Here is a 54290-nt window from a genome sequence, read left to right as displayed (position 1 = left end):
CCTTCTCCTTGCCGTTGGTCCCGTTGAGTATCGCCTCCACGTTGATGAACTTGGCCAGCCCCGGCTCCGCCTCGACGACGGTCCTGAGCCTCTCGACGGCGTAGCTGCTCGGCTTGGCCTTGACGCGCTGCTTCTTCTCTCCCTCGACGCTGTAGACCTGCACCGAGAGCGATCCGTCGCGGTAGACGGTTATGCCCTTGCAACCGAGCTTGTAGGCGAGGAGATAAGCCGCCTTGACGTCCTCGACGGTGGCGTCGTTCGGCATGTTTATGGTCTTGCTGGCGCTGTCGGTAAGCCAGAGCTGGATGTTGGCCTGCGCCAGGAGGTGGTCGAGCCAGTGGATGTCCATGGAGGTTACGAAGACGCGCTGGAGGTCCTCAGGAATCTCCTCGAGACCCTGGACCGAGCCGTAGTTGTCGCTTATCTTCCTGAGTATCTCGTCGCTGTAGAGGCCGCGCTTCTTGAGTTCGGACTCGAAGACGGGGTCAACGTAGTAGAACTCACCGACGGTGACGCTCTTCTTATAGACGAGGGCGAATATGGGCTCGATTCCGCTGGAGGTGTCGGCTATCATCGAGACCGAACCCGTTGGCGGGCACGTTGTTACCATTCCGTTCCTTACGCCATAGCGCCTGATCTCTTCGGCCAGCTCGTCCCACGGCAGGTTCCATATCTCGCGGTGGTAGAAGCCCTCAACCGGGAGCTCGCCGTCCTTGTATTTGCTCTTTTCATAGAGCGGGAAGGTCCCGCGCTTCTTGGCCGCTTCGACGGAGTACTTGTAGGCGTAGAAGGTGAGGTACTCGGTGGCCTTTCTCATGAAGTCGTAGCCCTCTTTGCTGTTGTATGCTATGCCCAGCTTGAAGAGCGCATCAGCCAAACCCATCATTCCGACGCCTATTCTCCTCGTGAGCTTGGTGTTGCGGTCTATCTCGGGAAGCGGGAACTTGTTGACGTCGATGGCGTTGTCGAGGTACTTAGCGACCTTCTGAATGACATAGGCGTACTCGTCCCAGTCGAAGTACGGCTGGCCTTCCTCGTCGTACTTCACGAACTTTGCAAGGTTAATCGAGGCCAGATTACACGATTCGTAGTCGTAGAGCGGCTCTTCTCCGCATGGATTGGTCGCGCGGATTTTTTCGCCCTTTGCAGGCTCCAGAACGTTCCTCCTGTTGATGACGTCAAAGAATACCACACCGGGGTCTGCCTTCGCCCAGGCCATGAAGGCGAGCTCTTCGAAGAGGCTCTTGGGGTCTATCTCCTTGACCCTCTCGCCCGTCCTCGGGTTGACGAGCGGGTAGCGCTTGCCCTCCTTGAGGGCCTCCCAGAAGTCCTCCCAGATGCCGACGCTTATGTTGAAGTTGCTGAGCACGTTGGTTCCGATGTTCTTCTCCTTGGCGTGGATGAACTTTTCTATGTCCGGGTGCCAGACCTCAAGGATGCCCATGTTGGCGCCCCTTCTAACGCCTCCCTGTTTGATGACGTCGCTGACGGCGTCGATGAGGTGCATGAACGAAACTGGTCCCGAGGCGGCTCCGGTTGTTGTTCCGACCAAATCACCCTCTGGGCGGAGTTTTGAGAAATTAACGCCCGTTCCGCCGCCAGCTTTTTGTATCATGGCAACGTCGTGTGCCGCCTTCATGATGCTCTCCATGTCATCCTCTATCGGCACAACGAAGCACGCCGAGAGCATCCCGAGCGGCCTGCCCGAGTTGATGAGCGCCGGGCTGTTGGGCATGAAAACCTGGCTCGTCATCAGCCTGAAGTACTCCTCAACCTCGTCCTCGTATGAGTCAAAGGCCCCGTTTTCGAGCATTTCGACGACTTTCTCTATTGGGACCTTAATCTGGCCCTTCTCCGCCAGCTCGCGGTAGAGGTTGAGGAGCCTCTCGAAGTGGTATTTGTTGAGCTTGAACCTTCCGATGGAGAGCTTCCCGTCGTACTCGTCGAGGACTTTTAGATAGTGCTCCACCCTGCCCGGGTCCTGCTCATGGCCGCCCGCCCTGTCAAAAACGCGCTCGTCGTAGAGCAGGTCCGGAATGACAGCGAGAACAGCGACGCGCTCGAAGAGCTCCCTGGGGCTCTCAATTATCTCCCCCTTCTCGTTCTTTATCAGATAGCGTGAAGCAAGGACGCGGAGGGCGTTGATCGAGAAGCGCTTGTCTATCTCGTCCAGCCTGTCCTTGTTGAGTACCTTTTTCTTCTCCTCGCGTATCTCGGCCTTTCTCTTGCGGTAGAGGATGTAGGCCTTTGCCACGTCGAAGAGGCCGGCGCGCATGAGTTCGAGCTCGACTATGTCCTGAATGTTCTCTATGTGTGGGGTTTGGCCGTCGTACAGCTCGTTGACCCTTCTAACGACCCTTCTAACGACTTTATTGAGGAGCTTCTCGTCGCGAACGCCGACTTCAAGCATTGCCCTCTGTATAGCCCACTTTATACGCTCTTTATCGAACGGGACAATTCTGCCATCCCTTTTCATCACTTTTTCAACTGGCATATAAACACCCCTGACATACAGTTATCTATCGTTGCCCCTGTTAGGAGAAGCATCAGCGTAGCCCTATGATGCGCCCGGTAATATACCTTACCCCACCCAGTGTTGCCACGGTGACGAATTTTGACCTCAAAATTTGCCCGGAGGGTGAAGGGATAGAAAAATGGATGTCGGATAATTTATCCGAATATGACCTCCTCCCCGCTCTAGAGGGCGAGGGTTCGGCTTAACCCCTCGCTAAGGGCGGATAGGTTCGAGGGGTAATCCTCATCACCCCTTTTGAAGGGGGTTCGGAGAACCCCTCCGGGAGGGTCTTCCCCCAATTACCCCTACCTCCAGCCAAGGCTGGAAGGCTAGGGGTTATCTTTTCCACAACCTTCTTTAAAATATTAAACGCTCCAACAAGGTCGGCGTTCATAACAACATTCTTCCGAGACTTCCTTCAAGCGTTTAATGACAGTATTAAACCTCCACACGTGGGAGAGAAGGAAATTCTGCTTTTTACCATTATCAGAGTTTCTGGCTATTCCTTTGGGGTAACCAACGACGATTCTGTTAACTCCCAGCTGATAAAGCCTCTCGACAGTCTGCCTTACCGCAGTGTTGATGTAATGCTTGGCTTGTAGTTTAGCCTTCTCGTGCATTCTTTTGAGGTTCCTACTCGTTTTTGCTCCAGACTTGTTGAGTTTTGACTGGTATTCTGAAATCCTCTCCTGCCAGTAAAAGGCGATGCTCTTCAAGGGCCTTCCATTCACGAGGAAGCTTTCGCCGTTCTCAACGTAGACCGCCATTAAATTGTTCACTCCCAAGTCAATTCCCGCTGAAAGGTCGCCCAAGGGTTGTTTTGGAACTCTCACCCACTCGTCGTTGATTAGTTTTTCTTCCACCGTGATGTTGGTGTGAGCGTACCATTTTCGCTTTACCTCGTCGTAAGTTATCTCTAACCTTCCCTGCTTGCCCCTGAGGTAAATTTTCCCCTTGAATTGAATCCTCAATCTTCCAAATTTTCCAAGGCGCCTCAACTCGACGACGTTCCCGTCAATCCTGTACTGGTCGTTTCTGATGAGGATTATGAAGACTTTCTTACCGTTTTCTTCTCTAACAAAGCCGGGAGGTTTGGGCTTGAACCACTCCGGCAATTCTCCGTTTTTCTTCTTGTTGAGTTGGAAGAAGCTCCTCCAGCTTTCGGCGTTCTTTCTGGCTAATTGTTGAACCGTTGAACCACAATCCAGTTTTTGAACTCGTGATAGGCTTCCTTTTCCGTCCCGTTAAAATCAATCCTGCCGAATTCTTTGAATTGTTTTAAACGCTGGTAGTTCAGCTTGTTCCAGATTACTGCCGAAGCGTGAGCTAACTCGAAGAGGGTTTTCCTGCTCCTTGCTCGGCTGGAGTTTTACTGTTACTGAGCGCTTCATTGTTCCTCGCTTTCGGCTTTTTTAATCCAGAGTTTCATTGCCTCAGTTACGGCCATACCTAAGGCTCCTCTTATTTTTCCGTATTTTTTCGCCACGAGTTCTCTGAACTTTTTCTCGACATCATCATCAACTGATACGTTGATAACCCCTATTAGTCCACACCAATCAACATTAGTATGGTCTGGATTCATAAGCTTTTCGGGGAATGCTTTCCTACCTAGTGCTAACCTTTCAAACACTGTACCCCGCCCTAAAGGGCGAGGCTTGTTGAAAGAAAAATGTCAATCCCAACGAAAGCTTCAGGCTCGATTATTTCAACCTCCTTCGAAAAAACGACGTTTATGAAGACTCCTTTGGGCGTTCTCACCAACCACGTTTGCCCAACCTTCCAATCCTTAAACCTCTTGTGATTACCAACTACAAAACAGCCCCTTAACCGTGATGCCCTCAATGGAGTCCGTTATCTTTTTCTCTTGAAAACCCCGCCGTTTACGGCGGGGAGGAGGTCAGGACGAAGAAGTTCTCCCGTTTTCGATTTTCTCAACCAGCTCCCAGTATTCCGCTTTCCTTCCGAAAACCTCATCCATTGAAGCCTTTGGACGGGTATCAAAAGCACTAGACACCACCTGTTTCGGGTAGGTCCTGTCGTTAATAAGGATTGTGATCTAATACGACTCAAGGATAAAGAAGTAGACCCCACCCGAAACAGGTACGGTCTCACTCACCCCTCTGTATCTTTGCGTGCCCGCCGACGAGGCTCTTCCTGAGCTCGAGGTTTCTTATCTCGCACTTCTCGTCTATGATGGAGCGCCATATCGTGGAGTTCCTGATGACCGTGTTCCTGAAGACTATCGAGTCGCTTATGTCCGAGTTCTCTATGGTGCAACTCTCGCCGATGTAGGCGTAGGGGCCGATTATGGAGCGCCCCAGGATTTTCGCACCCCTCTTTATGACGACCGGCGGGATTATCTTGGCGTAGGGGCTTATCTGAATCTCCTCGACGTGGCTCTCCCGGAGGAGCGTCTTGAGGGCCTCCAGGTAGCTGTCGGCCGAGCCTATATCATACCAGTACTCGGAGAAGCGGTAGGCCTTTATCGGCTCGCCTTTGGAGAGGAGCCACTGGAGGAAGTAGCCGGGGGAATCGCGGTTGCCGTTGGAGAGGTACTCATCGATGCGCTCCATAACGACTTTTGGAAAGACGTAGACGCCGGTGCTTATTAGGGTCGAGCGCGGCTGGGCCGGCTTCTCCTCGAATGAGATCACCCTGTCCCCCTCAAGAACCACAACGCCGTAGCGCTTCGCCAGTTCGAGGTCGCCGACGTCGTAGACCGCTATCAGCGTCCTGCCGTCATAGGCCCTGAGAAAGTCCGTCAGGGAGAAGGAGAAGAGGTTGTCGCCGGCGATGACGAGGTAGTCGTCGAGGCCCAGCTCATCGACGGCCTTCTTCATGGCCCCTATCGTGCCGAGCTTCTCCTCCTCGTGGAGGGTATCCTCGACGATGAGCTCAACCCCCCGCTCCTCTGCGTAGGGGCGGAAGTGAGCCTCGAAGAAGCGGTTCGTGGAGATGTAGGTCTCAAGTCCAAGCTCCCCCACCTTCTCCAGTATGTAGTCGAGGATCACCCTGTTGCCAACGGGCAGCAGAGCCTTGGGGTTGTCCTTGGTTATGGGCCACAGCCTCGTCGCGTAGCCGCCGGCCATTATGAGGACTTTCATTGATTATCACCATCCAGGGGTTATCAAGACCGTCATAGGATGGGTCCAAACGTATTTAAATAATTTTGTCTCATCATCGGTGGTGGTACGAATGAAGGTCCTGGTAACGGGAGGTGCCGGGTTCATAGGCTCACACCTGGTGGACAGGCTGATGGAGCTCGGATGGGAGGTCAGGGTTCTCGACGACCTCAGTGCGGGCAGTCTGGAAAACATAAAGCGGTGGCTGAACCACGAGCGCTTTGAGTTCATCAAGGGAGACATGAGGAACCGGGGGATCGTTGAGGAAGCCGTTGAGGGCGTCGATGCCGTCTTCCACCTCGCGGCGAACCCTGAGGTTAGAATAGGTTCCCAGAGCCCGGAGCTGCTCTACGAGACAAACGTGCTGATAACCTACAACCTGCTCAACGCAATGAGGGGTTCAAGCGCCAGGTACCTCGTTTTCACGTCGTCCTCAACCGTCTACGGCGATGCATCCGTGATTCCGACGCCGGAGGACTACGCCCCGCTCGAGCCGATAAGCGTCTACGGTGGTGCCAAGCTGGCCGCCGAAGCTTTAATCAGCGGGTACGCTCACACTTTCGGGTTCAGGGCCCTGATCTTCCGCCTCGCCAACATCATAGGCGAGCGCTCCAACCACGGGGTCATCTACGACTTCATAAACAAGCTCAGGAAGAACCCGGGGGAGCTTGAGATACTCGGCGACGGCACCCAGAGGAAGAGCTACCTCCACGTGAGCGATACCGTTGATGGCATGCTCCACATCTTTGAGCACTTCAGGGGGAGCGACAAAACCGTCGACTTCTACAACCTCGGGAACGACGACTGGATAACCGTGAGGGAGATAGCGGAGATAGTCAGCGAGGGGATGGGCCTGGAGCCGGAGTTCCGGTTCACCGGCGGCGTCGATGGGGGCCGCGGCTGGAAGGGGGATGTCAAGTTCATGCGCCTGGGCATAGAAAAGGCAAAGGGAACCGGCTGGAGTCCGAGGCTCAACAGCTACGGCGCCGTGGAGAGGACGGTGAAAGAGCTCCTCGATCACATCGAATCCCCGTAGAGTCTGAAATCCACCCTTTTTCTCTCCCTCCAGCGCCACAGGAGGGCAAAGATCGAGAACGCCGCCAGCAGCGCGACCTGGGTCTCCGGGGTGTAGAGCTCATTACGCAGCACCCTTAGAGCGGCCAGCGCCAGTATCGGCAGGACCACCGCGGCAAGGGGCAGTCTGGAGGATGCTAAACCCCTCACGTCACTGCCCGGCACCAGGAGCAAAAGAACGCCCGCGATGAAGAGGGGCCAGTACACTATCCCAAGGAGCACCAGGGCGGCGGGGATTGCACCCTCTGGCCTAATCTCGCGGTAGTCCTTCGGAAGACTCGGAAGGAAAGTCAAGGACATCATCTCACGCAGGGCCATGAAGGATGGCAGGATGAGGAAGAAAACCGCCTTAACGGCCGCGTAGGAGAGGACGTCTCCGATGCGCACCTCGTTGAGGGCCAGAACACCGAATACAAAGTAGATCGCCAGGCCCCAGTCCCGCCGCTTCCACGAGGCCACGTAGGCCAGGGGCAGCAGGAGAACCGATCTGGCGCCCAGTGCCAGTCCACCGAGGAGGGCAACGAAGAGCCACATCATCCCAGTTCCCTCACGACTTCCCTCGCGTAGTCTTCAGGCCCGAGATCCACAGTGGGGACCAGGGAGTTGAACTTCCTGATCAGTTCTTCCCTCTCCAGGTACCTTTCATAGAGGATTTTAAGGGTTTCCTCATCCAGGGGGCCGGCATGGAAGAGCACTGGGTTTGGCGAGAGGATGGCTATTGTGTGCTTTTTCTTCAGCATCGAGATCAGCCTGTAGAGCCTGGACGTGTCGCTCATGAGGTCGGTAACTAAGAGGAGATGCGCCGGCTCCTTGATGCCCAGGAGAGCCTCCGCCAGGCCCGCCCTTCTGCGGGGAAAGATGCGCGAGAGGAAGCGCCTGCCTCTGGGGGAGAGCTCGCCAAGCCTTACCCTGAAGCCTGGCCTCCCTCCAGCCGGTCTGAACTCCAGAGCGTTCCGAATGCGGTTTACCTGCTCCTTCCCCGCGGAGGGGGGAACGAGTCTGAATCCGTCCTCGGAGTACACCACCAGGCCGACGCGGCGGTTTTTCATCACCAAGAGCGTGGCGAGGTAGAGAACCAGGCTGGTGGCGTAATCTATCCTGGCCCTCTTCACTCGCCGCCGCATGCCCCTGGTGGCGTCGAGAACTATGTAAACCGGGCTTTCCGTTTCGCGGAGGAACTCCCTAACTATCAGCTCGCCCAGCCTAGCGCTGGCCTTCCAGTCTATCTTCCTGAGGTCATCACCGGGATAGTACTCCCTGAGGCCGTGAACCTCCATGCTGTCGATACCAGAGGTGATACCCCTCTTCATCCTCTGGGCGATCCTAATGTTGGCCTCCTCCCTCGCGGCCTCGCGGATCGAATCGACCGACGGATATACCCTCAGCTCCCCCTCCCCCAGCCGAATCTCCTCGAAGTACATGCCGCTCGGATCGTAGAGGCGAAGGACCGTTGAGACGCGGTAGATGCCCTTCATGGAGGCCCGGGCGGGATAATCCACGACCCTGGACTCCCCCCGACCGAGGAAAAGCCAGACTGGACGGGACTCGACTTCCGGGGGAGTCTCGTTAAAGACCTCCACTCCCACCGGGCCCCCGGTGTTCTTAAGCTGGAGCCCAATCCTGAACTCCTCCCCCTCCTCCACCTCACCAGGAACCTCAACGGAGGCCTCCACAGAGGGTGAAAACGATGAGTCGTGGTGGAGAATGTACGCAACTAACCCCATCCCAAACATCGCGCTGAAGACGTCGGAAGTGAGGTAGCCGTGAACGAAGCCCAGTCCCGCGAGCGTCCACAGCACGTCCTCCCGCTTCATACAGGCACCTCAACGGAGTCAAGTATCTCCCTGACGACGGTCTCCGGCTTGAGGCCCTCCAGCTCGTACTCGGCCCTCACTATGAGCCTGTGGGCCAGGACGTTAACGGCAACGGCCTTTATATCGTCAGGTATGACGTACGTTCTGCCCTGGAGGAATGCCCTGGCCTTTGACGCGTAGAGGAGATGCTCACCAGCCCTGGGGGAGGCACCGATGAGCAGCCTGTCGTCGCTCCTCGTCCGCGAGATTATTTCGTATAAGTACTCAAGAACCGGCTCGCTCGTGCCGACCTTCCTGACCTCAAATATGAGGGCCTGAACCTGCTTGGCCGTGAAGACCTGTCTGACCTCGACGAACTTACCCCGGTCCTTTCTCAGGAGCATCTCAAGCTCCTCCCCCCTGTCGGGATAGCCCACTTTAACCCTGATCATGAATCTATCGAGCTGGGCTTCCGGAAGCGTATAGACGCCCTCGAACTCCAGGGGGTTTTTCGTGGCTATAACCAGGAACGGGCGGGGAAGCCTGAGTGTGTGACCCTCTATGGTAACCTGCCCCTCTTGCATGGCCTCCAGCAGAGCAGACTGGGTCTTGGGCTGGGCGCGGTTGATCTCGTCCGCCAGCACGACGTTGCCAAAGATGGGGCCCTTCTTTATCTTGAACTCGCCCGTCTTCTGATTGTAGTAGACGGTTCCGATTATATCCGCGGGAAGCAGATCCGGGGTAAGCTGAATCCTGGAGAACTTCAGTCCAATGGCCTGGGCAAAGCTCTTGGCTATTGTGGTCTTGGCCACCCCTGGGATTCCCTCCAGTATAACGTGGCCCTCCGCCAGGAGGGCTATCGCGAGCATCTCTATAACGTCATCCTTGCCGACAACGGCGTTGTGCATTTCATCCTTAAGCTTCTCAAGGAAGTCGGTACCCTTCATTTTCCACCACCCAGTTTTCTACCCGTCTCAATCTCGCGGACCATCTTTAAGAGTATATCCTCACGGTACCCCCTCTCGGCGAGGCGCCGAACCACCGCCTCGACGGGCTCGCCGGCCTCAGACGGAAGGACACGGGGAACCAGGGCCAGAATTTTTGTAACCACGAGCCAGGCAAGCCCGCTCTCCACAAAGAGGGCAATGAGCGCAACGAACAGGAAGACGTAGAAAATCGTCTCACTGTCCGCGCTCCTCCTTACAGTGATGTACCCCCTGTGGTAGAGGTTGAAGTTGGAATGGTGGGCCTCGTCGATGTAGACGGGCCCCGAAAAGGCGTAGTCGGCGAAGTTCCGTATAAAGTTCTCATTCAGCCCGTACATATCGTTTATGAAAACGCTCGGGTCCGAGAAAAGAACTATCCTTCCATCACCGTAATCCACCTCCGCCATAACGGGATACTGGGAGAAGTCGCTCCCCACTACCGCCACCTTGCTCGTGTAAATCTCACCCCCAACGCCCTGGAGAACGGATGGCACGTTCAGGATAACGCCGCTGACGTTCTCAGCCAGGGCCGGGTCGAGTATCCTTACCAGAACCGGAAAGTTCTCGTTTTTGTAGTAGAACACGTCCCGGTAGGGCTTGCCCGAAAAGCGGGCGCTCAGGCCAAGGCCCGAAAGTATCTCGTTCCCGGTTCCGAAGTCGTCCATCAGCACGAGCGTACCGCCGTTCTTCAGGAACTCCCGGATCTCGTCTATCTCCGCAGAGCTGTATCCCATATCAGGACCGATGATCAGGAGTGTTCCCCTTTTGCCGGACAGCCCGAAGGAATCAAATGGAGAGAACACCGGTACTATCTTTCCATCAGCGGTACCGTAGAGGAGCTTTCCAAACTTGGAACAGCCGTCCCAGCCGGTGTTGAGCACGCTGAACGGGGTGTTACTGGTGAACACTGGGATCGAGAGGGGGGCGATGACGAGGAACAGGCCGACCACCAGCAGTACCGCGTAAACTACTCGTCTCACAGCTCATCCCCCACAAAGAGCTTAAGGATGACGTTGGCGGTGGAGCGGATGAAGTCCACTATCTCCTCCGCGGTGAGCCTCCTCCCCGCGTAGGTGTAGCGCTCATGGTAGTCAGTGGCAGACGTGAGATGCCCCTCGAAGGGTTCCCCGCGGGCGAACGTCAGAAGCTCCCTTGGTGTGGTACTCCTCCGAAGGTTGTAGCGGGACAGCAGCCGCAGGTACACGTGCCGGTAGTACTCGTTAAGTCTCTTGCCGCGCTTTTTGCCTCCATCCTCACCCGCACGGAGAAGGGCCACCAGCTCCTCGTCGGTGATGCCCTCCCCCGCGGCCGTTCCACCCGAGAGCCTGCGGTAGATGAGCAGCGCCCCAACCATTACAACAACCACAAGAACAAACCGCAGGAGGGCGGTCCCGGAACGGCCTCAACCGAGAGAACGTTGGAGCGGGAGGGAGCGTAGAGCGAGTCCCCCGAAAAAACCGCGGCTATGGAGTGCATTCCCGCATCATCGAGAACCACGGAGACGTTGAACGGGGCCGAGGCGTTCACGACCGCACAGGTCGAGTTGTCGACGAGTATACTGACGGGAACCGGATGAGCGGAAGTCACGTTGACCGTAACTGTAAAGTTCCGCCCGACCCGAACCCGCTCCGGCCCACCCAGGGTTATCCTGAGGGGATACCGAGTGAAGAGGACGGAAATGTTCGCCCGGCTCGGCCCGTAAAGCCCGGAACCCGGGTACGTCATGACAACATGTACGGTGCCCTCGGCACCGCTAGTGACGTTGAAGCGGAAGTAGCCAAGCCGGTCGGTCCGCAGGATTGTTGTACCGCCGGGAACCCTAACAAAGACCTTCTCCCCGGCAATCGGCCTGCCAAGGTAATCCTGAAGAACCGCCGTCACCTGGAAGGGCCTTCCTATGTAGGCGCTCCCGTTGCCGGCCACTATTCTCGTTGGAATGCGGGTGACGTTTATCTCGACGGTGTTGGAGCGGACGGGGCTCCCGTTGAGGTAGCCCGTGGCAAAGACCCTGTAAAGGCCCAGTTCACCGAGGGTGTAGGCCCTGCTGAAGGAACCGTCCCTGACGAGAACGCCGGCTATGTCCTCGGAACCGCTTGGGGAAACCATGTGGAGGGTGACCGAGCCCATTCCCCTAACCAATCCGTAGACGGTGACGTTGGAGCCGATGGGAGGGGTATCATCCGAAACGTAGAGAACGAGCGGGCTCTCCGGGGGCTGGTACCTTCTGAGAAGGGCCTCATAGCGTTCGAACAGCCTCTCCACTTCGTCTAGGCTCCCCGCCAGCCCCAATGTGTCCAGGGTGACGTTGCCGGAGGACGTTCTGAAGGAGAGTCCGGCTATTTCGCCCAGGGCTTCCCTGGCACGGGAGACCCCCTCCATTCCAAGCTCAACACCATGGAGCGCCGGGAGGTAGGCGCTTGAGTTGCCGCCGGTAACCAAGGGGAAGTACTCGGTGAACTTAAGCTGACCCTCAACAATATCGACCATGGCGATGTAGAGATCAACGAAAGGGGGAAAGTATTCATCGAGCCTCGTGCTCACCCCCCTCTCCCTGTAAAGCAGCACCTCACGGGAGGTCTCGTTGACCGCGAACCCCAGCCTCTCAAGGTATCCCAGCGAAGCGTTGCTCTCATCGAGAACCGCGCCGGTTAGGGACTCAGAAAGGCCAATCAGGATAGAGAGAAAGTCGTAAATCCCACCATCGCTGGGTTGGGACTCCTCAACGGGCACCTGCCTTTCCAGGGCTAGCCCAAGGGGCGAGGTTAGAAGAAGCAGACCGATTATTACAGCAGGGATTATTAACCGCCTCATTGTCCCCAATCACCGTCGATTGGTAAACGTTTTAAATTTTTGCCCGGAGATGAAAGAGGTGAGCAGATGGAGCTGGAGCTCAACGCAAAGAACGCCGCAAGCGCCCTCCTCGCGGTGATCGGCGGGGCAACGGCCATCACCGGTGCAATCAGGGGAGATGTGGGACTCATAAACATCGGACTGGCGGGCCTCTTCCTCGGCGCCGTGGTCTTCACATTCAAAAGCCCCGGCTACGTCCACCGGGAGGGCTTCGAGGCGGTCATGAAATCCTACAGAAAGCTCCTCCTCAAGATGGTCGAGGATCTCGGCCTGGAGGGAAAGGCCGTCTACATACCCCCCTATGAGAACCTCCCGGAGGGCGGAACCTTCATTCCCCTGCGCGAGGACTTCGAACCCAGCCTTGGGAAGCTGGACAGCGAGACGGTTTTTCTCACGAACGTGAGCAACGAACGGGAGATGGGTCTCTCAATAAGGCCCACTGGGCTAGAGCTTGTGAGGGAGTTCGAGGACTTCTTTGAGGGCCCCCTCAACGGGACGGGAGCCGAGGTCGTGGAGAGTGTCGCGGGCTCAGTCCTGAGGGCGCTTAACCTCGCCAAAACCGTCTACATCGAGGAAACGGAAGAGGGGTTCAGGGTCGTGGTCAGACCTGAGTTCCAGTGCAGTCCAGAGGGCTGCGACCAGGTGGCCTGTCCAGTCTGCTCCTCGATAATGCTCTCCCTGGCCCGAGCCACCGGCAGGCTCATAGTCACCGAGAGCATCGAACGGAAAGAGTACGGAATTGAAGTGCGAGCCAGAACGCTCGGGGGAGTCGAAGAATGGATGTAGAGGACGGGGTAGTGCTGTTCATCTCCCTGTGGATCCTGACCAGCGCCCTCGCGGTCAAATCCGTGGACGTGTTCATAACGCTCACCCTGATAGGCCTCCTCGTGACGCTCGAGGTGGGCGGCCTCTTCCTCAGCAGGGAGAAGAAAGAGGAGATAAAACCCATCGTGGAGCTGCTGATATTCATGTTCGCCCTAATAGTGCTAAAGAAGGTCTATGAGGTGCTCTCGGGCTAACACGATTGTTGAAACCATAAAAGCAACAGGTGGACGAAATGGAGTGGAGAAAACACTGGGACACCATCACAATAATTGCCCTCTCGTTGTTCCTGGACTTCCTCATCGCGTTCTTTCCGGACAGCATCGTTAGAAAAGCCCTCGGCCTGGCGTTCGTTCTGTTCTTCCCGGGCTACGTCTTCATAACCGCACTATTCCCCGAGAAAAAAGAGCTCGACAGCCTTGAGAGGCTGGCCCTCAGCTTCGGTCTCAGCATCGCCATCGTTCCACTCATAGGACTGGCCCTCAACTACACGCCCTGGGGCATAAGGCTCACCCCCATCCTCGTCAGCCTAACAGTATTCAACACGGCCTTTGCCCTCACCGCAATCTACCGCAGGGAGACCGCGATCGAACCCTGGATACCCTGGATAACCATGGAGAGGGTTAAAAAAGAGCTCGAATGGGAGGAATCAAGCAAACTCGACAAAGCACTGACGGTTATTCTGATAATCGCCATAATAACCTCCATCGGAGCCCTCGCCTACGTCATAACTCATCCAAAGCCGGGAGAAGCGTTCACAGAGTTCTACATCCTCGGACCCGGGGGTATAGCGGACGACTACCCGACGGAGCTATTTGTCGGAGAGAACGGAACAGTGATAATCGGCATAGTAAATCACGAGCACAGGAACGTGACCTATTACGTCCAGATTTGGCTGGTCAACCTGACCTGGGACAACACGACCAACACCACCCTAATCCACGAGATGTACCCCATGCCCGGCTGGTTCAACGTGACCCTCCCCAATGTTCCAGTCAACATCGAAGGCAACTGGACACCCCAGTTCGAGACCAACTACACGTTCAGAATCGATAAGCCCGGCCAGTGGCAGGTCTGGTTCCTCCTCTTCAAAGATAAACCTCCAGAGCTTCCCCCCGCACCGCCCAACGGAAACTACGCCGATACGGACGCAAGGGACCTGATTCTCGAGGCAATTAACGGCACCATCCAGAGCCTAAAACTGAACATCCGCGTTAGTTGACGACCAAGCATTATTCTTATTTTCCCATACGAATAGAAAATCTTATAAGCAATCCCATCAAAAATCCAATGATAACCATTGTCGGTGGTCAATATGAAACCAAAGGCCGTCGTTATTTTGGGGATCCTGGCCGTCCTCCTAGCCACAACCGCGGGGAAGGCACTCTTTACGGACGCTGTAACGTCCAGAGGAACCGTGGAAACAGGGGAATTCTCAATAGGGATAAGCAAAGACGGATCCAAGTTCTACAGGGACGTGAAGGCATTTGAGTTCTCCGACATAAAGCCCGGGGACGAAAAAACCGTAGTCCTCACCGTGAAGAACAGGGGAGACATGCCGGTATCAAAGGTGTCTCTAACGTTCCACGTTCAGGACTACGAGGCAGGTGAACTTTCCCCCTCGGAGAAGACCGTCGACAATACGCCCGACAAAGGGGAGCTCAGCAAAAATCTGGTTGTAACTGAAGTGGCCGTTGAGGGGCCAAACGGTGAGCACACTGTGAAGGAGGCCGCTGGAGTAAGCTTAGCCGAGCTGAGCGGGAAGAATATCCCAATCTTCAGGGGTTCCTTAACCCCGGGACAAACCATGAGGATAAGGATACGCTTCGCCCTGCCCAAGACCGTTGGAAACGAATGCCAGACGGACGGGGTAAAGGTGAACCTGACGGTAAGCGCGGAGCAGTGAGCTTTTAAACCCCAACTCCATTCTTTTTTCATGCGGAGAAAAATCAGCCTGATCTTCGACATGGACGGCGTTCTCTACAGGGGGAACAAACCGGTTGACGGTGCCAGGGAGCTGATAGAATTCCTGAAGGACACGGGCGTTCCGTTCATCTTCCTCACCAACAACTCCACAAAGGACCCCTCCATGTACCGGGAGAAGCTCATCTCGATGGGGATAGACGTCCCCGAGGAGGCGATAGTAACCTCCGGCCTGGCAACGAGGCTCTACATGGAAAAACACCTTAAACCAGGAAAAATCTTCGTCATCGGCGGGGAAGGGCTGCGCAGGGAGATGGAGCGCCTCGGATGGGGTATCATTGGTGTCGATGAAGCCAGAAACGGCGGATGGAAAGAAGTCAAATACGTCGTCGTAGGGCTCGACCCGGAGCTGACCTACGAGAAGCTCAAGTACGCCACGCTGGCGGTAAGGAACGGCGCTGGGTTCATAGGCACCAACCCCGACACCACGTACCCCGCGGAGGACGGCATCCACCCAGGGGCAGGGGCGATAATAGCCGCGTTGAGGGCCTCAACGGGTGTGGAGCCGCTGGTGATAGGCAAGCCAAACGAACCGGCCTTCGAGGTGGCCAGGGAGAGGCTGAGGAGGTTCGGGGACGTTGATGAAATCTGGATGGTCGGCGACAGGCTCGACACCGACATCGTCTTCGCCAAACGCTTCGGCATGAAAGCCCTAATGGTCCTGACGGGCGTAAACACGCCGGGAGATATTGAGAAAACCGGCATAGCCCCAAACATCATCCTTCCGAGCGTGAGGGAGCTCCTCGACTACCTGAAGACCTTCGTGGAGGCATCGGAATGAGACTCGGGGAACTTCTTGAGAGGCTAGTCTGGCAGGAGAACGAGCTGTACAACCTCCATAAGCTCGGTGAGACCTTCGCCGCCTTCGAGAGGCCCGATCTGGTGGAGACATTTCAGCTGATGGCCGAGGAGGAGCTGAGGCACAGGAGAACCCTCGAGGCAATGCTCGCGGAGGGCAGTTTGAAGGGAACCGCGGTCATAGACTACCTCGACTCCCTGTCCCTCGAACCGATGCTGGGTGATGAGAGGGCAAAGCCCGAGAGCCTTGAGGAACTGGTGCTCGACGCCCTCGTGAGGGAGAAGCACGCCTACGAGCTCTACACAAAGCTCGCTCAGATAGTGGACGGTTCCCTGGGACACATATTCAAAATGATGGCCGGGGAGGAGCTAAAACACGCCTACCGACTTAAACTGGTCTACGAAACCCTTTGACAACCGCCCAACTGGCCCTTGAGCGGGAAAGCGATACTCTTTTAAGGCCTAATAACAATACCATACTCTGAAATGAAGAGGACAGTAACCATCAAACTCCAGCCCTCAAAAGAGCAGGAGAAAATCCTTTTCGAGTTAGCTCACGCTTCGGCAGTAATCTGGAACAAGCTGAACTACCAGCGTTTAAAACAATTCAAAGAATTCGGCAGGATTGATTTTAATGGAACAGAAAAAGAAGTTTACCACGAGTTCAAAAACTGGATTGGCAGCTCAACAGTCCAGCAGTTAGCGAGGAAGAACGCTGAAAGCTGGAGGAGCTTCTTCCAACTCAACAAGAAGAAAAACGGAGAATTGCCGGAGTGGTTCAGACCAAAACCTCCCGGCTTTGTTAGAGAAGAAAACGGTAAGAAAATTTTCATAATCCCCATCAGAAACGACCAATACAGGATTACCGGGAACGTTATTGAGTTGAGGCGCCTCGGGAAGTTCGGAAGACTGAGGATTCAATTCAGGGGAAGAATTTACCTTAAGGGCAAGCAGGGGCGGTTAGAGATAACTTACGACGAGGTAAAGCGGAAATGGTATGCTCACGTTAGCTTCACCGTTGGAGAGAAGCTAATCAACGGCGAATGGGTGAGAGTTCCAAGGCAACCCTTAGGAGACCTCTCGGCGGGTATTGACTTGGGAGTAAACAACCTGATGGCCGTTTACGTTGAGAACGGTGAGAGTTTTTTGGTCAATGGAAGGCCCTTGAAGAGCATCGCCTTTTACTGGCAGGAGAGGATTTCAGATTACCAGTCAAAACTCAACAAGTCTGGAGCAAAAACGAGTAGAAAACTCAAAAGAATGCACGAGAAGGCCAAGCTCCAAGCCAAGCATTACATCAACACTGCCGTGAGACAAACTGTCGAGAGGCTTTATCACCTCGGAGTTTCGAGGATTGTGGTTGGTTATCCTAAAGGCATAGCCCGGAACTCTGAGAAAGGCAGAAAGCAGAATTTTCTCCTCTCCCACGTTTGGCGGTTCAATTACGTTATCAAACGTCTCAAGGAAGTCTCGGAAGAATATGGTATTCTGGTTGTGGTTGTTGATGAGGCTTTCACTTCCCAGCTTTGCCCTCTCTGCGGCCAACGCCATTCTAATGCCCGCTTTGTTAGGGGTTTATTTAAGTGCCGTGGGAAGGGTGTTGTTATGAACGCCGACCTTGTTGGAGCGTTTAATATTTTGAAGAAGGTTGTGGAAAAGATAACCCCGAGCCTGCCGGGTTTGACGGCGGGTAGGGGTAATTGGGGGAAGACCCTCCCGGAGGGGTTCTCCGAACCCCCTTCAAAAGGGGTGGTGAGGATTACCCCTCAAACCTCCCCGCCCTTAGCGAGGGGTTAACTCGTTGGAACCCTCGCCCTTCAGGACGGGGAGGAGGTCATAAGAACCTTAACCTGCTTCTCAAGAAGCTCGTTAACTACGGTTTTCTGGAGCATGCGGGAAGGGAGTACCTCATTCCGGACCCGGTGATCAGGAGGCTCTTCCAAACGTGATGTTATCGGACTGTCTTTTAATGGACGTTAGAAGGAGTGAGGAGCGCCGTACAGACGAGGCAGGAGTGAAGTTCCACTCTTGACGGACCTTTCCCTAGTTAGTGATCCCGTGACCATCTCAGATCATGGAACCACCGTTTGGGTTGGGCCTGCTCGGAGTGAAGCTTTCGCTTCAGTCTCCCCTGCACAGCACTCCTCATATAGTATTAGGTGCTTTAACTATATAAACCTTTGCTTTTATTTAATGCAAAATTTTTTTGAAATAACTCGAAATAATTCTAACCTCCGGTGGGCCATTTCCCGCGCTCAACTGTGCGGGCCATCCGGTGGTTGCGCAACACTTTTATTACCTGCCGATGCTGACCTCCTTCCTGCCGTGAGGGGCGAGGGTTCGGCTTAACCCCTCGCCAAATGGCGGGAAGGTTTTCGGGCACTCATTCACCTACTCCTGTCACCGGTTTTGGCTCGGCCCGAGGGCACGGTCTCGCGCCCGTTACCCTGCCGGCAAAACCAGATCGGGGTTATCACCTAAGGCCACCCCACAGAGTTCTTAACCGCTCGAAAGCGGTTTTTGAAAGGACGCTTAACAGCGTCTTCCTCCCTGGGACGGGAGGACACGCTGAAACCCTCTTTGAGTGGCCTCTCCGAGGCCTTACTACACCCCAAAGTTTAAAAGGGTTTCGACTGCTTAAAGAATGGATTACCGATTACCGCATCCCCGCCCTGAAGGGCGAGGCTTTCAGAAGAAAAAAGGTAATGGACTGGGGATAAATCGGTGTGAGAGGGGAGCTTTAATGGGACGGTTGTGGAGGTCTGAAACGGCATCCGTTTTTTACAGGAGGCTCATCGAGCCGAAGTTCGCGGCCACCATCATAGCCGTTATCACCCTCGTTGTCAGGCTCCTCCCCATGCGCTTTGAGTATCTCCTCGGCTACGACCCATACTTCCACCTCGCCTACATCAGGTACTCCCTGGAGAGGGGGGAGTGGGTGAACTTCATCACCTACGCTGGAGGGCCGTGGGGGTACCAGATTTCCGGGTTCCATCCCTTAGGCCTCTGGATGACGCCCGCCTACTTTTATAAATTCCTCTCCCTCTTCGGCGTTTCGCTCTACAACGCCTTCAGGATAACGCCCGTTATCTTTGGGGTTCTCACGGTGGTTTTCACTTACCTCACCGTGCTGAGGCTCCACGGTAAAAGGGAGGCCTTTCTCTCGGCCTTTATCTTGGCCGTGAGTTTCGGCCACGTCTTCCGCTCGATGGCCGGCTACTACCGCGGCGACAACTACATGCTCTTCCTCTATAGCGTGGCTCTCCTTGGAACCGCCGTTCCCCTTTCCCTCAGAGGGCCCAAGTGGCGGAACGTCCGGCTGGTCCTCTACCTCTTTCCCGGGATCTTCGCCGGCCTTTCCGCGGCCTTCTGGCAGGCTTACTACCCAATATTCGCCCTCGTTACCTCCAACGCCCTGCTCATCGCGGTTGGTGGCTTCCTTCTCGGGAGGGACAGGTACCTGAAAGACGCGCTAGTTCTCATAGCATCCCTGGCCGCCGGCGCCCTTCTGGCAAACTCAATAGGCTCCCACCTTGGGTACGGTATGGTGGGCGCCACCCACTGGCTCGGCAGAAAGCTGGCGGAGGAGCTCGGGATTCAGTTTGGATTTATCGGGGACCTCTTCCTTCTGCTGTATCTTAAATACATCATTCCCCTGACAGCTGCGGCGGTTCTTGTCCTCCTGGTGCTCTCCAGGCTGGTTAGGGACAGACGGGTCAGGGGTGCGGTTGTTCTGCTTGGAGCCGTCGCCTCCGTCTGGCTTGCTTTCAGATACTACGGGATCCTAAACGATGCCCTCCTCCGTCTGTTCCCCACCAGCCCGATATCCGAGACCCAGAGAACGACCTTTGGGGACTGGTGGGAGGCTTACGGCATCTCCGGACTGATGGTGCCCCTCTTCCTCTTCCGCTTCCTCAAACGGCCCAGGGTGGGGGATTTCCTCCTCCTCGGCACCGCGCTCGTCATGATACCGATGGCCGTCGTCTGGACCAGGTTCCTCTTCATATCCTCCCTCGCGGTGGCCGCCATGGCCGGCATCGGGCTGGTGGCCCTCTATGATACGATGGGTGCTTTGATTGAGGGTCTCTCTGAGGATAAACGGAGATGGCTCTCCGCCGCTCTCTCCCTCCTTCTGATTGGCGTCCCCCTAATATCCGCATACCAGGGAACCAGTACAACGCTGAGCGTCCACCCCTTCATGACGGAGGAATGGGAATCCGCGCTGACTTATCTAGGCAAAATCTCCAACCCCAACGACGTCGTCATGACCTGGTGGGATCAGGGCCACTGGGTGACCTACTATTCAATGAGACCCCCCGTTGCGCAGGGTGGCCCCAGTAAATGGGTGGCCCAGTACTACCTTGGCCTCAAGGGGGAGAAGGACCTGATGAAGCCTGGAGTGGACTACGTCATCGTCTCCTACGACACCCTGACGAAGTTCGGGGCGGTCGTCGATACCGCGGGTGCCTCCTCCGGAGACTACGTCCTGATGGTTCTCCCCTGGGCGGGTTCCTACGGCAACCTCATGGTGTTCTCCAGAGGTCCCTACTCGGTCATGGCGGCCCCAGGAGATATGGAGTGGGACGTCAAGGTTCGTGCCGGGAAGGGCGTCGTGATACCCAAGAGGGCGTTCGTTGAGCGGGGGAACGTCGTTAGGGAGGTGAACGTCTCGGGAGCCCCAACGGCCGATGCCTACGTTTACATTAACCTGAACTACGGCTACGCCGTGCTGATGAACGGCAGGGCCTTTGACACCCCCCTGGCGCGGCTGATGTTTACCGATGACTATTCCGGGAATTACACCCAGGTTTACTCCGACGGCGGCTACGTGAAGATCTTCAGATTCGAGCACCCGAACGTCGCCGTTGCCGCGGAGAATGGCTCCGTCGTTCTCAGGTTCACCAACGCCACCGGAACCGGCCTCGGCATCTACGGCTACCTCGATAACGGCACGCTCGTCTTCAAGAAGTGGTACGGCGTCGGGGGGAAGGATGCGTTTGTTCTTCCCACGGACATCAACGGGAGCGCCGTCGTGAGGTACGTCTACGTCCGGAAGAAGACGGTGCTGGATAGGGGGGTTTTCAGGATAGACGATGTACTATTTGGTGCAAGTGATACGGATTAATGTTTCTGATTCCACTATTTTCCGAAATCTTTATATTGTACGTTCCCGCTTAATTAAATGTAATTAAATATAATTAAAACTGGGGTGTTTGCCATGGCTGAGGAGAAGAAGTACACCACTGTTTCCATACCCAAGCCCCTCTACGACAAGATTAAGGCCAGGATAGAGGGAACCGGCTTCACCTCGGTGTCGGACTACGTCACCTACGTCCTCCGCGAGGTTCTGGCGAGCCTCGAAGAGGAGGAGAAGGAGGAAGTCTTCACCGAGGAGGAGGAAGAGAAGGTCAAGGAGAGGCTTCGCGCCCTCGGCTACCTTGACTGAGGTCTTTCCTTTTTGAGGTGATACCATGGTTTCAAAGCCGCACGGCGGAAGGCTCGTCAGAAGGCTCGTTGCCGAGAGGACCCGCGAGAGGATTCTGAGCGAGCAGAAAGAATATCCCCGTGTCCAGATAGAGCATGGAAGGGCAATAGACCTTGAAAACATCGCCCACGGCGTTTATTCGCCCCTCAAGGGCTTCCTCACGAGCGACGACTTCGAGAGCGTCCTCGACCACATGCGCCTGAGCGACGACACGCCCTGGACGATTCCGATAGTGCTTGACGTGAGGGAGAGAACCTTCGACGAGGGCGACGCGATACTCCTGTATTACGACGACCTGCCAATAGCTAGAATGCACATCGAGGAGATTTACACCTACGACAAGAGGGAATTCGCGGTCAGGGTCTTCAAGACCGACGATCCAGCTCATCCAGGCGTCGCCAGGGTCATGAACATGGGAAGCTATCTCGTCGGTGGCGAGATAGAGCTCCTCAATGAAGTTCCAAACCCCTTCGCCAAGTACACCCTGAGACCGGTTGAAACCAGGGTTCTCTTCAAGGAGCTCGGCTGGAGGACCATCGTTGCCTTCCAGACGAGGAACGCCCCCCACGTCGGGCACGAGTACGTCCAGAAGGCGGCGCTGACCTTTGTAGACGGCCTCTTCATCAACCCCGTCCTCGGTAAAAAGAAGAAGGGTGATTATAAGGACGATGTCATAATCAAGGCCTACGAGACGCTATTTGAGCACTACTACCCGAAGAACGCCGCGACCTTAGCGACCGTCCGCTATGAAATGAGGTATGCTGGCCCGAGGGAAGCCATCCACCACGCCATCATGAGGAAGAACTTTGGAGCAACGCACTTCATCGTCGGAAGGGATCACGCCGGCGTCGGCGACTACTACGGCCCCTACGAGGCGTGGGATACCTTCGAGAACTTCCCCGACCTCGGCATAACCCCGATGTTCATCAGGGAGGCCTTCTACTGCAGGAAGTGCGGCGGCATGGTCAACGCCAAGATATGCCCCCATCCAAAGGAGTTCCACGTCCACATAAGCGGAACCAAGCTCAGGAAGATGATAATGGCCGGGGAGCAGCCGCCGGAGTACATGATGAGGCCGGAAGTCTTCGAGGTCATCAGGAGCTTTGAGAACCCCTTTGTGGAGTGAAAGCAGTCGCAATTTTCTTTATTACTCCCTCTTAGTGGTGCGTGAGATGGAAAAGGCTGAAATGGGCATAGCAGACGTGATTGAAAGGTTCAGCAGAAAATTGGAGAATGACGTCCTTAAGGAGTTCCTGACCGAGAGGTCTCAGTTAGAACAAGCTTTGGAGGAACATCCCATGCACCTGATAATCCACCACTGGGACACCGATGGGATAACCTCAGCGGCGCTTCTCGTAAGGGCACTGGAAATGGAAGGGTTCACCAACATGACGGCACCGATAGGGGAGTTCAGGTTTGACGAGAGAATATGGAATGCGATAGAAAAAGCCGATAGACTCTACGTCCTCGACTTCAACGTGCCTAATGAAGTCGAGAAGGTCAAAGTTCCGACGCTCTTCATAGACCACCACACCCAGCCGAGGATAAAGAACCCGCTTGTTGAGCAGATCAACCCCTCGCTGGGTGGGAAGTACTTGCCAGCCAACTCCCTCGTCGTCTCGGAGCATTTTGGAATATGGAACGCCTGGAGCGCCCTCGGCGCCGTTGGAGACGTGGGAGAGAAGGCCTTTGAGCTGGAGATTATCAGAAAGCTCCTGGGTAGGGAGGGAATCTCGCGGGAAGAGGCCTTAAGGCTCGTCGAGCTCATCGATTCGAACTACATAACGATGGACAGGGAGGCCGTGGAGGAAGCTGTTGAGGCTCTCCTGAGCCATCCTATCAAGGAGCTCCTTGAATACGAGCCGTGGGTGAAGAAAACGGAGGCGATCAGGGAGGCCATAGATGGTGCAGTTTCAGGCGTTGAGGAGCGGAACGGCTTCGCCATCGTTCACTTTGAGAGTCCCTTTAACATCATCTCCAAGGTCGCGAGGAAGCTCGTCTGGGAGCTCGGTTACAGGGGCGCGGTGGTCATCAACGGGAACTTCCACGGAAAGGCGCAGGTATACTTCCGAATCTCCCCGGAGGAAGCCCAAAGGATAGACATGGCCGGGGTCATCGCCAGGGTTAAAGCCCTCGGCACCAACTCCGGCGGCAAGAGGGAGGTGCTGGGGTGCATATGCGAGAGGGATAAAATCGGAGATGTTCTCACAATCATCAACGAGTACCTGGGGTGAGGTTATGGAGTTTGAAAAAAAGGTTAAGGAGGGAATGGAGCGTACGAAGAAAGTCCTCGTCATAGGCCTCGATTCGGCCCCGCCGGAGCTGCTGTTCAACCGCTTCATTGAGGACATGCCCAACGTGAAGAAGCTCCTGGAGAAGTCCGTCCACGGCCCGATGCAGACGGGAATACCGGCGATAACCATTCCAATGTGGATGGTGATGGTCACCGGAAAAACGCCGGGCGAGCTTGGCCTCTACGGCTTCAGGCACAGGACGGGCTACAGCTACACCGACTACTGGATAGCCCACAGCAAGAAAGTTAAGGAGCCGACCGTGTGGGGCTACCTCGGCGAGCGCGGAAAGAAGTCGATAATCGTCGGCGTCCCGCCGACCTACCCGCCGAAGCCGATCAACGGCCACCTCGTGAGCTGCTTCATAACCCCCGATGCCAGCGTGGACTACACATACCCGAAGGAGCTGAAGGGGGAGATAGAGCGCCTGGTCGGGGAGTACATCTTCGACGTCCCCTTCAGGAGGGAAGCCAAGGACGAGGTCAGGGACGGCATCTGGGAGATGACGGAGAAGCGCTTTGAAGTTATAAGGTACCTCCTCCAGGAGAAGGAGTGGGACTACTTCCACTTCGTCGAGATAGGCCTCGACAGGCTCCACCACGCCTTCTGGCGCTACTTTGATGAAAACCACCACCTCTACCCCGGAAAAGGCAACGAGTACGAGAACGTCATCCCGGACTACTACAGGCTCCTGGACAAAGAGATAGGAAAAACGCTTGAGCTCATCGACCTCGACGAGACGGCCGTCTTCATCGTTTCTGACCACGGCATAAAGGCCATGCACGGCAACTTCGCGGTGAACCAGTGGCTCGCTGAGGAGGACCTGCTGAAGGTGAAGAACCCCGAGGCCCTCCACGACGGAAAGGTCAAGCGCTTCGAGAGCCTTGAGGTTGACTGGAAGGAAACCACCGCCTGGGGCTGGGGCGGCTACTATTCCAGGGTTTTCCTCAACGTCCTCGGAAGGGAGAAGGCTGGAAAGATACCGCTCTCGAAGTTCGAGAAAGTCAGAGACGAGGTCGCGGAGCAGATCAGGTCAATCCGCGGCCCGAACGGCGAGAGGTGGGACACGAAAGTCTTCTACCCGGAAGATATCTATCCGATAGCGAAGGGAAGCAAGCCGGACATAATGGTCTACTTCGACAACCTCAACTGGCGCGCGGCAGGAACCGTCGGCCACCCGAGCAATTATCTACCGGAAAACGACACCGGACCGGACGACGCCAACCACTCCGAGTTCGGAGTGTTCTCGATGTATCTGCCGGGCTTCGACGAGAGCAAAGCAACGCAGCTGACAATCTACGACTTCGCCCCAACCGTGCTTAAGCTCTTTGGCATAGAGGAGCCTCTCGCGGGGATGCACGGGAGGAGCATCCTCTGAATTTCCTCTTCCATCTGAATCCAACCGATGAAACCGGAGGGAGCTGAAATGACCGGGCTTCAAAACCTTGAGAAGGGATTCACAATCTGGCTCACCGGGCCAAGCGGGGCCGGAAAGACGACTCTGGCCGTTAAGCTCGCCAGGAAGCTCGGGGAGCTCGGCTACCGCGTCGAGATACTCGACGGAGACACCATAAGGAAGACCCTCTACCCGGAGCTCGGCTTCTCGAAGGAAGCGAGGGAGATGCACAACAGGGTTGTAATCCACATGGCCAAGCTCCTCAGCAGGAACGGGGTCATAGCGATAGTCTCGCTGATATCGCCCTACAGGGCCGTCCGCGAGTACGCGAGGAAGGAGATTGGCGACTTCATCGAAGTCTACGTTTACGCCCCCCTGGAGGTCAGAATTCGGCGCGACCCCAAGGGGCTTTACGCTAAAGCATTGAGGGGCGAGATAAAGGGCCTCACCGGCTACGACGGCGTTTACGAGGAGCCAGAGAACCCGGAAGTGAGGGTCGACTCCTCGAAGATGACGCCGGAGGAGGAGGTCGAGGCAGTAATAGAGAAGGCCAGGGAGCTCTGCTACCTGCCCTGACTCTCGGGGGGAGGGCGTTGCTGACCTTCGCCGGGCTGGGCCTTTTAGTCGGCTTCCTCGTCGGCCTCACCGGTGTTGGCGGCGGGGCCCTGATGACGCCCTCCCTAATCTTTCTCGGTGTTGAACCCCTGACCGCTGTGGGAACCGACCTGCTCTACGCCACCGTCACCAGAATATTCGGTGTCTTCTTCCACGGGAGGAGGGGCAGGATGAGGTATGACATAGCGCTCCGCCTTTTTGCGGGGAGCATTCCGGCAATAATCCTCGGGGGGATAATCCTCAGGGAGATCGACAGGGAGGTTCTCAACGATTACCTGACCCTCCTCCTCGGGCTCATCCTCGTGGTGAGTGCAGTCCTCAGCCTCCTGAAGGGCGAAATTCACATCCCTATCAAACCAAGGTGGGCCTACGTCTACCTCCTCGGCTTCGTGGTGGGATTGACCGTCCAGTTCACCTCCGTTGGAGCGGGGGTGATAGTGAGCTTCACGCTGATGAACGTGGCCAGAATTGGCCCGCGGGACGTCGTTGGGGTGACGATAACCTATGGCCTAGCTCTTTCGGCCCTCAGCTTCCTGAACTACGTGGGAATGGGAAGCGTGGACTACGCCCTGGCCGGTGCATTGATAGCGGGGACCATCCCGGGAGTGTACGCTGGAACCAACGTGAACTCTAGGGCGGATAGGGAGAGGCTTAAGAAGGTGATAAACATCATTATCCTGCTGATTGGACTGCTCACACTACTGGGCAGGTGAGGGGCTTGGACGAGGTGAACCGTGCACTTCAGAGGATTGCGAGGGGAACGGGAATAGTTTTTGCCGGGACAGTAATTTCGATGCCTATCCAGTCTCAGGGTGGAATCATGACGAAAAGATTATTAACAATACCCCCCGAACTAGTTCGGGGGGTATCACATGCGGCCCAAGTCAAAGAGAGGCATATCGTTTTTTGATCAAAGACCTGCTTTTTGGACGTTCTGAGGAGTTGAACAAGCTGATAAATGCCTTACTTTCTCGCAAAGGCTGAAAGCTTTGGTGAAATAAAAGAGGTCATGAAAAACTCGGCTTTCAAAGTGCGAGCATATGATTCCGAGGGTTTTGATAGGAGTTCACCGTGTATGTCTCAGTGCTCGTTCAATGACGGGATCAATGATGTAGTATTCATCATCATGTTTTTCGATGTAACCGTACTTGATGAGGTTCCGAAGAGCCGTGTACAAAGTTTTCTTGTCTATTATCTTTCCTTCAGACCTCTCAACGTATGCTTTTATTGCAGACCATGAATGATAACCTTCAGAGATTGCCATCATTATGGTGAGGTACCTCGGTGAGTGCTTTGATAGCTCGTCTATTATATCGCTCTTCGCTTTCTGAAATACTTCATCGATAGCTTCACTGTGCGTTCTGCCACGGTAACGCAACCATCCGTACTCCCTGAGCCAACCGACAATGCCATCGAGCACTTCAACGGCATTCTCTATTTCTCTATCCCCCACGCTCAAGCCAACTTCTTTAAAACCTTCTTTTAGATACATTGTGCTCTCATCCTTGCTGAAGCGATCTAGATGCACTATTTCATGCTCCCTCTTGTAGAGTGGAGAGTGCTTGTCGTTGAAGCCGAGAAATTCCTCAAGAATTTGTATTTCCGACCCAGTGAGAATAAGAGTAATGTTCTCATAGTTGTCATTTATGGAAGCAAATAAAGCAGTGTAATCATAGTTTGAGTAGCGGAGGTATTGAGCTTCATCAAAAACTATAACTGTCCTCTCCCCGTTGTTTTCAATGTCGTCAAGAACATCTATGAGGTCAGTTTTTTCATCTTTGAATTCCACACCTGATCCTGCAATCGCCACGCTCTTCAACGACCGCAGAAGTCTCATGACAGGCGCATAGCTTTTCCTTGCATCGAGGGATTTTACTATCTCCTTCTTTATGACCTTTGGCGAAATGTTTGCATGGATGCTCCAGAGCTTTCTTGTATCTATGTAAACACCAGGCGTGTTTATTTCATTGAGCAGGACTTTTACGAGCGTTGTTTTGCCCACACGGCGGATGCCTGTAACCACTATTAGCGGCACTCCATCGGTTATGGCTGAGGCGATTTTGTTAAACTCATACTCACGATCGAACATTTCATCCCTTGACTTCTTCACCCGGCTGAACAGCATTGTGGGGCCACCCCCTACTAGTAGGTGGGGCCCTCTCATATTTAAACATTATCGTCCGTGACTACACCACCCAAAGGGCGAGGTTTCCAGGAGAAAAATATACTGCTACGAGAGATTTAAGCGGGCCTCTTAAGATAGGGTTTTTGGTGAGGTTGGAAGGGGCAAAAGGGGAATAAAATATGTGATTCAAATGATGCAAAAATGAAGCAATAATGATGCAAAAGATGCAAAAAGGTGAAAAGCCCATGAGCGAGGCAAGCCCGACCCTGCAGAAGATTGCGAGGCTGGTTATTTTGGATATTTTTGGTTATATTCAAAAAATGACACTGTTCCTCGGTTCCTCCCATACTGCCGCGAATGGGCTTGTATGAACGAGGTACCCGCCCTACTGCGTTCTTAATATTTTTTAAGACGAGTTCTACCAAAATTCTTTTATATTGTCCTGAGGTTAAGAAGGCTAGGTGACGGTGATGAAGGCTCTTATTCTCTCAGGAGGTCATGGCACCCGCTTGAGACCGCTGACCTATTCCCAGCAGAAGCAGCTGATTCCAGTTGCAAACAAGCCCGTACTGTTCTATGCCATCGAGGACGTCATCGAGGCTGGTATTCACGAGATTGGGATTATCGTCGGCCCGAACAAGGAGCAGGTGATGGAGACCGTTAGGAGCGTTGATTGGGACGCTGAGGTAGAGTTCATCTATCAGGGCGAGCCGAAAGGTTTAGCACACGCGATAAAGGTCGCCAGGGACTACCTCGGTGACGATGATTTTGTGATGTACCTCGGTGACAACATCCTCAGGGAAGGCATAGTGGAGCACCTGAACCACTTCAAAGAGGGAAACTTCGACGCCAGCATTTTGCTCTGTGAGGTTTCCAATCCCCAGCGGTTCGGTGTAGCCGAGCTGAGTGAGGACGGAAAGACCATCAAACGGCTGGTTGAGAAGCCCAAGGTGCCGCCGAGCAACCTAGCGCTTGTGGGAATCTACTTCTTCAAGCCCGTCATCCACGAGGCGGTCGAGAACATAAAGCCCTCCTGGAGGAACGAGCTTGAGATAACCGACGCCATCCAGTGGCTCATCGACCACGGCTACCGTGTAGGGTGGACGAAGGTCCAGAACTGGTGGAAGGACACCGGAAAGCCCGAGGACATACTCGACGCCAACAGGCTCATCCTGGACGACATCCAGACGGATATACGGGTCGAGACGAAGGCCAGAATCCATGGAAGGGTGGTCATCGGGGAAGGAACCCGGATCGACGGGAACACCGTCATAAAGGGCCCCGCGATAATCGGCAGGAACTGCGTCATCAGGAACGCCTACATCGGCCCCTACACGAGCATCGGCGACAACGTCGTCATTGAAAACACCGAGATTGAGGACTCGATAATCCTTGAGGGAAGCGAGATTAGATGCGGCGGCAGGATTGTGGAGAGCCTCATAGGGAAGAACGTGAAGATTTTAGAGGGGAACAACCATCCCATTGGAAGGAAGCTGGTCGTCGGCGACAATTCCCAGTTAATGCTGTGAGGTGGAACGATGAGGCTTTTGGTGACCGGTGGAATGGGCTTCATAGGGAGCAACTTCATCCGCTATATCCTTGAAAAGCACTCCGACTGGGAGGTAATAAACCTTGACAAGCTTGGCTACGGCTCGAATCCGGCAAATTTGAAAGACATCGAAGACGACCCGCGCTACACCTTCGTCAAGGGAGACATAGCGGACTTTGAGCTCGTGAGCGAGCTGGTTAGGAGAGTTGACGGAATAGTGCACTTCGCCGCTGAAAGTCACGTGGACAGGAGCATCTCAAGCCCCGAGCACTTCCTGAGAAGCAACGTCATCGGTGTTTACACGATTCTTGAAGCCATCAGGAAAGAGAACCCCGAAGTTAGACTAGTTCACGTGAGCACCGATGAAGTCTACGGCGATATCCTGGAAGGCTCGTTCACCGAAAAAGACGCGCTTATGCCCTCATCCCCATACTCCGCTACTAAAGCTGCCAGTGATGTTCTCGTGCTTGGCTGGACGCGGACTTACAGTCTGAACGCCTCCATAACGAGGTGCACCAACAACTACGGCCCCTACCAGTTCCCGGAAAAGCTCATCCCCAAGACGATAATCAGGGCCAGCATGGGGCTCAAGATTCCGATATACGGCACCGGCCAGAACGTGAGGGACTGGCTCTACGTCGAAGACCACGTCAGGGCAATTGAGGCCGTTCTGCTCAAAGGGGAGCCCAGGGAAATCTACAACATCTCCGCCGGCGAGGAAAAGACTAACCTGGAGGTCGTTAAGACGATCCTTGAGCTCATGGGCAGGGACGAGTCGCTTATAGAGTTTGTTGAGGACAGGCCCGGCCATGACCTGCGCTACTCCCTCGACTCCTGGAAGATAACGCGTGACCTCAAGTGGAGGCCAAAGCACAGCTTTGAGGAGGGCATTAGAAAGACTGTCAAATGGTACCTCGAAAACGAGGCCTGGTGGAGGCCGCTGGTCAACGAGAAGGTCCTTCATCCAACGCCCTGGAAGCTGGGGTGGTGAGAACATTTAAATATGTGCATACACATAATTATGTATGGTGATGATATGCCAACTATGACCCTTTCAATACCTCCGGAGCTCTACCGCAAGATGAAGAAGCACCCAGAAATCAAATGGAGCGAAGTGGCGAGAAAGGCCATAGCGGAGTACCTCAGTGAGCTTGAGAACTCCCGAACCGAGATGTCCATGTTGGAGTTCAGGGAACTCCTCGGGGATGAGCTCATCAGGGATATAGAGTCCGTTCCAGACGAGGCCTACGAGGAATATTACAAGAAAGCGAGGGATTTAGAATGGGAGAGGACAAAAAGAAACTCTACGACACGAACGTCCTGATCGACCTCGCTAAAAGCGGCGAGAACCCCGGGGACGGCTATACAACGGCGCTGAACCTTGTGGAATACCCAAAGGGGGTCTCTCTGGATCTGGGAGTCCTCATACCATCGCCCAAAGAATACGCTCTGGCTGTTAAGCTCTCAGAGAAACTTGTAAAGGCAGGCACCCCTGTTCCCGCCGTGGACGTGATAATCGCCGCCGTTGCAATATCCAGGGGGATGACCCTCGTGACAAAGGATAGACATTTCTCGCGCATAAAGAAGGTCGCTCCCGAGCTCAGACTCGAACTGGTTGGATGAGGTGGGTGTTAATCACCCGGCAGCAAGCAAAAAGGTAATTAAGTTCCGCGAGAACCTTTAGGATGGTGAACGTGATGGAGGACGCTTACAAGCTCTTTCAGCAGCTCCCAGATGACCTCAAGGAGGAGGTGCTGGACTACATCGAGTTCCTCCTGGAGAGGAACGCGCGCAGGAGACGCTCCCCCATGAAGTTTGGATGGCGCGGGGGGCTGAAGGAGCTCAGGAAGAAGTACACTTCCGTGGAGCTTCAGCACAAGGCCCTTGAATGGTGGGGCTGATGTATCTAGTTGATACCAACGTGTTCCTTGAAATCCTTCTTGATCAGGAAAACGCTGATAACGCGGAGAGGTTCCTTAGAGAAACTCCACCCAGCGAGCTTGCCGTCTCGGATTTCTCGGTTTACTCAATAGGGATAATACTCTTCAAGCAGAAGAAACACGGGGTCTTCCGGGAGTTCGTTGAGGACGTTCTCCTGCGCGGTGGGCTCTCCCTGCTGAGACTCACTCCCTTTGATTTTGAATCCCTGGTTGAAGCCTCCCGTAAATTCCACCTCGATTTTGACGATGCGTACCAGTACACCTTGGCCCGTAAATACGGCCTCCGCATAGTCAGCTACGATTTGGATTTTGATGCAACCGATATCTGTAGGGTTACGCCACTTCAGGCGATGAGGTGATGTTATGCCGTTCGAATTTAAAAGGCTGGAAATCCCTGATGTTATCCTGATCAAGCCCAAAGTCTTCGAGGACGAACGGGGCTTCTTCATGGAAACTTACAAGAAATCAGATTTTGAAAAGGCCGGAATCAAAGGAGAGTTCGTCCAGGACAACCACTCAAAGTCTAGATATGGAGTGCTCAGGGGCCTGCACTTCCAGAGAGAGCCCTACGCGCAGGCCAAGATCGTGAGGGTAGTTAGGGGAGTCATATACGACGTCGCCGTTGATCTGAGGAGGGATTCCCCCACATTTGGCAAGTGGGTCGGCGTCATTCTCTCGGAGCACAACAAATACCAGCTCTACATCCCGAGGGGCTTTGCCCACGGTTTCGTTGTGCTGAGCGACGTTGCAGAAGTGGTCTACAAGGTGGACAACGTCTACGCCCCTGACCATGAAGGCGGGATAATCTGGAACGACCCCGAGATAGGAATCGACTGGCCTGTGGATGACCCCATAGTCTCGGAAAAGGACAGAAAGTGGCCGACGCTGAGGGAGGCCGTTGAGAGGGGATGGGCATTTTGAGGTGATTGGATGAAACGAGTCGTCTTCATAGCCCATGCACTCGAAAGGCTAAGGGACAGAAAAATTTCAAAGGAACTCGTAATTCAGGCCCTTAACGAGCCAGACTCCGTCGATACAGGTTACATAGGACGAAAAATCGCTCAAAAGATTTTAAATGGAAAGCTTATACGGGTGATTTATGAAGAGACAGAGGATGAAATCCTTGTCATCACAGCATATATAACCTCCAAGGTTGAAAAATACACTGGGTGAGAAAGTATGATGATAACGTACGACCCAAATCACGACGTGATGTACATCAAGTTTGGTGGGGGAGAAATAGTTGACACAATCGAGGTTGGAGAGGGAGTGCTCATAGACGTTGGCAAGGACGGCAGGATAATAGGAATCGAAATAATAAACGCATCCACTAGAGTCGGCCCAAATCCCCTCGGCGAAATCTCAATAAGGCTCCAGGAAGCAGCCGTGTGATGGGAATCACAAGATGCAAATTTTATTAGATGTAAGCACAACTACTAACGGTGGTTGGATATGGGAAAAATCGCCATTGAGCTTAACATCCCTGACGAGATACTGAAGACGATTGACCTTAAGCGGCTGAAACGAATCGTTGAGAGGGAGGTTATTGTAGAGTACAGTGTCCAGAAACTTCACGGAAAGTTCAGGGGAATGGACCTTAAAAAAATCCTGAGAGAGGTCGAAGAGGAATGGGGTCTTTGACGGCCTTTGTGGATACCAACGTGATAATTGAGCATTTGGAGGGCAATATCGACCTTCTCGACATAATGGAGAGGTTTAACGTCCTGTATTCCAACAGCATAGTGTTCAGTGAGGCTCTTATGGTGTACCTGAGGGCATTAACTGGCGAACGCCCGTACACACTCAAGCACAACCCTGGTATTATCCGGAACCTAAGGGAGGAGCTCCTGGACTTCTCAAGGCTTTTTGAACTTTTCCTTGATCTGGAGATAAACAGGGCTGTTGAAACCCTTGCCGTTGAGTACATGATAAAATACGGCCTGCTACCGAATGATGCACTCATCCTTGCAACCTGTAAGTTTCACGACGTCAAGTATCTAATTTCGTTTGACAGCGATTTTGCTAATGCTTGTGAGAAGGAAGGGATATCCCTTCTTAGTACCCAAGGGGAGATAACCGGGCTTGGTGATGTCCCGTGATGGTGGCTATAATAGGTGCCAACGGTCAGCTCGGAACCGACCTGGTGAAGGTCTTTGGGGAAGACCCGTCTTTTGAGGTCGTTCCTCTGACCCACAAAGACTTAGACGTTACCGTTCCCGAGACCCTGAATGTGCTGAAAGAGCTGAAGCCCGACGTCATCATCAACACGGCAGCTTATGTAAGAGTTGACGACGCCGAGATTTATCCGGAGAAAGCTTTTGCGGTCAATGCTATCGGCGCGCTGAACGTTGCCAGGGTTGCCAGCGAGATTGATGCCATCAACGTCTACATCAGCACGGACTACGTCTTTGATGGCGAGAAGGGGAAGCCTTATATTGAGGAAGACATACCGAATCCCATCAACGTCTACGGGGCAAGCAAGTATATGGGTGAGATCTTCACGAGGAATTATTCATCCAGGCATTATGTAATCCGGGTGGCGAGCCTTTATGGGAAGGCGGGGGCGAGCGGAAAGGGCGGGAACTTCGTTGAGTGGGTCATTGAGAAGGCGAAGAGGGGAGAGGAGCTTAGAATAGTTGATGACCAGTTCATGAGTCCCACGTACACAATGGACGTTGCGAGAACTCTGAAGGAGTTCCTGAAGCTGAAGCCGGAGTTCGGGGTTTATCACATGGTCAATGACGGTTTTTGCTCGTGGTACGAGTTCACTAGGGCCATCTTTGAAATTCTAGGTTGGGACGTTGAAGTGAAGCCCATAAAGTCCAGCGAGCTCAACAGGCTGGCAAGGAGGCCCGGGTTTTCGGCGCTGGAGAACTCGAGGCTTCATGGACTTGGCCTGAGGATGGCGGGCTGGAGGGAAGGGCTGAAGGAGTATCTGGGAGAGAAGGGGTATCTCTAAACGTCTCTGAACAAAGGGGCTCCGCCCTTTGAATCCCGTTTTTATTTCGTTATCTCGGTGCTTACGGACCGAATGTGTTATACGGCGCAAAAATGAAGCAGGAATGATGCAAAAGATGAACGCCCATGACCAAGGTAGGTCAGGCTTTACATTTTTCTTTGAAAGTCTCGCCCTTCAGGCAAGGAGGAGGTCAGGTTGCTAAAACCAAAATATTTAAATATTCGAGTCACGTTTATTATAATCATGATTCGAAAATTTGTAAACCGGGGGAGGGAGCTCGAAGTCCTGGAGAGGGCATGGAGAGACGGCTTTCGACTTTTTGTGGTCTACGGGAGAAGAAGGGTGGGAAAGACTGCCCTTTTGAGGAAATTCTTGGAGAACAAAAGGGGCATATATTTTCTCTGCTCCCAGAGGGGATATGAGAAAGACCTCGAGAGATTTTCTCACGAGATAAGTTCTTTTATTGGTGCTCCGGTAAGATTCGAAAGCTTTAGGGATGCATTTAAGTTCCTAAGGGGGCAGGGGAAGCTTTTGGTGATTCTTGATGAGTTCCCTTACTTAATAGAGGCAGACAGGGGTGTTACATCCGAGTTTCAGGAGGTAGTGGATACAGTGCTTGAGGGTTCAGAGATCACCATTATCCTCTGCGGTTCGAGCGTTGGAATGATGGAGCGTGAGGTTCTCAGCTACAAGAGCCCCCTCTATGGGCGGGCAAGTGGGGTTCTGAAGGTCAAACCATTCCGCTTCTTCGATATGGTCGAATGGTTTGGAAAGGACTTTGAGGGGCTTTTAAGACTCTATGGGGTCACGTGGGGGATTCCTAAATACATGGAATTCTTCAAAACGGGGAGCGATGATGAGATTATCAACAACTTCTTTGACCCGAGTGCATTTCTTTTCAACGAGGCGAGGCTTCTCCTCATGGAGGAACTGAGGAATCCAACCAGATACATGCAGATTATCGAGGCCATAGCCATGGGAAAAACCCGGCTTAACGAGATCGCTCAGTACGTTGGGATGGAGGCCAAAGACCTATCTGCATATCTTAGGGTGCTCTCAAATCTTGGAATTGTGAGGCGGGAGGTTCCAATAACAGAGAGGAAAGCCAAGAGAGGGATTTATGTTATAGAAGATGAGTACTTCCGTTTTTACCACCGCTTCGTCAGTCCGCACTATGAGGAGATAGACTCCCTCAACCCTGAGCCAGCGATTCAGGATTTCCTGAGGAACTTTAATACTTACCTTGGAAAGACCTTCGAAAAAGCAGCCAAAGAGTTTTTAATGGAGCTTAATAAGCATGGAAGGTTGCCGTTTAAATTTACGAAGATCGGAAAGTGGTGGCATAAAAATGAGGAAATTGATCTCGTTGCACTGAACCGGGGAGAAAAGAAGGCCCTGCTGGTGGAGGTAAAGTGGAAGGAGTTGAGCGAAAAAAAGGCGAGGGGAGTTTTAAAAGATTTAGAGCGTAAAAGTGGGCTTGTCGGGTTAGAAAACTGGCAGAAGTATTACGGGTTGATAGCAAAGGGCATTGAAAGTAAGGAAGCCATCACAGGTGAGGGCTGGCTCCTGTGGGATTTGGAGGACTCCGAGAATCTTGGATTTTAAGATGAGAAAACTCTGAACGGGCCCATTTCGAAGGCTAAAGACTCATCGTGAGTCAAATGAGTCAAAAGGTGAACCCTATGAGCGAGGCGAGCCAGGCACTCCAGAAGATTGCAAGGAGGACGGGAACTGATAAACCAGAAATCTATTGAGTATAACATATACAACGGAGAAGGGCTATAAGATTCAATGGCTCCCGAAAGGGTTAAAAAGATTGAAGTTACATGGGGTATTGGAAAGCAGTGATCAACATCAAAATTTTCACCCGCTCCCCTGTGAAGCCCGTCCGATGATAAGAGGGGGCGGATGAGCGGGTGTGTCCTGGCTTCTTTTTAATGTTTTAGTCCTCTCCTCCTGAGATTGACGTGATTGTCAGCTATTGTTATGAGGATTTTCCTCTGCAGGTAATACTCTAACTCTCTCTCAGCTTCTGCCTGCGTTATGATGTCTTTTTCTTTCTGTGCTTTCCATAGCTTCTGTTTTAGCTCTTCTATGGCCGAAGCGATGTCTCCCTCCTTTACGATTGAAATCTGCACGTCCTCAAATCTGCCCACAACTGCCCTCCAGAGCTTGTCATCAGCTATAATCTCCAGTCCAAATTGGGCATAGTACTCAACATCTTCCCAGAAATAGTGGCCGATTTTGGGATAGTACCTGAGTTCGAGATAGTACTTTCTCACGGCCTTTTCCAATTTCGGCTTAGACTCCTCTTTTAGATACCGATTCCTGTTCCTTTTAACCTCCCTAAAGTGCCGTATTCTTCTGAAATCTTTTGTAAGCCTGGGCAGATCTTCGTAATTAACGACCACCATTGCCGCGGCGTTATTGCTTTCGTCAATGGCCATTACAACCGGCATGTATCGTCCCAGGTTCTATCCTGGGGTTAGATTTATAATAATTTTTGTGCGTTCTTTTAAGATAAGGATATTTATACTGAAGATTACCTGGAGCCAAACTCCGAATTGGTGTTTTGGGCAAATGGACCCCGCCCCTTGAAACCCGTTTTATCCCCTTTATCCCGGCGCTTTGCGCCGCACCTCCAGAACCAAAAAGCTATCAATTCCCGGATCGTTTTTACCTTTTTCTTTTGAAATCCTCCCCTTCAGGGCGGGGAGGAGGTCAGTGAATGCCCCATTCATGCCGAGAATTCCAGAAACGTAATATTTAAATGCCTGGTCTGGGTATAATATCCGAAGGAACATGGATTTCACCAAGTTCGTGGCCATGTTGAGGTCCAAAAGCATCTCAGATGTCACAGTTACACCCCACTGTGGATATCGCCTCCAGGTTAGGGGAATACCAAAAGGTTTGGTGAAAGAGCTGCTTTATAACCCCCAGGGACTCAGAGGCGTGATCCAGCAAGCGCCCGAGGGAAGGTTTAAGCTGTATTATGCATATACTGAGGATAAGGACCTGATAATAATAGTAGATGCGAGGCATGTTAAGAGCAAACTAAAATTAACTGTGGTGACGGTATTTCCACAGCCGTCCAAAAGGAGAACGAAGGTGAAAGAATATGGGGGAGAAGAGTGAGTTCAGGCCTGTGGATTATGACCCCCTTGTCGATTCACTCTTTGTGGTGGCGCCGGGGGGGGAGTATGAGTACTCCGTCATGCTCGGGGATGATGTTATTCTAGACTTTGGCCGGCTTTCGGAGGGGGATAAGCTGGACGTCATCGGATTTGAGATACTTGGGGCCTCCAGAAAGTTTGGGTTAGACAAACACCTGCTCAGGAGAATTAAGAGGCTCCATGCGGAGATTAAGATCAGCGAAGACCGCGTTGAAATGATTATTTCGATAGTTGTAGTCCAGAGAAAAAGGGAACGCGAGCGCTCAAGGATACTGGAAATGGCAAACGTCGGCCTTCCCACTGCAGTCACTTCTATCAGTGTTTAGATGGAATTGAAGAGAATCCTGCTCCCGGTTTTCATGATGTTGGACCCTATGAGCGAGGCAGCTTAATATCCATACAATTTTTGGGCGAATAGACCCGCCCCTTGGGCCCCGTTTTATCCTCTTTATCCCGGCGCTTCGCGCCGCACCTTAAGGACCAAAAAGTTATTAATCCCGGACCGTTTTTACCTTTTTCTTTTGAAATCCTCCCCTTCAGGGCGGGGGGGGAGGTCAGGTGTTAAAGGGCTCAAAGGCATCATAAAGGGCTCATAAAGGTATCACAGTTCATGGTGAACCTCATGGGCAAAGCCAGCAAAAATCTGTCCAGAAAAGCAAAAGTGTTATATATAATACTTTCTAATTTTTGGACAGTGAAGAGCCATGCTATCAAAAATTGAAGTCAGAATACTTCTGAAGCTCAAAGGTGAGAAAACCATAACCGAGTTAGCTAACGCGCTGAGCTTATCCATTTACCGAACCTCCATTCTCGTTGCATCTCTTGAAAGAAAAGGCCTTGTAAGGACAGAAAAAAGAGGAAAATATAAGATAGTCTCGCTGAGTGAGGCAAAGCCCGCGGAGCTTTTTAGAAAATTGACCTCCAGGTTTGGCCACATGCCTCTCGATGAGATTCTGAGCGGAAGGAATCTCGCCCTTCTCGCGGTTCTCAAGCGCACTCCGTTAAGTGCCCACGAGCTCTGTATAAAGAGCAACCTTTCAAGGAGTACCCTCTATTATGTAATTGATAAGCTTTCGGACTATGGGCTTATCGGGAAAAAAGATGGAGGGTACTTCCTGATGGAGAGATATGAACTGTTCCACGGCTTTGCCGTGGAATTCTACGAATTACAAAACTCCATCAAAGCGAGGAAATTCTCTGAGGATTCTGCCCTGATATGGGGTGGAGTTGGGGAATTTATTCTGTCGACGGGGGAGTACAAAGGGAGGGATGTTGGAAGCTTCCACCTAACCGGGCTTGAACGGTTCAGCGATTTTGGAGTGGATATTATTGGAACCGGGCGGCACCACTATTATTATTCTGAAAAAGCAAAGAGACTTTCTTTGGAAGAGGTTATTGTGCATGCGCTGCTTATTGATTTCAGCCCAAGAACAATTTTGTATTCACTCGTCCTGCTGCTGGCGTATAAAGGTAGAATAAACCAAAAGAAGCTTTTTAATCTTGGCAGGAAATACGGCGTTAGCGTGAGCGAACTGCTGGGATATCTTGAGGGTAAAGAGGTTAAAAGATACCCCTACCCTCCTATGGATGAAGTGAGGGAAATCTTCAAAATGTACTTCGGTGAAGGGAAGTGGGCGGGGTAACCAGAGAAAAGATAATATCCGAATTTCATCTGCTGGAGGAGAAGGCGAGGCTACTTAACCTTGAACCCCTGGAAGTCTACCTAATCGGTGGCGGGAATTTGGCCCTCAGAGGACTCAAGAGTGCGACGAAGGACGTTGACGTTGTAATGTTAAGCAGGAAACAGTTTTCCCTTTTGCAGGGGCTTCTGGAAACTCCATTGCCAAAACTGCCCGTCTATGTGAGGCAGTACCGCTCACGGTGGGATTATGACCTGGGCATGAGTTCCAGGTATGTGCATCCCTTGCATGGGTTCAGTCTCGATGTTTTTGTGAAGAGGGTTCTCAACAAGCTGTATCTGTCGGAGGGGATGGTTTCAAGGGCTGAAGTTCCCGGGGAGTTTTCCTCACACGAGCTTTTCAGGATACACCTGGTTTCAAAAGAGGACATCTTCTTGTTTAAAAGCGTAACTTCAATGGAAAGAGTGAGGGACCTTGAGGATCTGATTGCACTTGTTGAAACCGGGCTGGATTATGAGATAATCATTCATGAGCTTGAAAACCAGCTCTCTAAGGATGAATCACTCAGGAGCTTAGTTCCGAGGATAATACATAGTGTTGACCTTTTAATGCAACAGATTGGAGCCGTAAAAGGACTTATCCACCTCAGGGGATATTTAAAAGAAATAAGCGGGTGAAATCTCATGAGCTAGCGGCAGAAGATTGCAAGGGGGACCAGAATAGTTTTTGCTGGATCCGTTCTGTGTATCCTCTGTATCTCAAACTTTATAAAGTATAACATACAAAGGATACAATATGAGGGCGCCAATATTGAAGGAGAAAATACTGAGGGAGTTAGCAGTTAAAGAAGAAGTTTCTGTTAAAGAGCTTTTGGCCAGGTTTAAGGTTAACAGGCCTTACCTTTACAGAATCCTCAGGTCACTGGAAAGTGATGGGGCAATAGTTTTGGAGATGGGGATGATACGGGTCCTTGACAAAAAATCCCTCCTCTATGCCTGGGGGGCGGAAAAGAAGAAGATATTCCAGGTTGTTAGGGGAACCACTTATAAAGTAAGGCCCAAAAAGGTTAGGGATTTTGTAGTGTTCTCTGGAACGTCAGCGTTGTGGGTTCTTGGAAAGGTTCTGGAGCCGAGCTTTGGGACGGCCTACGTTAGAAAAGAAGATTTCGAGAGGTTAAAGCGGATTGGACTCAGAAGAGAGGGATATCCGATCAGGTTCTACTCTTACGATGAGGACGTCTTTAACTATACGAGGAATGTGAGGGAGTACCGGCTGGCAATAATCGAGCAGGTGATTGCAGACGCCCTAGGAGAAGGAATATATACGAGAGCCATCGAAGAACTGCTGGAGGAGATCGAATGGAAGAGGTAACCCTGAGGAGCTGGGGTAATCCGATAATTAAGGAATCCTACGAGTGGATGCTGAAAATCGGCAGGGAGCTGAAGGAGAGACTTGTGTTGGTTGGAGGATGGGCAACTTACCTTCAAGCTCAGAAATTGGGAAGCAGGGCTCTCCCTTCTTTGGACATCGATTTTGTTGCTTTGAAAGAAGAGTTTAACACTGTTGAAAAACATCTGCTGGCCAGTAACTTTATACCGGTTAGTTTTAGATATGTCAAATACTATCATGAAACACTGGATGGAAGGTTAAAGGGGATAAGCTTTGAGGAATCCAAAAAGATTCCCCCATATGAGCTTAGAGAATTATTTTTGGACGTCTTATGGGACGAAAAGATAAGTTCAATAAGCTTTGCACATCCTTACGCTAGGGTGATTTTTGAGAGGGAGATTTACGAAGAGATTAAGGGAATCAACGTTGCCTTTCCAGAGGTTATCCTGTCAATGAAATTTTTGATAGAGAATAACAAGTACCGGGGAGAGAAACAGCTGAAGGACCTGATTGACATTTATGTATTAACCCTTAGTCCCGAAGAGCTGGACTTCGATGTATTTAAACTGCTGTACTCCAAGGAAAAATTCAGCCTGGATTGGGTGATCCAGTATTTTAAGGAAAACGAAGAGTTTTTAGCTTCAGTCATGCGCGGGATAGGGATAACCTTTGATAGAGAAGAATTCTTGCTAACTATCAACGAATTGAAAGAAAGTCTGAAAAGGTGAACCCCATGAGCGGGGCGAGTCAGGCGCTGCAGAAGATTGCGAGGGGGACGGGGATCGTCTTTGCCGGGACGGTAATCTCGATGCTCTTTGGGTTTTTGAGCCGGGCGGTGATAGCGAGGTACTTTTCCACTGGAGAGTATGGTGTTTTTAATTTAGCCCTGACAGTTTTGAACATCGCTCTCGTTGTGGCGACGCTGGGCTTCCAGAACGCCCTGCCGAGGGAGGTGGCGTTTTACAGGGAGAGGGAGCCTTCCAAGGTCGGGGATCTGGTCTCGACGGCTCTGGTTATTGTCGCGGCGAGCAGTTTTGTAATCACGGCGCTCCTGGTGCTCGGCTCGGGCTTTGTTGCCCGGGTGTTCAGCGAGGAGAGGCTGGTCTACGCCCTAAGGATAGCCGCCCTTGCCCTGCCGTTCTGGGCCCTGACGGGTGTGGTGATTGCGGTTTCCAGGGGCTTCGGAAGGGTCAGGGAGCAGGTGTATTTTCAGAATATTGTTTATCCGATAGTCTGGCTTGTACTCGTTGTGCTCATGGCTGTTCTCGGCCTCCCCTTTGCTTCGATATTCTGGATGTACATTCTGGCCCAGTCGGCGGTATTTCTGGCCCTGATCTTTGAGGTGCACAGGATACGGCTTTTTAACGTAAAGGCCTCTTTTGATCCTGCCCTCGGGAAAAAGCTGGTTCTCTTTTCCCTCCCCCTGATGTTCGTTGGAATTCTGAATTTTTTGATGACATGGACCGACACGCTGATGCTCGGCTATTACAAGGGCTCGGAGGTCGTGGGCCTGTACAATGCAGCTACTCCCCTGGCAAGGTTGATCCCCATCTTTCTGGGTTCTGCGTCTGTAATCTACTCCCCCATAGTCACGTCACTGTATGCCCAGGGGAAGATTGGAGAAATGGGGAGGGTCTATCAGATCCTGACGAAGTGGGTGTTCCTCCTGACTCTCCCCATATTTGCCGTCATGTTCCTCTTCCCAGAGGCCACCATATCCTTCCTCTTCGGCGAGAAATACGTCTCCGCTTCAACTGCACTCCAGATACTGTCTCTGGGGTTCATGTTCCACACGTTTCTGGGGCTAAACGGCATGACGCTGATCGTTATTGGAAAGCCAAAGCTCAACATGATAGGAGACACCTTTGCAGTGATATCAAACGTTTCACTGAATCTGGCTTTGATACCCAGGTATGGAATGGTCGGTGCCGCCGTCGCCACGGCTGTTTCCTACTTCGTGGCCAACGTTTTCAGGTCTTACTGGCTCTATAAGATGACTGGGATACATCCATTCAGTCCGAACTACGTGAAGCCGCTGGGAATAAGCTTCCTTTTGCTGGGAGTTCTTAAATGGATGAGTCTGGACGTGGGAGACATATGGCATGCGATCCCGGTGCTCGTCATTTTCCTGGCGGTCTACGCCCTGCTGGTGCTTTTAAGCAGGAGCATCGATAAGGAAGACGTTGAACTCCTGCTGGCGGTGGAGAAGAGGCTGGGGGTTGATTTGGGGGGAGTAAAAAAGATATTGGGGAGGTTCGTTTAGATCTTGCCTTTTAGTTTTAGGTTTTTGATAGCTTTTTTAAGCTTTTCATCTTCTTCAGGTTTTGAGTACTGAGAAATTTCCCTTTTTATTATTGACTTGAGACTATGTACTAGTTCTAAATTTTCATTCGCAATATTTTGCTGTTCTAATGGATCTGCTACCAAGTTGTACAACTCAGTATACTCTCGTTGTTCCCACCATATTAACTTGTGCTCCACATTGGTAATAGCATGGGCCCGCTCATTAGTTTTTACGTACTTTTCTATATTTGGATCTGGTGCAACAACTCCCTGGGAGATGACATACTGAATTTTGTCATTGATAAGATCTCTTCCTAAAAATGAGCTAGGAATTTTTATTCCTAAAAGATTTAAAATAGTGGGACCTAAATCCATTAAACTAAAAATTTTTGAGATCCTGTTACTTTGCTCAATATGGTAAAACTTAGACAACGTATCATTATTTTCAGACCAGAATATCATTGGTATATGAAGAAGCTCTCGATGGAGATTTAAATTGTTATTTGCACAGTGCCCATAAGCACCCCTTTCTCCAAAGGCTTCTCCATGATCCGCGGTAAATATGATCAATGTTTTCTCTAAGTCCAAGTGATCACTAAGGTCATTCACTAGATGGGATAATTCTTTATCAAGTTCCCATATTTTATCATCATATAACCGCAGTATAAGCTCTCTTTCACTATCAGTTAAACTCTCTGGGGACTCATTTTTCTTTCTCATTAGATTCAGGACATAACTATATGACAACTTTTTTCTTGTAAAATGCCACGTTTTGGGCAAATATGGCTCGTGAACATCCATATAATGAATCCAGAGAAATAATTTTTTATAGTCCTTTAATTGTGTTAGTGTCTTTAGTACAGCCTCGTTGAGCTCTTCTGCCGTAGCATACGGTGCCTTAATTTTTCCCAGGATTTTTTTCATTGCAAAGTTCATAACTTTTGTAGTAAACTTTTGTTTTCGATGATGCTCACTGTAAGGATCTAAAAATATGTCAAAACCTTTTCCAAAATGGTAAATTAAGAACCATGGATTTGAATGGAATCCCAGCGTATAGAATCCATTCTCTTTTAGGACTTCAGGGAGTGTTTTTCCTCTGTTGGTATTAGTATACCTCTCCGTTCCCATTAGGGGATACCTCGATGTTAACATTGAATTTATGGATGCAGTAGTATAGGGAGCGTTCGCAAATGTCTGAGTTAACAATATTCCCGATTTAGCAAGCTTGTCTATAAAGGGAGATGTCCTGCGGTTATAACCATAAATCGATAGATGATCCGATCTTAATGAGTCCACAGTTATTAGTATGATACTATGTATCTTGCGATCCATGATTATCACCTAAAACAACAAGTATTCAAAACATTTAAAACAATATCGGAAAAACACTGGATGGGGATTAGTGCTATGATAGACTTCGTATACAGCCTGGTGCTGTCAATAGGAAATTTAAAATACCTCCGACAAAAATCATTTGTGGGGTTTGGCTCGAGAATCATTAATTCGCACCTCGGTAGGAATGTAAGAATCGGAAAATTCTCATTTGTCACTAACTCTATACTGGAGGATTATGTAAAGATTGATATGCTTACTTTTGTTTCCAATTCCCGCTTTGGCAAGCATAGTTATATCGGAAAAAACGGAGTTGTTGAGAACGCTCAAATAGGTGCTTTTACGTCCATTTCATGGAATGTAACTATAGGGGCAGGTGAACATAAAACAGATATCGTGACGACTCATGAATTAATGTATTCTCCATTTCATGGTTTTATCAAAGACACTGAAGAAAGGATTTATGATCCTACTGCTGGCAGAGTTATAGTTGGAAATGATGTGTGGATTGGAGCCAATGTCGTGATTAAAAGAGGTATTAAAATTGAGGATGGTGCGGTGATTGGAGCAGGTTCTATTGTAACTAAAGATATCCCCCCATATGCCATTGCAGTTGGTGTTCCTGCCAGAGTAATTAAATATCGTTTTTCAAAAAAAACAATCAGAGAGTTGCAAAAATTGAGGTGGTGGGAGTGGTCAGATAAAGTTCTCAAGCAGCATTTGGATGTTCTCTCCTCTAATCCTGAGGATCCACAAACTATTGAGAAATTGTGGATGATAAAAAGAGAGCTAGAGGGGATTAAAATCCGCTAGCACTATCCAAGTATCTTTAGAAGAATAAACTCTCTCTGAGTTCTGGACACTATTAAAGATAGGGGGAATGAAAAGAGAAATGTATTCAACTTGTGATACTGAATTACCTATTGTCCATATAGCTATCTTCTTATTAAGGATATTTTCATGTCTGAGATAAATATATAGGGGTTTGTTTGAAAAGTTATATATTTTCCCATTAGAATTCATTTTAAAAGTCATTTCTGAAGCAGGGGTTCCAAGTAGCCCCAAAAGAAGTAAAGCCCCGTATACGTCAGAATTTACCCTTAGATTATCGTATCGATATTGGGATATAAACTTCCCTCCGTAAATCTCACTGGAGCTCCAGTACGGCCCGTCAACCTTTTCAAGCCACATGGGTGGCTTTGGATCATTTGCGATTGCCACCATAAAACCGGAGCTGAACAGGAAGTATAGCACCAAGAACACCGCCACCAGCCGTGCAGTATTGCTCTTGGAGGGTAATATCTCCTTAAGGCGTCCGGCAATCTTTTTAAGTGCATCAACTAGGGTGGAGCTCCCTATTACAAGGTACGGCGAAAGGAAGAACAGCGTTATCTGGTACAGCCTGGTGGCGTTGAGCCTGTTTGAAAAATACGGCACCACAACTCCCGCAACATCATAGGCAAAGAACACGAAGGAAAGTACATGGAACTCAGGATGTTTTATCTCACTGCCAGTGACTAGTCTGTAGATTGCCGCCAGAACCCCTATTGAAATTAAGCCTTGGGCAATGATGTTTATCCACTTTGTAATCTCCCCTATAAGTGTCGTCTTGCTGAGGATAAGTGCAGCCCCTTGGGAATACTGAGGGTTAAATAGATCATTGAGCATCAAAAGAGTCTGGTACCCAATAGTTACTAACTTGTTGAACTGGAACCCCCCACCGACGTATGCATACCACAGCAGTGTAACAATCCAGAAAACCGCTATTATACCGATACTGATTCTATTATCTGCCTCCTTTTCAAGTGGTCGTATGAACAGAAGCGCAAGGAGCGCAAACATCGTCAGATATGCAGTCCCATAGTGTGAAACCGTTAGGGATACTAGGAATAGGATCAAAAACAGCGGGTTCACCCTCTTTACCGTTGCATAGACAAGAAGGGCCAAATAAACCTCTGCGATCATCTGCCTCGCAAGTGCCATCATTTCCGTGAAGAACGTAAAGAGGAACACGAAGAACAGCACTGAAATCTCCGTCCAGAGCCTCCTTCCCAGAAGTTTTTCATACGCCTTTAGAAGTATAATTGGAACCAGAGAGAAGACCAAGGGATAAATGATTTTGAAAATCGGGACTATCCATATATTTGAGATTAACGAATATATCGGCGCAAGAAGATTTATACTTGCAACTGTGTTGTACTGATAGTAAGTTGAAATGTCCCAAATTCCCCGACTCAAAACCAAGTGGGCGTAGTAGTACTCCCCGTTTATATCGTATCCCCAGATATAGTTCCAGGATATTCCAAAGACAGTTGACCACATAAGGGAAATCGCAATTGACCATATTGCAAAGGCTCTGTTAAAGTTCTTGGATTTAATAAAAACCAGTGGGGTAAGCGCTATCACGAAATAAAGGAGGAGCAATCCCCTGTTATCCCCGTAGTGGCTGAAAAGGTAGGCACCAAGCAGGGACCAAAGAGGCAGGAGGGCAAAGAATAAGTCCCATTTTGCTATCCTGATCCGTTTTCTGGTGTTAAGCATTGACACTGATCTGACCTGCTCCACTGCGAGTAGCCCTAAGGTAACCAGGTTAAATGTCACGAGGATCGGAAGAAGGGTTATCGGTTTTTCAACCCCAAGAAGCGGATACACAAAATTTGCAAAAATCCCCATAATCATGACGACCGAGATGCTGAGGGCAACTTCAAGGAATATCTCTTCAGAGATGCTTTCCGTTTTTGTGCTAAATATCCTTAAGAGGAGATAGCCCGGTAGGAACGTCAAAGCGATGAATCCAAAAATCTGCCTGACCAACGGCATATGGACGCCTAAATAATCCGCCAGTATTGCCGAGTTCAGCCCCAACAAAATCGAGATGGTGATTATCAGTGATTTCCTGTCCATTTAATCTCACTCCAAAGGGGATACCACCAAAAAACCTTTTAATATTTTTGATAGAAGGGGTATGGGATGCGGATGAATGCCCCGAGGGTGTCGATAATCGTTCTCAACTGGAACGGCTGGAAAGATACGATAGAGTGTTTGGAGTCGCTTTATAGAATCACTTATCCTAACTATGATGTTATCATGGTGGATAACGGCTCCAAGGATGATTCTATTCAGAAAATAAAAGAGTACGCCGAGGGGAGAATTAAAGTTAATTCGAAGTTTTTTGAGTACAATTCTAGTAATAAGCCGATTAAGGTTTTTGAGATAACCGAGGATGAAGCGAGAGAAGGAAAGTTCAATAAACCCGCCTACGAAAAGTTTGACCCAGACAGGCGAATGATTTTATTCAAAAACAAGGACAATTATGGCTTTGCTGGTGGGAACAATGTTGGGATAAAGTTTGCTTTGAGTGTTTTGGATCCTGATTATATCTTGCTTTTGAATAACGATACTGTTGTTGATAAGGAGTTTTTGACCGAGCTTGTTAAAGTAGCTGAGAGCGACGAGAAGATTGGGATTGTGGGGCCAAAGATTTATTACTATGATTACAATGGAAGAAGCGATGTAATAAACTTTACTGGGGCAGATCTAATACTGTGGAAAGGAAAAGAAAAAAGGTATGGTGCTGGTGAAGTTGAGAGAGGTCAGTGGGATAAGATTCTAGCAGTTAATAAAATTGAGGGCTCTTGTATGCTAATTAAAAGCAAGGTTCTAAGAGAGGTAGGGCTTTTTGAGGAGAGGTTTTTCTGTTATTGGGAGGAGACTGATTTAGATTTTAGAGTAAAACGGGAAGGATACAAGCTGCTTTATGTTCCGACTGGGAATATATGGCACAAAATCGCATCTTCCAATGGAGGTGTATTAGGTGTTTTTTATGAATACCACATGACAAGGAATAGATTATGGTTTCTAAAAAGAAATACTTTCGCAAGTGTAATGCGTAGGCATTTAATCTACGTTTTATTTTGGGAGATTCCCTTTAAATTGGTTTCTCTTGTACTGTATTATAAGAGGCCGCACTTAGTTTTTGTGTATCTAAAAGCGCTTTTAGATGGGGTTATAGGGTTAAAGACAATATAATTTTGGATTCGCGGGTTGGAGTTCTTACTGGATAGATGATTGAATTATTCTTGCCATTTCTTCTATAGAATCTGCAATAAAAATTTGTTTCCCAATAATGCTTTCGAATCCTCTGGCTCCAAGAGATGTCGATATTATTGGTTTATTTGTTTTCAAATAATCAAACATCTTAATCTCTATTCCTGTTGGGGAAACAAATTTGGGATTAATGAAAATATCACATTTTTTTAACACGGTAGATAAATCATCTACAAATCCCAAGAATTTTACATTTGGGGGTGTTTTATTTTCTTGTTTTTTGAATAAGTACCCCACACTTCCAATAATCCAAAATTCAAATTTATTACTTGGTAATTTTTTGCTAAGTTCAAGGATTTTCTCAACAGCGTCTATATTATGGGCAGTTGCACTTCCTATAAATCCAATTATGATTTTTTCTTTTTTCTGGAACTCCCTAAGGGTATTTGGCCTTCTCTTTTCTCTAATAGGTACCCATATACATACATTTTCTTTTTGATCTATATTTCGAATAATTATGTCCCTATCACTAAAGGATAAACAAAAGATGAAGTCTGCATACCTTAAATTATAAAATTCAATTCCTTTATATACCCTCAAGAGAATAGATGTAATTCTATTACGCATCCCAAATATTCTAAATTTTTCCTCTAAAAATAAGTATTCAACATTGTGTTCTACAATAATTGTTGGCTTATTTGTTAGCATCTTTGTAATTGTTGCTCCAAAAGGGAAATTAATCACGATTAAGTCATATTTCTTCTTAATATTGTTACATGCCCTTCTGAAGTTGGGATCAATTCTTAAAAACAATTCTACGAACACAATTACAAAAGGCAACAAAAAACTGCCAAATGGACTCGTTTTCTTCTTCTTGATTATATCTGTTGCGAGTCTTGTGTTAATTTTTGTGGCATTTTGGAATAATCTAAGTAATTTGAACGCTGTCGAAATATTAAACATAGAATCTAATTCCACGTTTTTATTTATGCTTCTAAAGTATTTCAATTGTTCTTGTATCAGTTTTTCTCCACCTCTGTTCCCATTTAAGATGTCATGTATCTCGATAGGAGCTAATATTAATATGCTATTTGCTTTTTTTAGTATCTCAAAACAATTGTGTCGTTCATACTTTTTCATTTCTACTAATCACCTCTTGGTATACATTTAGTGTTTTGGCAGTAATATTTTTCCAACCAAATATTTCCGCATGCTTTCTTATTTTTGCTCGATTCCACTCTTTTTCTAATGCAATTAAAATTTTTTCTGCTAAGCACTCAGGGTCTCTTGATGGGCATAACAGACCATAATCCTCTGAAGTTATTATCTCCTCACTTCCTCCATTATACGTCGAAACAATTGGTTTGCCGCATGCCATGGCTTCAATATTAACGACACCAAAATTCTCCACTATACTGGGGAGAAGGAACACATCAGCTGCGTTCATCCATAAGGGTATCTGAGAATGTGGTTTAAATCCAACAAGGTGTACAAAGTCATTCAAACCGTTAGTGGAGATCAATTGTTTCAGTTTTTCTTTTAGGTAGCCATCTCCTATTATATATAACTCAACATCCCTTCTTACTCTAACAACTTTTTTCATAGCAGTGATGCCGTATTCAAAGCCCTTCTTTTCCACTAAATTTCCAACACTTAAGAGTATCTTTTTGTCTTGCGGGATACCAAGACGTTCTCGAGCTTCTGATGTACTCATAGGGAAAAACTTTTCTAGGTCCACCCCATTTGGAATATACCATAACTTGGTCTCATCTATGCCCATTTCTTTGAGCAAATCGTAGCATTTTTTAGACACATTTATTATTGCATCTGTCTGATGCCAAAAATCAAGGGCATTTATCTTGTTGAAGAACTCCACACGACTTTTGTGGAGTGCATGAGTGGTGACGACTATAGGTATTCCAAGATTCCTCTTTAGTCTGTATGCTACGAATCCAGAAGGCCAAGTAAAGTGAGCATGAATTATATCAAACCTAAACCTTTCTTGGAAATGTTTAAAGTAGAGTTTAGATATCTTATCCGGCAAGGATCTATTTCGATTATCTGGAGTGAAATAAATTAAATCCAGAACATGGACACTCACATTATCCGGTGTATCAGTCATGTCAATGAGTTTCTCACGAGTGAAATGTCTAACGTGCTCAAAAAAACCTCCAAGAGGTATGTATTTGGACAATTCTGACAATTTGTTATGGTGAACAACAACATGGACCTCATCAACATGGCGGGAAATATGATCGATATGTTCTTTGACAAAAAACCTGTAGAAAGGTGCTATGACTAAAAGCTTCATGAGACTCCCTCCATTAAGTGTTTTAAGTTGATTACTATCTTCTGCTTTACGTACTTTGTCATATGAATGTTTGGTTTTTTATGGGATACCCAATTCTGCACCACATACTCCACAATCTCTCTCGGCTCCCTTGAATGCATCATTTTTCCCTTTTCAACCAAGTCCTTATCCACAGCAAGCAACATCCTCCCTGGGAAGAACGACACGGCAGGAACCCCCATAACCGCCGCTTCCCTCGCCATGGTTCCCGAACCTGTCAGGGTCGCCTTTGAGTAGTATATCAGGTTGAGCCCATCCAGTGCTTTTGGAGGTATATATACGTTCTCAAACCCCTGAGCAAGTTTTCTCTCCTCTTCGTTCCGCGGGAGGTAAACAACGTCTATGCCCTCTTTTTTGAACAGTCTCAACAACTCAGGGACGAGGGACTCGTTGTGCATCACGTAGAGGGAGGTAAGAGACTCGGGCCTTAAAACAACGTATTCCTCGAAGGGCAGCTGATCTAAACACTCTGAATCCGGCTGAAAATCTGCAATGTAGATGTGTTCCTTGTATCCAGGATACGTGATAACCGTGTCAAAGTACGATTCAAATGTCTCCCTTGCAACTTCCGGAACTAACACATAATCGGCCATTTTTTTAATTCTTGACTCTATCCTCTGGAACAGCGGTTTTTTTCCAATGAACTTGAGGTCGTTGTCGAGCATTAGGACGATTTTTGCACCCTTGAGCTTCCCTGCCGGGATCGGCATTGCGTTTTCGAAGCTTAAAAGGACCTTCGCTTTCGGTGCCTTGTAAAGTAGTCTGAAGGTGCGAGAAGCGAACGAGAGAGACTTTAACAGTGGGCTGTAGTGATCCCTCCCAAAAACTTCCCCTTTGAGCCCAAACATCTGCATAAGCTGTTCGGTTTCACCTCTCTTGAATCCAGTCACATAGATAGAATAGCCGTTTAACTCACTAACAATCGCCCTGACTACGTGAACCTGTGGGGTGTTTGAGATGTCAGCCCAGAGGTCATAGGTTTTTGCCATTTCCAAGCACCTTTATTTCAAATCCTGCCTCTCTCCATTTTTCGTGGTCCAGTATGTTCCTCGCATCGAACACGCACTTGTTCCTCATCAGCTTTCCTAGTTCATTAGGGTCGAGGAACTTGAACACCTCATGGTCGGTTATCACGACGATACAGTCGCTGTCCTTTATGGCTTCCTCTAGACTCAATAGGGGGTATTCAAACTCCTTCACAAACGGGTCATACACTTTGACTTTGAACCCATCGTTCTCGGCCAGTCGTATAAACCTCAGCGCTGGAGTCTCGCGGGCGTCATCGACGTTTCCCTTATATGCAACACCAAAGACCGTAATCGTTGGGTAATTAATTCCTTTCAGCATTTCCCTGACCCTGCGGAGGGTGTAGTTGGGCATGGTGTCGTTAACATGCCTCGCAAGGGCTATCATCTTTCCATTGGAAGAGTTCTGAATAACGAACCAGGGGTCGATAGCTATACAGTGTCCTCCAACTCCCGGTCCGGGCTTGTGGAGGTTCACCCTTGGATGCTTGTTGGCGAGTTCAATGGCCTCCCATATATTGATCCCGTATTCCTCGGCTATCTGGGCGAGCTCATTGACGAGTGCGATATTAACATCTCTGTACGTGTTCTCAATCAGCTTCACAAACTCCGCGGTGGTCGCGTCCGTGAGATAGATATTGCCCTTAACAAACGACTCGTAGAGCTTCTTCGCGAGCTGTGCAGACTCAGGCGTTATTCCCCCGACTATTCTATCGTTGTGAATCATCTCATGGATTGTCTTTCCTGGAATAGCTCTCTCAGGACAGTGCACAACATAAAAATCTGTGCCCGCTTTAAGTCCGCTCTTTTCCAGAATCGGGATGAGAAGCCTCTCGGTGGTGTTGGGCGGAACCGTTGATTCGAGGATCACCAGGTTCCCTTTCTTTAGATGGAGATACACCATCTCCGCAGCGGATTTCACATATTTCAAATCCGCGGCCTTTGTGTGCTCATCCAATGGTGTGGGGACGGCTATCAAAAACACATCTGACTCTTCAACATGGGTAGTTGCCCTAAAGTTGTTCCGTGCTTTCTCAAAAAGCTCTTCAAGCCCCGGCTCATGGAAGGGCAGTTTGCCTTCGTTGAGTAGCTTTACTTTCTTCTCGTTGACATCTACCCCAACAACCTCGTGCCCTGCTGATGCAAACAGTAGTGCCGTTGGTAAGCCTATATAGCCAAGACCGAGGACTGAAATTTTCATTTTAATCCCCCGTTAACCTCTTTGTTTTCCCTTATCATCCTCTTCAGCTCGGACATGCTCTTGAACATGTAGCTCATGACAAAGCCGAATATCAGCATGCTGACCCCTGTAATCACGAACATCGACGTGAGGGGCGCCATCAGGTAGTGGGTCACGCCCCTGTTCCACTCCGCGACGATGTACGTCCCCATAACGAGCCCCACCAGCAGGGAGAGGAAGCCGAGGAAGTAGAGGTACCTCCCGGGGTTGTACCTAACCAGCATCCCCACTATCGCCTTCCCTATCCTCCATCCGTCCTTTATTGGGTGAAGATTCGCGTCCCCCCTTCTCCTGCGGTAGCTTATCGGGACTTCCGCTATTCTAAAGCCCTTCGCTATCGTCTCGACCGTCAGCTCGGTCTCTACCTCAAAGCCGTGCTTCTCAAGCTCCACGCTCTTGTAGAGGTCTTTAGTAACGGCCCTGTATCCGGTGAGCAGGTCATAAACAGGGACGCCGTAGAAAAACCTGAAGAGTGCGTTGAATATTTTGTTGCCGATCAGGTTGAGCCTCGTGAAAGCTCCCTTTTCAAAATTCACCAGCCTGTTCCCGATGACGTGCTCGGCGATGCCCCGCCGTATAGGTTCGAGGAGCTTTTCCACATCCTTGGGGTCGTAGGTTCCGTCGCCGTCTATCATCACGATGACTTCACTGTCCACCATCTTGAACGCTTCAGCGACCGCCTGGCCCTTTCCCCTTCCCGTCTGGAGGACAACACTGGCCCCTTTTTCCTCTGCAATTTCCCTCGTCCTGTCCGTGCTGTGACCATCGATGACCAGGATGTTGTTGTAGCCTAGTTTCTGGAACTCCTCTATCACCCAGCCTATGCCCTCTTCCTCGTTCTTTGTTGGTATCAATATGGTAACATCTTCCGGTCGGATGTCCCTCTGGTATTTCACTATGCTCCCTCCGTAATGATCGAGAGCCTGACCCTCCTGTAGAAGGGGATGTTGCCCTTACTCCCGTCATCAACAACAAGAACATCCCCGTATCTTTTAGAAAGGGCTACCACAGACCCGATGGTCAGCTCCTCATTGTAGGCGGGGACGACGACCAGGATGTTATGGTCCATACCATTTCACCGGTGGTATCGTTGCTTAATACTCTGCGATATGTGATACGTCTGCGGTTGGGAATACATGATTTAACATGCTTGGATACCTGTATTGCCGCATACTTTTAAGTTTTTCGACCCCTTATGAAACGTTAGGTTTCCTGGATGAACGCTATGACCTCCTCCCCTGAATGGTGAGGTTGAAAAAGAAAAATCAAAAGTGGGCGATGGGTTTTAACGCTGAACATCCGGGAGTGATCCTGGGGGGCCGTGTCGGAAGCCCGTGTTCCGGGCCGCGCTCCACCGAAAACTTTTTAAACCCTCGCTCCTCCCTAATCTCGGACACGCCCCGGTGGTGTAGCCCGGTCAATCATGCGGGACTCTCGATCCCGCGACCCGGGTTCAAATCCCGGCCGGGGCACCAGAATCCTTCTCCTGGGCCCGTGGCTCAGCCTGG

Annotated in this window: 59 protein-coding genes, 1 tRNA gene and 2 pseudogenes; 40 read left to right on the top strand and 22 right to left on the bottom strand. The window is 50.6% G+C overall.

The annotated features are described in order from the left end of the window. The 5 genes and pseudogenes from APY94_RS02125 to APY94_RS02110 form a co-directional block, all read right to left on the bottom strand. Positions 1-2494, bottom strand: a 2494-nt coding sequence (locus APY94_RS02125; protein WP_058938070.1) for an adenosylcobalamin-dependent ribonucleoside-diphosphate reductase, incomplete at its 3' end; no start/stop codon positions are given. A gap of 223 nt (positions 2495-2717) precedes the next feature. After that, a pseudogene (locus tag APY94_RS02120) lies at positions 2718-3906 on the bottom strand (RNA-guided endonuclease InsQ/TnpB family protein). After that, complete coding sequence (locus tag APY94_RS02115; protein WP_058938069.1) at positions 3903-4145, bottom strand: hypothetical protein; 243 nt, start codon at positions 4143-4145, stop codon at positions 3903-3905. Before APY94_RS02115 ends, APY94_RS02120 begins: the two are co-directional and overlap by 4 nt. Positions 4146-4183: 38 nt before the next feature. After that, positions 4184-4315 (bottom strand): annotated as a pseudogene (locus APY94_RS13815) (RNA-guided endonuclease InsQ/TnpB family protein); the annotation flags it as partial. Positions 4316-4623: 308 nt separating this feature from the next. Next, complete coding sequence (locus APY94_RS02110; protein WP_058938068.1) at positions 4624-5619, bottom strand: sugar phosphate nucleotidyltransferase; 996 nt, start codon at positions 5617-5619, stop codon at positions 4624-4626. Between the two features lie 91 nt (positions 5620-5710). On the opposite strand from APY94_RS02110, the gene APY94_RS02105 reads away from it, so the two are divergent. Continuing rightward, entirely contained in the window at positions 5711-6673 is a 963-nt protein-coding gene (locus APY94_RS02105; protein ID WP_058938067.1) for an NAD-dependent epimerase/dehydratase family protein, read from the top strand. Here the strand turns inward: APY94_RS02105 and APY94_RS02100 are convergent. The 6 genes from APY94_RS02100 to APY94_RS02075 are packed head-to-tail and all read right to left on the bottom strand — an operon-like array spanning position 6655 to position 12301. After that, a complete protein-coding gene (locus APY94_RS02100) occupies positions 6655-7248 on the bottom strand; it encodes a hypothetical protein (RefSeq protein WP_058938066.1) in 594 nt (197 codons plus the stop codon). The two genes, APY94_RS02105 and APY94_RS02100, sit on opposite strands and share 19 nt — an antisense overlap. Beyond that, a complete protein-coding gene (locus APY94_RS02095; RefSeq protein WP_058938065.1) occupies positions 7245-8525 on the bottom strand; it encodes a DUF58 domain-containing protein in 1281 nt (426 codons plus the stop codon). The genes APY94_RS02100 and APY94_RS02095 overlap by 4 nt, the downstream gene beginning before the upstream one ends. Then, on the bottom strand, positions 8522-9451 hold the full coding sequence (locus APY94_RS02090; protein ID WP_058938064.1) for an AAA family ATPase: 930 nt from the start codon (positions 9449-9451) through the stop codon (positions 8522-8524). The genes APY94_RS02095 and APY94_RS02090 overlap by 4 nt, the downstream gene beginning before the upstream one ends. Next, positions 9448-10470: a DUF4350 domain-containing protein gene (locus tag APY94_RS02085; protein WP_058938063.1), complete on the bottom strand. Its 1023-nt coding sequence runs from the start codon at positions 10468-10470 to the stop codon at positions 9448-9450. The genes APY94_RS02090 and APY94_RS02085 overlap by 4 nt, the downstream gene beginning before the upstream one ends. Continuing rightward, on the bottom strand, positions 10467-10856 hold the full coding sequence (locus tag APY94_RS02080) for a hypothetical protein (protein WP_157065440.1): 390 nt from the start codon (positions 10854-10856) through the stop codon (positions 10467-10469). Before APY94_RS02080 ends, APY94_RS02085 begins: the two co-directional genes overlap by 4 nt. After that, entirely contained in the window at positions 10844-12301 is a 1458-nt protein-coding gene (locus APY94_RS02075) for an Ig-like domain repeat protein (RefSeq protein WP_058938061.1), read from the bottom strand. The genes APY94_RS02080 and APY94_RS02075 overlap by 13 nt, the downstream gene beginning before the upstream one ends. A gap of 66 nt (positions 12302-12367) precedes the next feature. Between APY94_RS02075 and APY94_RS02070 the strand changes: the two genes are divergently transcribed. The 15 genes from APY94_RS02070 (at position 12368) to APY94_RS02000 (ending at position 26640) form a co-directional block, all read left to right on the top strand. Further along, entirely contained in the window at positions 12368-13126 is a 759-nt protein-coding gene (locus tag APY94_RS02070; protein ID WP_058938060.1) for a hypothetical protein, read from the top strand. Further along, the gene (locus APY94_RS02065) at positions 13117-13359 is read left to right on the top strand and encodes a hypothetical protein (protein WP_058938059.1); all 243 of its coding nucleotides are present in this window, start codon (positions 13117-13119) and stop codon (positions 13357-13359) included. Before APY94_RS02070 ends, APY94_RS02065 begins: the two co-directional genes overlap by 10 nt. A gap of 38 nt (positions 13360-13397) precedes the next feature. Then, the gene (locus APY94_RS02060; RefSeq protein WP_058938058.1) at positions 13398-14384 is read left to right on the top strand and encodes a DUF1616 domain-containing protein; all 987 of its coding nucleotides are present in this window, start codon (positions 13398-13400) and stop codon (positions 14382-14384) included. A gap of 93 nt (positions 14385-14477) precedes the next feature. Continuing rightward, a complete protein-coding gene (locus tag APY94_RS02055; RefSeq protein WP_058938057.1) occupies positions 14478-15068 on the top strand; it encodes a TasA family protein in 591 nt (196 codons plus the stop codon). A 30-nt stretch (positions 15069-15098) separates the two neighbouring features. Next, positions 15099-15926, top strand: coding sequence for an HAD-IIA family hydrolase (locus APY94_RS02050; protein WP_058938056.1), 828 nt, complete (start codon positions 15099-15101; stop codon positions 15924-15926). Continuing rightward, positions 15923-16357: a ferritin family protein gene (locus APY94_RS02045; protein WP_058938055.1), complete on the top strand. Its 435-nt coding sequence runs from the start codon at positions 15923-15925 to the stop codon at positions 16355-16357. Before APY94_RS02050 ends, APY94_RS02045 begins: the two co-directional genes overlap by 4 nt. Positions 16358-16429: 72 nt before the next feature. Then, positions 16430-17740: an RNA-guided endonuclease InsQ/TnpB family protein gene (locus APY94_RS02040; RefSeq protein ID WP_058938054.1), complete on the top strand. Its 1311-nt coding sequence runs from the start codon at positions 16430-16432 to the stop codon at positions 17738-17740. A gap of 946 nt (positions 17741-18686) precedes the next feature. Further along, a complete protein-coding gene (locus tag APY94_RS02035) occupies positions 18687-21068 on the top strand; it encodes an STT3 domain-containing protein (RefSeq protein WP_058938053.1) in 2382 nt (793 codons plus the stop codon). A 93-nt stretch (positions 21069-21161) separates the two neighbouring features. Next, positions 21162-21389, top strand: coding sequence for a ribbon-helix-helix domain-containing protein (locus APY94_RS02030; RefSeq protein WP_014788819.1), 228 nt, complete (start codon positions 21162-21164; stop codon positions 21387-21389). 25 nt (positions 21390-21414) lie between these two features. Beyond that, positions 21415-22554 (top strand): sulfate adenylyltransferase, encoded by a 1140-nt coding sequence (gene sat, locus APY94_RS02025; RefSeq protein WP_058938052.1) that lies wholly within the window; start codon positions 21415-21417, stop codon positions 22552-22554. A 172-nt stretch (positions 22555-22726) separates the two neighbouring features. Continuing rightward, positions 22727-23662 (top strand): DHH family phosphoesterase, encoded by a 936-nt coding sequence (locus tag APY94_RS02020; RefSeq protein WP_058938073.1) that lies wholly within the window; start codon positions 22727-22729, stop codon positions 23660-23662. Positions 23663-23666: 4 nt separating this feature from the next. Beyond that, positions 23667-25097: an alkaline phosphatase family protein gene (locus APY94_RS02015; protein WP_058938051.1), complete on the top strand. Its 1431-nt coding sequence runs from the start codon at positions 23667-23669 to the stop codon at positions 25095-25097. Between the two features lie 48 nt (positions 25098-25145). Further along, on the top strand, positions 25146-25691 hold the full coding sequence (cysC, locus tag APY94_RS02010; protein WP_058938050.1) for an adenylyl-sulfate kinase: 546 nt from the start codon (positions 25146-25148) through the stop codon (positions 25689-25691). Positions 25692-25708: 17 nt separating this feature from the next. Then, a complete protein-coding gene (locus tag APY94_RS02005; RefSeq protein ID WP_058938049.1) occupies positions 25709-26443 on the top strand; it encodes a sulfite exporter TauE/SafE family protein in 735 nt (244 codons plus the stop codon). A 5-nt stretch (positions 26444-26448) separates the two neighbouring features. Then, a complete protein-coding gene (locus APY94_RS02000) occupies positions 26449-26640 on the top strand; it encodes a hypothetical protein (RefSeq protein ID WP_058938048.1) in 192 nt (63 codons plus the stop codon). A gap of 156 nt (positions 26641-26796) precedes the next feature. Here APY94_RS02000 and APY94_RS01995 read toward each other — a convergent pair whose 3' ends face one another. Continuing rightward, the gene (locus APY94_RS01995) at positions 26797-27855 is read right to left on the bottom strand and encodes an AAA family ATPase (RefSeq protein ID WP_058938047.1); all 1059 of its coding nucleotides are present in this window, start codon (positions 27853-27855) and stop codon (positions 26797-26799) included. Positions 27856-28100: 245 nt separating this feature from the next. Here APY94_RS01995 and APY94_RS13810 point away from each other — a divergent pair, with 245 nt between their 5' ends. The 14 genes from APY94_RS13810 to APY94_RS01930 all read left to right on the top strand — a co-directional run bounded on the left by APY94_RS13810 (position 28101) and on the right by APY94_RS01930 (position 35908). Further along, entirely contained in the window at positions 28101-28226 is a 126-nt protein-coding gene (locus APY94_RS13810; protein WP_281175984.1) for a hypothetical protein, read from the top strand. A 99-nt stretch (positions 28227-28325) separates the two neighbouring features. Further along, entirely contained in the window at positions 28326-29384 is a 1059-nt protein-coding gene (locus tag APY94_RS01990) for a glucose-1-phosphate thymidylyltransferase (RefSeq protein WP_058938046.1), read from the top strand. A gap of 9 nt (positions 29385-29393) precedes the next feature. Beyond that, the gene (gene rfbB, locus APY94_RS01985) at positions 29394-30395 is read left to right on the top strand and encodes a dTDP-glucose 4,6-dehydratase (RefSeq protein ID WP_058938045.1); all 1002 of its coding nucleotides are present in this window, start codon (positions 29394-29396) and stop codon (positions 30393-30395) included. 45 nt (positions 30396-30440) lie between these two features. After that, entirely contained in the window at positions 30441-30728 is a 288-nt protein-coding gene (locus APY94_RS01980; RefSeq protein WP_058938044.1) for a hypothetical protein, read from the top strand. Continuing rightward, complete coding sequence (locus tag APY94_RS01975) at positions 30686-31027, top strand: type II toxin-antitoxin system VapC family toxin (RefSeq protein ID WP_058938043.1); 342 nt, start codon at positions 30686-30688, stop codon at positions 31025-31027. The genes APY94_RS01980 and APY94_RS01975 overlap by 43 nt, the downstream gene beginning before the upstream one ends. A 74-nt stretch (positions 31028-31101) precedes the next feature. Then, positions 31102-31305 carry a DUF2281 domain-containing protein gene (locus APY94_RS01970; RefSeq protein WP_058938042.1) on the top strand — a complete coding sequence of 68 codons (204 nt, stop codon included), beginning with the start codon at positions 31102-31104 and terminating at the stop codon, positions 31303-31305. Next, the gene (locus APY94_RS01965) at positions 31305-31703 is read left to right on the top strand and encodes a PIN domain-containing protein (protein WP_058938041.1); all 399 of its coding nucleotides are present in this window, start codon (positions 31305-31307) and stop codon (positions 31701-31703) included. The genes APY94_RS01970 and APY94_RS01965 overlap by 1 nt, the downstream gene beginning before the upstream one ends. 4 nt (positions 31704-31707) lie before the next feature. After that, positions 31708-32265: a dTDP-4-dehydrorhamnose 3,5-epimerase gene (rfbC, locus tag APY94_RS01960; protein WP_058938040.1), complete on the top strand. Its 558-nt coding sequence runs from the start codon at positions 31708-31710 to the stop codon at positions 32263-32265. A 9-nt stretch (positions 32266-32274) separates the two neighbouring features. Further along, on the top strand, positions 32275-32517 hold the full coding sequence (locus APY94_RS01955) for a DUF4258 domain-containing protein (protein WP_058938039.1): 243 nt from the start codon (positions 32275-32277) through the stop codon (positions 32515-32517). 9 nt (positions 32518-32526) lie between these two features. Beyond that, on the top strand, positions 32527-32736 hold the full coding sequence (locus APY94_RS01950; RefSeq protein WP_245610384.1) for a DUF2283 domain-containing protein: 210 nt from the start codon (positions 32527-32529) through the stop codon (positions 32734-32736). A gap of 60 nt (positions 32737-32796) precedes the next feature. Continuing rightward, a complete protein-coding gene (locus tag APY94_RS01945) occupies positions 32797-32985 on the top strand; it encodes a hypothetical protein (protein WP_058938037.1) in 189 nt (62 codons plus the stop codon). Next, positions 32973-33443 carry a type II toxin-antitoxin system VapC family toxin gene (locus tag APY94_RS01940; RefSeq protein WP_058938036.1) on the top strand — a complete coding sequence of 157 codons (471 nt, stop codon included), beginning with the start codon at positions 32973-32975 and terminating at the stop codon, positions 33441-33443. The genes APY94_RS01945 and APY94_RS01940 overlap by 13 nt, the downstream gene beginning before the upstream one ends. Further along, positions 33440-34303, top strand: coding sequence for a dTDP-4-dehydrorhamnose reductase (rfbD, locus tag APY94_RS01935; protein WP_058938035.1), 864 nt, complete (start codon positions 33440-33442; stop codon positions 34301-34303). Before APY94_RS01940 ends, rfbD begins: the two co-directional genes overlap by 4 nt. A 243-nt stretch (positions 34304-34546) precedes the next feature. Beyond that, positions 34547-35908 carry an ATP-binding protein gene (locus tag APY94_RS01930; protein ID WP_058938072.1) on the top strand — a complete coding sequence of 454 codons (1362 nt, stop codon included), beginning with the start codon at positions 34547-34549 and terminating at the stop codon, positions 35906-35908. Between the two features lie 329 nt (positions 35909-36237). Here APY94_RS01930 and APY94_RS01925 read toward each other — a convergent pair whose 3' ends face one another. Then, positions 36238-36762, bottom strand: a complete 525-nt coding sequence (locus APY94_RS01925) for a hypothetical protein (RefSeq protein WP_157065439.1) — start codon at positions 36760-36762, stop codon at positions 36238-36240. A 156-nt stretch (positions 36763-36918) separates the two neighbouring features. Next, positions 36919-37161 (bottom strand): hypothetical protein, encoded by a 243-nt coding sequence (locus APY94_RS01920; protein WP_157065438.1) that lies wholly within the window; start codon positions 37159-37161, stop codon positions 36919-36921. Positions 37162-37216: 55 nt separating this feature from the next. Here APY94_RS01920 and APY94_RS01915 point away from each other — a divergent pair, with 55 nt between their 5' ends. The 7 genes from APY94_RS01915 to APY94_RS01885 all read left to right on the top strand — a co-directional run bounded on the left by APY94_RS01915 (position 37217) and on the right by APY94_RS01885 (position 42768). Beyond that, on the top strand, positions 37217-37438 hold the full coding sequence (locus tag APY94_RS01915; RefSeq protein ID WP_157065437.1) for a hypothetical protein: 222 nt from the start codon (positions 37217-37219) through the stop codon (positions 37436-37438). Next, positions 37422-37802 (top strand): DUF2283 domain-containing protein, encoded by a 381-nt coding sequence (locus tag APY94_RS01910; protein WP_058938031.1) that lies wholly within the window; start codon positions 37422-37424, stop codon positions 37800-37802. The genes APY94_RS01915 and APY94_RS01910 overlap by 17 nt, the downstream gene beginning before the upstream one ends. 378 nt (positions 37803-38180) lie before the next feature. After that, on the top strand, positions 38181-39119 hold the full coding sequence (locus APY94_RS01905) for a helix-turn-helix domain-containing protein (RefSeq protein WP_058938030.1): 939 nt from the start codon (positions 38181-38183) through the stop codon (positions 39117-39119). Then, positions 39107-39793 (top strand): hypothetical protein, encoded by a 687-nt coding sequence (locus APY94_RS01900; protein ID WP_058938029.1) that lies wholly within the window; start codon positions 39107-39109, stop codon positions 39791-39793. Before APY94_RS01905 ends, APY94_RS01900 begins: the two co-directional genes overlap by 13 nt. 118 nt (positions 39794-39911) lie before the next feature. Further along, positions 39912-40487 (top strand): helix-turn-helix transcriptional regulator, encoded by a 576-nt coding sequence (locus APY94_RS01895; RefSeq protein ID WP_058938028.1) that lies wholly within the window; start codon positions 39912-39914, stop codon positions 40485-40487. Beyond that, positions 40475-41233: a hypothetical protein gene (locus APY94_RS01890; protein ID WP_058938027.1), complete on the top strand. Its 759-nt coding sequence runs from the start codon at positions 40475-40477 to the stop codon at positions 41231-41233. Before APY94_RS01895 ends, APY94_RS01890 begins: the two co-directional genes overlap by 13 nt. A gap of 5 nt (positions 41234-41238) precedes the next feature. Next, entirely contained in the window at positions 41239-42768 is a 1530-nt protein-coding gene (locus APY94_RS01885; protein ID WP_058938026.1) for a flippase, read from the top strand. Here the strand turns inward: APY94_RS01885 and APY94_RS01880 are convergent. Then, positions 42765-44120, bottom strand: a complete 1356-nt coding sequence (locus APY94_RS01880; RefSeq protein ID WP_058938025.1) for a sulfatase — start codon at positions 44118-44120, stop codon at positions 42765-42767. The two genes, APY94_RS01885 and APY94_RS01880, sit on opposite strands and share 4 nt — an antisense overlap. Before the next feature lie 60 nt (positions 44121-44180). Here APY94_RS01880 and APY94_RS01875 point away from each other — a divergent pair, with 60 nt between their 5' ends. Next, entirely contained in the window at positions 44181-44933 is a 753-nt protein-coding gene (locus APY94_RS01875; protein WP_211259693.1) for a xenobiotic acyltransferase family protein, read from the top strand. On the opposite strand, the gene APY94_RS01870 is transcribed toward APY94_RS01875, so the two are convergent. Further along, complete coding sequence (locus tag APY94_RS01870) at positions 44910-47024, bottom strand: DUF2206 domain-containing protein (RefSeq protein WP_058938023.1); 2115 nt, start codon at positions 47022-47024, stop codon at positions 44910-44912. The genes APY94_RS01875 and APY94_RS01870 overlap by 24 nt on opposite strands. 66 nt (positions 47025-47090) lie before the next feature. Here APY94_RS01870 and APY94_RS01865 point away from each other — a divergent pair, with 66 nt between their 5' ends. After that, positions 47091-48149: a glycosyltransferase family 2 protein gene (locus APY94_RS01865; protein ID WP_342667055.1), complete on the top strand. Its 1059-nt coding sequence runs from the start codon at positions 47091-47093 to the stop codon at positions 48147-48149. A gap of 24 nt (positions 48150-48173) precedes the next feature. Here APY94_RS01865 and APY94_RS01860 read toward each other — a convergent pair whose 3' ends face one another. The 6 genes from APY94_RS01860 to APY94_RS13110 are packed head-to-tail and all read right to left on the bottom strand — an operon-like array spanning position 48174 to position 53851. Next, complete coding sequence (locus APY94_RS01860; RefSeq protein ID WP_058938022.1) at positions 48174-49307, bottom strand: glycosyltransferase; 1134 nt, start codon at positions 49305-49307, stop codon at positions 48174-48176. Next, positions 49294-50478 (bottom strand): glycosyltransferase, encoded by a 1185-nt coding sequence (locus tag APY94_RS01855; RefSeq protein WP_058938021.1) that lies wholly within the window; start codon positions 50476-50478, stop codon positions 49294-49296. The genes APY94_RS01860 and APY94_RS01855 overlap by 14 nt, the downstream gene beginning before the upstream one ends. Further along, positions 50475-51506 carry a DUF354 domain-containing protein gene (locus APY94_RS01850; RefSeq protein WP_058938020.1) on the bottom strand — a complete coding sequence of 344 codons (1032 nt, stop codon included), beginning with the start codon at positions 51504-51506 and terminating at the stop codon, positions 50475-50477. Before APY94_RS01850 ends, APY94_RS01855 begins: the two co-directional genes overlap by 4 nt. Further along, on the bottom strand, positions 51490-52743 hold the full coding sequence (locus tag APY94_RS01845; protein ID WP_058938019.1) for a nucleotide sugar dehydrogenase: 1254 nt from the start codon (positions 52741-52743) through the stop codon (positions 51490-51492). The genes APY94_RS01850 and APY94_RS01845 overlap by 17 nt, the downstream gene beginning before the upstream one ends. Next, a complete protein-coding gene (aglJ, locus tag APY94_RS01840; protein WP_058938018.1) occupies positions 52740-53678 on the bottom strand; it encodes an S-layer glycoprotein N-glycosyltransferase AglJ in 939 nt (312 codons plus the stop codon). Before aglJ ends, APY94_RS01845 begins: the two co-directional genes overlap by 4 nt. Continuing rightward, entirely contained in the window at positions 53678-53851 is a 174-nt protein-coding gene (locus APY94_RS13110) for a hypothetical protein (protein WP_245610383.1), read from the bottom strand. Before APY94_RS13110 ends, aglJ begins: the two co-directional genes overlap by 1 nt. Positions 53852-54179: 328 nt before the next feature. Between APY94_RS13110 and APY94_RS01835 the strand changes: the two genes are divergently transcribed. Continuing rightward, positions 54180-54257 (top strand) — tRNA-Glu (locus APY94_RS01835). The last annotated feature ends 33 nt before the right edge of the window (positions 54258-54290 follow it).

Source organism: Thermococcus celericrescens (assembly GCF_001484195.1).
Classification (GTDB): Archaea; Methanobacteriota_B; Thermococci; order Thermococcales; family Thermococcaceae; genus Thermococcus; species Thermococcus celericrescens.
Note: the sequence above shows the minus strand (reverse complement) of the source record. Positions and strands in the feature narration are given on the sequence as shown.

Coding starts and splice junctions, on each gene's coding strand:
- APY94_RS01940 (WP_058938036.1), top strand. CDS start 32,973: ATGGGGTCTTTGACGGCCTTTGTGGATACCAACGTGATAATTGAGCAT.
- APY94_RS02110 (WP_058938068.1), bottom strand. CDS start 5,619: ATGAAAGTCCTCATAATGGCCGGCGGCTACGCGACGAGGCTGTGGCCC.
- APY94_RS01905 (WP_058938030.1), top strand. CDS start 38,181: ATGCTATCAAAAATTGAAGTCAGAATACTTCTGAAGCTCAAAGGTGAG.
- APY94_RS02050 (WP_058938056.1), top strand. CDS start 15,099: ATGCGGAGAAAAATCAGCCTGATCTTCGACATGGACGGCGTTCTCTAC.
- APY94_RS01850 (WP_058938020.1), bottom strand. CDS start 51,506: ATGGCAAAAACCTATGACCTCTGGGCTGACATCTCAAACACCCCACAG.
- rfbC (WP_058938040.1), top strand. CDS start 31,708: ATGCCGTTCGAATTTAAAAGGCTGGAAATCCCTGATGTTATCCTGATC.
- APY94_RS02020 (WP_058938073.1), top strand. CDS start 22,727: ATGCACCTGATAATCCACCACTGGGACACCGATGGGATAACCTCAGCG.
- APY94_RS01950 (WP_245610384.1), top strand. CDS start 32,527: ATGATAACGTACGACCCAAATCACGACGTGATGTACATCAAGTTTGGT.
- APY94_RS01880 (WP_058938025.1), bottom strand. CDS start 44,120: ATGGATCGCAAGATACATAGTATCATACTAATAACTGTGGACTCATTA.
- APY94_RS01965 (WP_058938041.1), top strand. CDS start 31,305: ATGTATCTAGTTGATACCAACGTGTTCCTTGAAATCCTTCTTGATCAG.
- APY94_RS01990 (WP_058938046.1), top strand. CDS start 28,326: ATGAAGGCTCTTATTCTCTCAGGAGGTCATGGCACCCGCTTGAGACCG.
- APY94_RS01945 (WP_058938037.1), top strand. CDS start 32,797: ATGGGAAAAATCGCCATTGAGCTTAACATCCCTGACGAGATACTGAAG.
- APY94_RS01875 (WP_211259693.1), top strand. CDS start 44,181: ATGGGGATTAGTGCTATGATAGACTTCGTATACAGCCTGGTGCTGTCA.
- APY94_RS02045 (WP_058938055.1), top strand. CDS start 15,923: ATGAGACTCGGGGAACTTCTTGAGAGGCTAGTCTGGCAGGAGAACGAG.
- APY94_RS02100 (WP_058938066.1), bottom strand. CDS start 7,248: ATGATGTGGCTCTTCGTTGCCCTCCTCGGTGGACTGGCACTGGGCGCC.
- APY94_RS01955 (WP_058938039.1), top strand. CDS start 32,275: ATGAAACGAGTCGTCTTCATAGCCCATGCACTCGAAAGGCTAAGGGAC.
- APY94_RS02090 (WP_058938064.1), bottom strand. CDS start 9,451: ATGAAGGGTACCGACTTCCTTGAGAAGCTTAAGGATGAAATGCACAAC.
- APY94_RS02070 (WP_058938060.1), top strand. CDS start 12,368: ATGGAGCTGGAGCTCAACGCAAAGAACGCCGCAAGCGCCCTCCTCGCG.
- APY94_RS01910 (WP_058938031.1), top strand. CDS start 37,422: ATGGGGGAGAAGAGTGAGTTCAGGCCTGTGGATTATGACCCCCTTGTC.
- APY94_RS01870 (WP_058938023.1), bottom strand. CDS start 47,024: ATGGACAGGAAATCACTGATAATCACCATCTCGATTTTGTTGGGGCTG.
- APY94_RS02035 (WP_058938053.1), top strand. CDS start 18,687: ATGGGACGGTTGTGGAGGTCTGAAACGGCATCCGTTTTTTACAGGAGG.
- cysC (WP_058938050.1), top strand. CDS start 25,146: ATGACCGGGCTTCAAAACCTTGAGAAGGGATTCACAATCTGGCTCACC.
- APY94_RS13110 (WP_245610383.1), bottom strand. CDS start 53,851: ATGGACCATAACATCCTGGTCGTCGTCCCCGCCTACAATGAGGAGCTG.
- APY94_RS02040 (WP_058938054.1), top strand. CDS start 16,430: ATGAAGAGGACAGTAACCATCAAACTCCAGCCCTCAAAAGAGCAGGAG.
- APY94_RS01930 (WP_058938072.1), top strand. CDS start 34,547: ATGATTCGAAAATTTGTAAACCGGGGGAGGGAGCTCGAAGTCCTGGAG.
- APY94_RS01865 (WP_342667055.1), top strand. CDS start 47,091: ATGCGGATGAATGCCCCGAGGGTGTCGATAATCGTTCTCAACTGGAAC.
- APY94_RS02075 (WP_058938061.1), bottom strand. CDS start 12,301: ATGAGGCGGTTAATAATCCCTGCTGTAATAATCGGTCTGCTTCTTCTA.
- APY94_RS01980 (WP_058938044.1), top strand. CDS start 30,441: ATGCCAACTATGACCCTTTCAATACCTCCGGAGCTCTACCGCAAGATG.
- APY94_RS02060 (WP_058938058.1), top strand. CDS start 13,398: ATGGAGTGGAGAAAACACTGGGACACCATCACAATAATTGCCCTCTCG.
- APY94_RS01890 (WP_058938027.1), top strand. CDS start 40,475: ATGGAAGAGGTAACCCTGAGGAGCTGGGGTAATCCGATAATTAAGGAA.
- APY94_RS02095 (WP_058938065.1), bottom strand. CDS start 8,525: ATGAAGCGGGAGGACGTGCTGTGGACGCTCGCGGGACTGGGCTTCGTT.
- APY94_RS01975 (WP_058938043.1), top strand. CDS start 30,686: ATGGGAGAGGACAAAAAGAAACTCTACGACACGAACGTCCTGATCGAC.
- APY94_RS01845 (WP_058938019.1), bottom strand. CDS start 52,743: ATGAAAATTTCAGTCCTCGGTCTTGGCTATATAGGCTTACCAACGGCA.
- APY94_RS01895 (WP_058938028.1), top strand. CDS start 39,912: ATGAGGGCGCCAATATTGAAGGAGAAAATACTGAGGGAGTTAGCAGTT.
- APY94_RS02015 (WP_058938051.1), top strand. CDS start 23,667: ATGGAGTTTGAAAAAAAGGTTAAGGAGGGAATGGAGCGTACGAAGAAA.
- APY94_RS01925 (WP_157065439.1), bottom strand. CDS start 36,762: ATGCCGGTTGTAATGGCCATTGACGAAAGCAATAACGCCGCGGCAATG.
- sat (WP_058938052.1), top strand. CDS start 21,415: ATGGTTTCAAAGCCGCACGGCGGAAGGCTCGTCAGAAGGCTCGTTGCC.
- APY94_RS01970 (WP_058938042.1), top strand. CDS start 31,102: ATGGAGGACGCTTACAAGCTCTTTCAGCAGCTCCCAGATGACCTCAAG.
- rfbB (WP_058938045.1), top strand. CDS start 29,394: ATGAGGCTTTTGGTGACCGGTGGAATGGGCTTCATAGGGAGCAACTTC.
- APY94_RS13810 (WP_281175984.1), top strand. CDS start 28,101: ATGAGCGAGGCAAGCCCGACCCTGCAGAAGATTGCGAGGCTGGTTATT.
- APY94_RS01885 (WP_058938026.1), top strand. CDS start 41,239: ATGAGCGGGGCGAGTCAGGCGCTGCAGAAGATTGCGAGGGGGACGGGG.
- APY94_RS02055 (WP_058938057.1), top strand. CDS start 14,478: ATGAAACCAAAGGCCGTCGTTATTTTGGGGATCCTGGCCGTCCTCCTA.
- APY94_RS02030 (WP_014788819.1), top strand. CDS start 21,162: ATGGCTGAGGAGAAGAAGTACACCACTGTTTCCATACCCAAGCCCCTC.
- APY94_RS02065 (WP_058938059.1), top strand. CDS start 13,117: ATGGATGTAGAGGACGGGGTAGTGCTGTTCATCTCCCTGTGGATCCTG.
- APY94_RS01995 (WP_058938047.1), bottom strand. CDS start 27,855: ATGCTGTTCAGCCGGGTGAAGAAGTCAAGGGATGAAATGTTCGATCGT.
- APY94_RS02105 (WP_058938067.1), top strand. CDS start 5,711: ATGAAGGTCCTGGTAACGGGAGGTGCCGGGTTCATAGGCTCACACCTG.
- APY94_RS01860 (WP_058938022.1), bottom strand. CDS start 49,307: ATGAAAAAGTATGAACGACACAATTGTTTTGAGATACTAAAAAAAGCA.
- APY94_RS01855 (WP_058938021.1), bottom strand. CDS start 50,478: ATGAAGCTTTTAGTCATAGCACCTTTCTACAGGTTTTTTGTCAAAGAA.